General features: G+C 38.4%; 56 protein-coding genes, 3 tRNA genes, 2 rRNA genes, 1 pseudogene and 1 other annotated feature (1 of these 63 running past the window's edge). Of the genes and pseudogenes, 44 read left to right on the forward strand and 18 right to left on the reverse strand.

The features are described 5' to 3' along the window. The 7 genes from GG9_RS0108420 to rnd all read left to right on the forward strand — a co-directional run. A 23S ribosomal RNA gene (locus tag GG9_RS0108420) occupies positions 1 to 737 on the forward strand; the annotation flags it as partial. 145 nt (positions 738 to 882) lie between these two features. After that, a 5S ribosomal RNA gene (gene rrf / locus GG9_RS0108425) occupies positions 883 to 998 on the forward strand. A 196-nt stretch (positions 999 to 1194) separates the two neighbouring features. Then, the gene (locus GG9_RS07945) at positions 1195 to 3117 is read left to right on the forward strand and encodes a DNA repair helicase YoaA (protein ID WP_005630002.1); all 1923 of its coding nucleotides are present in this window, start codon (positions 1195 to 1197) and stop codon (positions 3115 to 3117) included. A gap of 12 nt (positions 3118 to 3129) precedes the next feature. Continuing rightward, positions 3130 to 3840 carry a tRNA (adenosine(37)-N6)-threonylcarbamoyltransferase complex dimerization subunit type 1 TsaB gene (gene tsaB, locus GG9_RS07940; RefSeq protein WP_005630003.1) on the forward strand — a complete coding sequence of 237 codons (711 nt, stop codon included), beginning with the start codon at positions 3130 to 3132 and terminating at the stop codon, positions 3838 to 3840. A gap of 24 nt (positions 3841 to 3864) precedes the next feature. Then, the gene (locus GG9_RS07935; RefSeq protein WP_005630004.1) at positions 3865 to 4416 is read left to right on the forward strand and encodes a Slp family lipoprotein; all 552 of its coding nucleotides are present in this window, start codon (positions 3865 to 3867) and stop codon (positions 4414 to 4416) included. Positions 4417 to 4458: 42 nt separating this feature from the next. Then, positions 4459 to 6147: a long-chain-fatty-acid--CoA ligase FadD gene (gene fadD / locus GG9_RS07930; protein ID WP_005630005.1), complete on the forward strand. Its 1689-nt coding sequence runs from the start codon at positions 4459 to 4461 to the stop codon at positions 6145 to 6147. A gap of 55 nt (positions 6148 to 6202) precedes the next feature. Continuing rightward, positions 6203 to 7351, forward strand: a complete 1149-nt coding sequence (rnd, locus tag GG9_RS07925) for a ribonuclease D (protein WP_005630008.1) — start codon at positions 6203 to 6205, stop codon at positions 7349 to 7351. Positions 7352 to 7387: 36 nt separating this feature from the next. Here the strand turns inward: rnd and GG9_RS0108430 are convergent. The 3 genes and pseudogenes from GG9_RS0108430 to pth form a co-directional block, all read right to left on the reverse strand. Continuing rightward, positions 7388 to 9257: pseudogene (locus GG9_RS0108430) on the reverse strand (acyltransferase family protein). A 72-nt stretch (positions 9258 to 9329) separates the two neighbouring features. Next, positions 9330 to 10421 (reverse strand): redox-regulated ATPase YchF, encoded by a 1092-nt coding sequence (ychF, locus tag GG9_RS07920; RefSeq protein WP_005630014.1) that lies wholly within the window; start codon positions 10419 to 10421, stop codon positions 9330 to 9332. A 47-nt stretch (positions 10422 to 10468) separates the two neighbouring features. Continuing rightward, complete coding sequence (pth, locus tag GG9_RS07915; protein ID WP_005630016.1) at positions 10469 to 11053, reverse strand: aminoacyl-tRNA hydrolase; 585 nt, start codon at positions 11051 to 11053, stop codon at positions 10469 to 10471. Between the two features lie 166 nt (positions 11054 to 11219). On the opposite strand from pth, the gene GG9_RS07910 reads away from it, so the two are divergent. From GG9_RS07910 to cpdA, 5 genes are all read left to right on the forward strand, one after another. Then, positions 11220 to 11528: an RnfH family protein gene (locus GG9_RS07910; protein ID WP_005630019.1), complete on the forward strand. Its 309-nt coding sequence runs from the start codon at positions 11220 to 11222 to the stop codon at positions 11526 to 11528. Positions 11529 to 11530: 2 nt separating this feature from the next. Continuing rightward, positions 11531 to 12745, forward strand: a complete 1215-nt coding sequence (locus GG9_RS07905; protein WP_005630021.1) for a ribosomal protein uL16 3-hydroxylase — start codon at positions 11531 to 11533, stop codon at positions 12743 to 12745. A gap of 153 nt (positions 12746 to 12898) precedes the next feature. Further along, complete coding sequence (gene xseA, locus GG9_RS07900; protein WP_005630025.1) at positions 12899 to 14218, forward strand: exodeoxyribonuclease VII large subunit; 1320 nt, start codon at positions 12899 to 12901, stop codon at positions 14216 to 14218. A gap of 188 nt (positions 14219 to 14406) precedes the next feature. Next, a complete protein-coding gene (nudF, locus tag GG9_RS07895; protein ID WP_005630028.1) occupies positions 14407 to 15039 on the forward strand; it encodes an ADP-ribose diphosphatase in 633 nt (210 codons plus the stop codon). Between the two features lie 9 nt (positions 15040 to 15048). Further along, positions 15049 to 15873, forward strand: coding sequence for a 3',5'-cyclic-AMP phosphodiesterase (gene cpdA / locus GG9_RS07890; protein ID WP_005630031.1), 825 nt, complete (start codon positions 15049 to 15051; stop codon positions 15871 to 15873). A 97-nt stretch (positions 15874 to 15970) separates the two neighbouring features. Here cpdA and GG9_RS07885 read toward each other — a convergent pair whose 3' ends face one another. After that, complete coding sequence (locus tag GG9_RS07885; protein ID WP_005630034.1) at positions 15971 to 16258, reverse strand: YfcZ/YiiS family protein; 288 nt, start codon at positions 16256 to 16258, stop codon at positions 15971 to 15973. A gap of 207 nt (positions 16259 to 16465) precedes the next feature. On the opposite strand from GG9_RS07885, the gene GG9_RS07880 reads away from it, so the two are divergent. From GG9_RS07880 to mutH, 3 genes are all read left to right on the forward strand, one after another. Beyond that, entirely contained in the window at positions 16466 to 17860 is a 1395-nt protein-coding gene (locus GG9_RS07880) for a porin (protein WP_005630036.1), read from the forward strand. 76 nt (positions 17861 to 17936) lie between these two features. Further along, positions 17937 to 18476, forward strand: a complete 540-nt coding sequence (locus GG9_RS07875) for a methylated-DNA--[protein]-cysteine S-methyltransferase (RefSeq protein WP_005630038.1) — start codon at positions 17937 to 17939, stop codon at positions 18474 to 18476. Continuing rightward, positions 18473 to 19144, forward strand: coding sequence for a DNA mismatch repair endonuclease MutH (gene mutH, locus GG9_RS07870; RefSeq protein WP_005630040.1), 672 nt, complete (start codon positions 18473 to 18475; stop codon positions 19142 to 19144). The genes GG9_RS07875 and mutH overlap by 4 nt, the downstream gene beginning before the upstream one ends. On the opposite strand, the gene tilS is transcribed toward mutH, so the two are convergent. The 5 genes from tilS to znuC all read right to left on the reverse strand — a co-directional run bounded on the left by tilS (position 19141) and on the right by znuC (position 23999). After that, complete coding sequence (gene tilS, locus GG9_RS07865) at positions 19141 to 20433, reverse strand: tRNA lysidine(34) synthetase TilS (protein ID WP_005630042.1); 1293 nt, start codon at positions 20431 to 20433, stop codon at positions 19141 to 19143. The genes mutH and tilS overlap by 4 nt on opposite strands. Continuing rightward, a complete protein-coding gene (gene pdxY / locus GG9_RS07860) occupies positions 20433 to 21299 on the reverse strand; it encodes a pyridoxal kinase (RefSeq protein WP_005630043.1) in 867 nt (288 codons plus the stop codon). The genes tilS and pdxY overlap by 1 nt, the downstream gene beginning before the upstream one ends. A 72-nt stretch (positions 21300 to 21371) precedes the next feature. Then, positions 21372 to 22319, reverse strand: coding sequence for an acetyl-CoA carboxylase carboxyl transferase subunit alpha (gene accA / locus GG9_RS07855; protein ID WP_005630044.1), 948 nt, complete (start codon positions 22317 to 22319; stop codon positions 21372 to 21374). An 88-nt stretch (positions 22320 to 22407) separates the two neighbouring features. Next, a complete protein-coding gene (gene znuB, locus GG9_RS07850; RefSeq protein ID WP_005630045.1) occupies positions 22408 to 23193 on the reverse strand; it encodes a zinc ABC transporter permease subunit ZnuB in 786 nt (261 codons plus the stop codon). Continuing rightward, positions 23193 to 23999: a zinc ABC transporter ATP-binding protein ZnuC gene (gene znuC, locus GG9_RS07845; protein ID WP_005630046.1), complete on the reverse strand. Its 807-nt coding sequence runs from the start codon at positions 23997 to 23999 to the stop codon at positions 23193 to 23195. The genes znuB and znuC overlap by 1 nt, the downstream gene beginning before the upstream one ends. Before the next feature lie 177 nt (positions 24000 to 24176). On the opposite strand from znuC, the gene mepM reads away from it, so the two are divergent. Together mepM and GG9_RS07835 are read left to right on the forward strand one after the other, a co-directional pair. Continuing rightward, complete coding sequence (gene mepM / locus GG9_RS07840) at positions 24177 to 25598, forward strand: murein DD-endopeptidase MepM (protein WP_032825021.1); 1422 nt, start codon at positions 24177 to 24179, stop codon at positions 25596 to 25598. Between the two features lie 114 nt (positions 25599 to 25712). After that, the gene (locus GG9_RS07835) at positions 25713 to 26669 is read left to right on the forward strand and encodes a sigma 54-interacting transcriptional regulator (RefSeq protein WP_005630049.1); all 957 of its coding nucleotides are present in this window, start codon (positions 25713 to 25715) and stop codon (positions 26667 to 26669) included. Positions 26670 to 26680: 11 nt separating this feature from the next. On the opposite strand, the gene hflX is transcribed toward GG9_RS07835, so the two are convergent. From hflX to rluC, 3 genes are all read right to left on the reverse strand, one after another. Then, positions 26681 to 28042, reverse strand: a complete 1362-nt coding sequence (gene hflX / locus GG9_RS07830; protein WP_005630051.1) for a ribosome rescue GTPase HflX — start codon at positions 28040 to 28042, stop codon at positions 26681 to 26683. A 14-nt stretch (positions 28043 to 28056) separates the two neighbouring features. Further along, positions 28057 to 28332 carry an RNA chaperone Hfq gene (gene hfq / locus GG9_RS07825; RefSeq protein WP_005630053.1) on the reverse strand — a complete coding sequence of 92 codons (276 nt, stop codon included), beginning with the start codon at positions 28330 to 28332 and terminating at the stop codon, positions 28057 to 28059. A gap of 91 nt (positions 28333 to 28423) precedes the next feature. Then, the gene (gene rluC / locus GG9_RS07820) at positions 28424 to 29392 is read right to left on the reverse strand and encodes a 23S rRNA pseudouridine(955/2504/2580) synthase RluC (protein WP_005630055.1); all 969 of its coding nucleotides are present in this window, start codon (positions 29390 to 29392) and stop codon (positions 28424 to 28426) included. A gap of 411 nt (positions 29393 to 29803) precedes the next feature. On the opposite strand from rluC, the gene rne reads away from it, so the two are divergent. Together rne and GG9_RS0108435 are read left to right on the forward strand one after the other, a co-directional pair. Further along, positions 29804 to 32620, forward strand: a complete 2817-nt coding sequence (rne, locus tag GG9_RS07815) for a ribonuclease E (RefSeq protein ID WP_005630057.1) — start codon at positions 29804 to 29806, stop codon at positions 32618 to 32620. Between the two features lie 152 nt (positions 32621 to 32772). Further along, positions 32773 to 32862, forward strand: a tRNA-Ser gene (locus GG9_RS0108435). 51 nt (positions 32863 to 32913) lie between these two features. On the opposite strand, the gene priC is transcribed toward GG9_RS0108435, so the two are convergent. From priC to cmoA, 5 genes are all read right to left on the reverse strand, one after another. Next, positions 32914 to 33498 carry a primosomal replication protein PriC gene (priC, locus tag GG9_RS07810; RefSeq protein ID WP_005630059.1) on the reverse strand — a complete coding sequence of 195 codons (585 nt, stop codon included), beginning with the start codon at positions 33496 to 33498 and terminating at the stop codon, positions 32914 to 32916. A 30-nt stretch (positions 33499 to 33528) separates the two neighbouring features. Continuing rightward, positions 33529 to 34881 carry a Na+/H+ antiporter family protein gene (locus GG9_RS07805; RefSeq protein ID WP_005630061.1) on the reverse strand — a complete coding sequence of 451 codons (1353 nt, stop codon included), beginning with the start codon at positions 34879 to 34881 and terminating at the stop codon, positions 33529 to 33531. Between the two features lie 109 nt (positions 34882 to 34990). Further along, positions 34991 to 35112, reverse strand: a sequence feature (His leader region). Positions 35113 to 35206: 94 nt separating this feature from the next. Beyond that, the gene (gene rnt / locus GG9_RS07800; RefSeq protein WP_005630062.1) at positions 35207 to 35896 is read right to left on the reverse strand and encodes a ribonuclease T; all 690 of its coding nucleotides are present in this window, start codon (positions 35894 to 35896) and stop codon (positions 35207 to 35209) included. Positions 35897 to 35969: 73 nt separating this feature from the next. Then, the gene (gene gloA, locus GG9_RS07795) at positions 35970 to 36377 is read right to left on the reverse strand and encodes a lactoylglutathione lyase (protein ID WP_005628548.1); all 408 of its coding nucleotides are present in this window, start codon (positions 36375 to 36377) and stop codon (positions 35970 to 35972) included. Positions 36378 to 36451: 74 nt separating this feature from the next. Continuing rightward, complete coding sequence (gene cmoA, locus GG9_RS07790) at positions 36452 to 37177, reverse strand: carboxy-S-adenosyl-L-methionine synthase CmoA (protein ID WP_032825022.1); 726 nt, start codon at positions 37175 to 37177, stop codon at positions 36452 to 36454. Between the two features lie 192 nt (positions 37178 to 37369). On the opposite strand from cmoA, the gene aspS reads away from it, so the two are divergent. The 6 genes from aspS to ruvB all read left to right on the forward strand — a co-directional run bounded on the left by aspS (position 37370) and on the right by ruvB (position 42698). Continuing rightward, entirely contained in the window at positions 37370 to 39136 is a 1767-nt protein-coding gene (aspS, locus tag GG9_RS07785; RefSeq protein ID WP_005630066.1) for an aspartate--tRNA ligase, read from the forward strand. 21 nt (positions 39137 to 39157) lie between these two features. Next, positions 39158 to 39631 (forward strand): dihydroneopterin triphosphate diphosphatase, encoded by a 474-nt coding sequence (gene nudB, locus GG9_RS07780; RefSeq protein ID WP_005630068.1) that lies wholly within the window; start codon positions 39158 to 39160, stop codon positions 39629 to 39631. A gap of 15 nt (positions 39632 to 39646) precedes the next feature. Further along, positions 39647 to 40387, forward strand: coding sequence for a YebC/PmpR family DNA-binding transcriptional regulator (locus GG9_RS07775; RefSeq protein ID WP_005630070.1), 741 nt, complete (start codon positions 39647 to 39649; stop codon positions 40385 to 40387). A 46-nt stretch (positions 40388 to 40433) separates the two neighbouring features. Beyond that, entirely contained in the window at positions 40434 to 41006 is a 573-nt protein-coding gene (gene ruvC, locus GG9_RS07770; RefSeq protein ID WP_005628536.1) for a crossover junction endodeoxyribonuclease RuvC, read from the forward strand. A gap of 62 nt (positions 41007 to 41068) precedes the next feature. Further along, a complete protein-coding gene (gene ruvA, locus GG9_RS07765) occupies positions 41069 to 41683 on the forward strand; it encodes a Holliday junction branch migration protein RuvA (RefSeq protein WP_005630073.1) in 615 nt (204 codons plus the stop codon). 7 nt (positions 41684 to 41690) lie between these two features. Further along, positions 41691 to 42698, forward strand: a complete 1008-nt coding sequence (gene ruvB / locus GG9_RS07760) for a Holliday junction branch migration DNA helicase RuvB (RefSeq protein WP_005630074.1) — start codon at positions 41691 to 41693, stop codon at positions 42696 to 42698. Positions 42699 to 42749: 51 nt separating this feature from the next. Here the strand turns inward: ruvB and GG9_RS07755 are convergent, their stop codons facing one another. After that, on the reverse strand, positions 42750 to 43034 hold the full coding sequence (locus GG9_RS07755) for a DUF5339 domain-containing protein (RefSeq protein ID WP_005630076.1): 285 nt from the start codon (positions 43032 to 43034) through the stop codon (positions 42750 to 42752). Between the two features lie 452 nt (positions 43035 to 43486). On the opposite strand from GG9_RS07755, the gene GG9_RS07750 reads away from it, so the two are divergent. The 19 genes from GG9_RS07750 to hscA all read left to right on the forward strand — a co-directional run. Beyond that, positions 43487 to 45052 (forward strand): cytochrome ubiquinol oxidase subunit I, encoded by a 1566-nt coding sequence (locus tag GG9_RS07750; RefSeq protein ID WP_005630078.1) that lies wholly within the window; start codon positions 43487 to 43489, stop codon positions 45050 to 45052. Between the two features lie 14 nt (positions 45053 to 45066). Beyond that, positions 45067 to 46203, forward strand: coding sequence for a cytochrome d ubiquinol oxidase subunit II (gene cydB / locus GG9_RS07745; RefSeq protein WP_005630080.1), 1137 nt, complete (start codon positions 45067 to 45069; stop codon positions 46201 to 46203). Positions 46204 to 46313: 110 nt separating this feature from the next. Then, positions 46314 to 46607, forward strand: coding sequence for a cyd operon protein YbgE (ybgE, locus tag GG9_RS07740; protein ID WP_005630082.1), 294 nt, complete (start codon positions 46314 to 46316; stop codon positions 46605 to 46607). Positions 46608 to 46685: 78 nt separating this feature from the next. Further along, positions 46686 to 47096 (forward strand): tol-pal system-associated acyl-CoA thioesterase, encoded by a 411-nt coding sequence (gene ybgC, locus GG9_RS07735; RefSeq protein ID WP_005626975.1) that lies wholly within the window; start codon positions 46686 to 46688, stop codon positions 47094 to 47096. 17 nt (positions 47097 to 47113) lie between these two features. Next, positions 47114 to 47800, forward strand: a complete 687-nt coding sequence (gene tolQ, locus GG9_RS07730; protein WP_005630085.1) for a protein TolQ — start codon at positions 47114 to 47116, stop codon at positions 47798 to 47800. 64 nt (positions 47801 to 47864) lie between these two features. Further along, a complete protein-coding gene (tolR, locus tag GG9_RS07725) occupies positions 47865 to 48284 on the forward strand; it encodes a colicin uptake protein TolR (RefSeq protein WP_005630087.1) in 420 nt (139 codons plus the stop codon). A gap of 14 nt (positions 48285 to 48298) precedes the next feature. Beyond that, complete coding sequence (tolA, locus tag GG9_RS07720; RefSeq protein WP_005630089.1) at positions 48299 to 49396, forward strand: cell envelope integrity protein TolA; 1098 nt, start codon at positions 48299 to 48301, stop codon at positions 49394 to 49396. A 41-nt stretch (positions 49397 to 49437) separates the two neighbouring features. Continuing rightward, on the forward strand, positions 49438 to 50721 hold the full coding sequence (gene tolB, locus GG9_RS07715; RefSeq protein WP_032825023.1) for a Tol-Pal system beta propeller repeat protein TolB: 1284 nt from the start codon (positions 49438 to 49440) through the stop codon (positions 50719 to 50721). A 25-nt stretch (positions 50722 to 50746) separates the two neighbouring features. After that, positions 50747 to 51208, forward strand: a complete 462-nt coding sequence (gene pal / locus GG9_RS07710) for a peptidoglycan-associated lipoprotein Pal (protein ID WP_005630091.1) — start codon at positions 50747 to 50749, stop codon at positions 51206 to 51208. Positions 51209 to 51361: 153 nt separating this feature from the next. Then, positions 51362 to 51437 (forward strand) — tRNA-Lys (locus GG9_RS0108440). Positions 51438 to 51460: 23 nt separating this feature from the next. Further along, positions 51461 to 51536 (forward strand) — tRNA-Lys (locus tag GG9_RS0108445). Between the two features lie 117 nt (positions 51537 to 51653). Next, the gene (gene trmJ, locus GG9_RS07705; protein ID WP_005630092.1) at positions 51654 to 52373 is read left to right on the forward strand and encodes a tRNA (cytosine(32)/uridine(32)-2'-O)-methyltransferase TrmJ; all 720 of its coding nucleotides are present in this window, start codon (positions 51654 to 51656) and stop codon (positions 52371 to 52373) included. Positions 52374 to 52429: 56 nt separating this feature from the next. Continuing rightward, the gene (gene iscR, locus GG9_RS07700; protein WP_005630093.1) at positions 52430 to 52885 is read left to right on the forward strand and encodes a Fe-S cluster assembly transcriptional regulator IscR; all 456 of its coding nucleotides are present in this window, start codon (positions 52430 to 52432) and stop codon (positions 52883 to 52885) included. 71 nt (positions 52886 to 52956) lie between these two features. After that, positions 52957 to 54171 (forward strand): IscS subfamily cysteine desulfurase, encoded by a 1215-nt coding sequence (locus tag GG9_RS07695; protein WP_005630094.1) that lies wholly within the window; start codon positions 52957 to 52959, stop codon positions 54169 to 54171. Between the two features lie 57 nt (positions 54172 to 54228). After that, positions 54229 to 54612, forward strand: coding sequence for a Fe-S cluster assembly scaffold IscU (iscU, locus tag GG9_RS07690; protein WP_005626962.1), 384 nt, complete (start codon positions 54229 to 54231; stop codon positions 54610 to 54612). Positions 54613 to 54665: 53 nt separating this feature from the next. Next, positions 54666 to 54989: an iron-sulfur cluster assembly protein IscA gene (gene iscA, locus GG9_RS07685; RefSeq protein ID WP_005626961.1), complete on the forward strand. Its 324-nt coding sequence runs from the start codon at positions 54666 to 54668 to the stop codon at positions 54987 to 54989. Positions 54990 to 55001: 12 nt separating this feature from the next. Continuing rightward, positions 55002 to 55523, forward strand: a complete 522-nt coding sequence (hscB, locus tag GG9_RS07680; RefSeq protein ID WP_005630095.1) for a Fe-S protein assembly co-chaperone HscB — start codon at positions 55002 to 55004, stop codon at positions 55521 to 55523. A 30-nt stretch (positions 55524 to 55553) separates the two neighbouring features. After that, entirely contained in the window at positions 55554 to 56240 is a 687-nt protein-coding gene (locus GG9_RS07675) for a DUF2625 domain-containing protein (RefSeq protein WP_005630097.1), read from the forward strand. A gap of 20 nt (positions 56241 to 56260) precedes the next feature. Then, positions 56261 to 57671, forward strand: partial view of a Fe-S protein assembly chaperone HscA gene (hscA, locus tag GG9_RS07670; RefSeq protein ID WP_005630099.1) — the 5' portion only. It continues 449 nt past the right edge of the window; the window shows 1411 of its 1860 coding nt (coding positions 1-1411); the start codon lies at positions 56261 to 56263; the stop codon falls past the right edge of the window.

The raw sequence follows: 57671 nt of genomic DNA on the forward strand, positions 1-57671 counted from the left end.
CCTTGAAATACCACCCTTTAACGTTTGATGTTCTAACGAAGATTACGAAACGTGGTCTCGGACAGTGTCTGGTGGGTAGTTTGACTGGGGCGGTCTCCTCCCAAAGCGTAACGGAGGAGCACGAAGGTTTGCTAATGACGGTCGGACATCGTCAGGTTAGTGCAATGGTATAAGCAAGCTTAACTGCGAGACAGACAAGTCGAGCAGGTACGAAAGTAGGTCATAGTGATCCGGTGGTTCTGAATGGAAGGGCCATCGCTCAACGGATAAAAGGTACTCCGGGGATAACAGGCTGATACCGCCCAAGAGTTCATATCGACGGCGGTGTTTGGCACCTCGATGTCGGCTCATCACATCCTGGGGCTGAAGTAGGTCCCAAGGGTATGGCTGTTCGCCATTTAAAGTGGTACGCGAGCTGGGTTTAGAACGTCGTGAGACAGTTCGGTCCCTATCTGCCGTGGGCGTTGGAGAATTGGTTGGGGCTGCTCCTAGTACGAGAGGACCGGAGTGGACGCACCACTGGTGTTCCGGTTGTGTCGCCAGACGCATTGCCGGGTAGCTAAGTGCGGAAGAGATAAGTGCTGAAAGCATCTAAGCACGAAACTTGCCAAGAGATGAGTTCTCCCAATCTAAGAGATTGTAAGGGTTGTTTAAGACTAAGACGTAGATAGGCAGGGTGTGTAAGTGATGTGAGTCATTGAGCTAACCTGTACTAATTGCCCGAGGGGCTTAACTATACAACGCTCAAGTGTTTTTGGAAAACAGAGTGAAAGAAAAAGAAATTAACTAAACTAAATGTTCAGCTTGTGCCCAATAAGAACGAGTGAAAGGTAGAGGAAGAGCTGAGTAGCGAAAGATAAAGACAAGTTATCAACGAATTATCCTGGCGGCGATAGTGCGGTGGACCCACCTGACACCATACCGAACTCAGAAGTGAAACGCTGTAATGCCGATGGTAGTGTGGGGCATCCCCATGTGAGAGTAGGGCACCGCCAGGTTACCAAATACTTATCTAAGTTAAATTAAATAAAAACAGAAGAACCCCAGTTGAACAGCTGGGGTTTTTGTTTTTTATAATCTATTCATGATTTAATCAAATAAGAGTCTAATTTTAGTTTTAATAAAACAACTATCTTCATATACGATTTTTTATAAGTTTGTTAAACTAATAAAAATTTATATTTTTCTAATTTAATGAATTATCAAGATCGCATTTCTAATATTTTCTCTGTTAATGGCGAATTAAGTCAGAGTATCAAAGGTTTTAGACCTCGAACTGAGCAGATTGAAATGGCCCATGCTGTTGGCGAGTCAATCCAAAATAAATCTTCCCTTATCATTGAAGCTGGAACGGGTACAGGAAAAACCTTTGCATATCTCGCGCCTGCTTTAGTTTTTGGTAAAAAAACTATTATTTCTACAGGATCTAAAAATCTTCAAGATCAGCTTTTTAATCGAGATCTTCCAGCTATTAAAAAAGCCCTTAATTTCACGGGAAAAATTGCGTTGCTAAAAGGTCGAGCAAACTATCTTTGTTTAGAACGTTTAGAGCAAGTGATTGCTCAAGGTGTGCTTGGAGATAAGTCTGTTTTAGCCGAATTAAGTAAAGTACGTACATGGAACAATAGTACTAAAACAGGCGATTTCACAGAATGTATTGAGCTTGCAGAAGATAGCCCAATTATTCCTCAACTGACAAGTACAGCGGAAAGCTGTTTAGGTACAGATTGTCCTAATTATTCAGAATGTTATGTAGCAAGCGCGCGTAAAAAAGCATTAAATGCTGATTTGGTTGTGGTTAATCACCACTTATTTTTTGCAGATATGGCTGTAAAAGAAAGTGGTTTTGGCGAACTTATTCCAAATGCAGAAGTAATTATTTTTGACGAAGCTCATCAGTTACCAGATATTGCGAGTCAATATTTTGGCCAATCTTTGACATCACGACAGCTTTTTGATTTGTGTAAGGATATTAATATTGTCTATCGCACAGAACTTAAAGATATGCAGCAGCTTGGTACAACATCTGATACCTTACTGAAGGTTGTACAAGATTTTCGTTTATTACTGGGTAATGGGAGTAATGTTCGAGGAAATTGGCGTGAGCTTTACACGCAAAGTGCGGTGAAAAAATCCTTTGAATTATTACAGGAGAAAATAGATTTTTTAGCTGAGGTAATTAAATTAGCACTTGGTCGTTCCCAAACTTTGGATAGTATTTTTGAGCGTGTTGAATCCATTAAGATTCAGCTCAAGCGTTTATCTGAAACAAATATTGTAGGTTATTGTTATTGGTATGAAGGAAATGGTCGCCAGTTTGGTTTACATATTACGCCATTGACAGTAGCCGATAAATTTGGTGCTCAGCTCGAAGCGAAAGAAGCGGCTTGGATATTCACATCTGCGACATTAGAAGTAGGTGGAACTTTTAATCATTTCTGCCAACGTTTAGGTATTGAAAATGCGACACAAAAAATTTTACCGAGTCCCTTTAATTATTCTGAGCAGTCTTTGCTTTGTGTGCCTCGATATTTGCCGAATACCAATCAAGTGAATACATTAAATTCACTAGGCGAAATGTTATTACCCGTGATTGAAGCAAACAAAGGGCGTTGTTTTGTTCTTTGCACTTCTTATTCAATGATGCGTGGTTTAGCTGAATATTTCCGTGAAAAAAGTCATCTTTCGATTTTATTACAAGGCGAAACCTCAAAAGGCAAATTACTCGAACAATTTATAAAAGAAACGCATAGCGTTTTGGTGGCAACCTCTAGCTTTTGGGAAGGTGTAGATGTGCGCGGCGATGCACTTTCTTTAGTCATTATTGATAAGCTTCCTTTTACTGCGCCAGATGAGCCTTTGTTGAAAGCCCGTATCGAGGATTGCCGTTTACAAGGTGGCGATCCATTCAATAACATTCAAATTCCTGAAGCGGTGATTACGTTGAAACAAGGCGTAGGACGTTTAATTCGCGATGTTACAGATCGTGGTGTTGTAATTATTTGTGATAATCGATTAGTAATGCGCAATTATGGCGAAACATTTTTGAAAAGTTTACCTAACTCAAGTCGTACCCGTGATCTCAACAAAGTGATACAATTCTTACAAAATAAATAAACGAGAATAATAATGCAAAATTTAACTTTATTGGCGCTAGATACTTCAACTGAAGCTTGTTCTGTCGCTTTATTGTATCGTAGTGAGAAAACACATATTAATGAACTTGCTCAACGCACTCACACCAAACGAATTTTACCCATGATTGATGAAATTTTGGCAAATTCAGGTTTACGTTTAAATCAAGTTGATGCCCTTGCCTTCGGGCGTGGTCCGGGTAGTTTTACGGGCGTTCGTGTTGGTGCTGGGATTGCACAAGGTGTAGCGTTTGGTGCGGATTTACCTGTCATTCCTATTTCAAATTTAACCGCAATGGCACAGGCAGCATTTGAATTACATCAAGCAGAAAATGTCGTTTCAGCGATTGATGCGAGAATGAACGAAGTTTATTTTTCTCAATTAGTAAGAGAAAAAGTGCGGTCTGATGTCGGGGAATTTTTTCAATGGCGAGAAATCATAACTGAACAAGTTTGTTCCCCAGAACAAGCTATTAAACAGCTTCGAGATGATAATGCATTTAGAGTCGGGACTGGTTGGGCAGCGTATTCTCAATTTACTGAAAAAAATCTAACAAGCTCAGATATAGCGTTGCCTAATGCATTATATATGCTGGAGCTTGCACGAGTAGAATACTGGCAAAAACGCACAATTTCAGCTTTAGAGATTGAACCGATTTATTTGCGAAACGAGGTTACTTGGAAAAAATTACCAGGACGTGAATAAGTTTAAATAACTGGAGGATAGAAAATGAAAGGCAAAATCACCTTATTTTTTACCGCACTTTGCTTGGGATTGACTGGCTGTATGGCACCGCCGAAAGGGTTAGAAGAAGAGCGATTCTCTATTAATTCCTATCGCGAGATTTCCCCTAAAGATTTAACCTGTCATTGTAAAACTGTTCGACTTGGAGGGAAAATTGTTCAAGCGACCGTTTTACCAAATCAAACAAAAATTGAAGTGTTAAGTTTGCCGGTGTCATCAATTTCAGGTAAACCATTCGTTGAATTTCAATCGGATGGCCGCTTCATCGTGTATTTCAACGGCTTTGTGGACCCTGAAAATTTAAAAGAGCGTTATATTACTGTAGGTGGGCAATTAATTGGAACAGAGAAAGGCAAGATCGAACAAGCTGATTATACTTATCCTGTTATTCAACCTGATAAATACCGTATTTGGACACTCAGTACTACTTATGAGTATCCAACAGATGATTGGGATGAAGACGATGATTGGGGATTTTTTAGATGGAGACATCGTCCTTGGTATGTTCAGCCTGAAATTCGCTATTATTTGAATTAAATGATAAAATCTTAAAGATTTTCCAACAAATTAGGATAAAAAATGGAAAAAATTTGGTTTCAAAATTATCCAGAAGGCTCTGAAAAATTTCTGGATACCTCAAAATATGAATCTATTTTGGATATGTTCGACAAAGCTGTGCGCGAACATCCAGATCGCCCCGCTTATATTAATATGGGGCAAGTACTTACTTTTCGTAAATTAGAAGAGCGCAGTCGTGCATTTGCCGCATATTTGCAAAATGAATTTAAACTTCAGCGTGGGGATCGCGTGGCATTAATGATGCCAAATTTATTGCAATATCCCATCGCACTTTTTGGCATTTTGCGTGCTGGCTTAATTGCAGTAAATGTGAATCCTCTTTATACACCGAGAGAATTAGAGCATCAGTTGCAAGATAGTGGTGCGGTAGCAATTGTCGTGGTATCAAATTTTGCTTCTACCTTGGAAAAAGTCGTTTTCAATACCAATGTTAAACACGTTATTCTTACCCGAATGGGCGATCAACTTTCATTTGGTAAACGTACTTTAGTCAATTTTGTCGTGAAATATGTGAAAAAACTCGTGCCAAAATATAAATTGCCGCACGCAGTGACGTTCCGTGAAGTATTGAGTATTGGTAAATATCGACAATATGTTCGTCCTGAGATGGAACGCGAAGATTTAGCCTTTTTACAATATACTGGCGGCACAACTGGTGTAGCGAAAGGTGCAATGCTGACGCACGGAAATATTATAACCAATGTCTTCCAAGCAAAATGGATTGCAGAACCATTTATTGGTGATCATTCTCGCACTCGTTCTGCCATTTTAGCCTTGCCTCTTTATCACGTATTTGCCTTAACCGTAAACTGCTTATTATTTTTAGAGTTAGGTGTAACGGCGATCTTAATTACTAATCCGAGAGATATTGAAGGATTTGTGAAAGAATTGAAAAAATATCGTTTTGAAGCAATCACTGGTGTGAATACCTTATTTAATGCCTTGTTAAATAATGAAAATTTCAAAGAAGTTGATTTTTCAGCTTTAAAACTTTCTGTAGGGGGCGGTATGGCTATTCAACAGTCTGTAGCAACACGTTGGCACGAATTGACGGGCTGTAACATCATTGAAGGTTATGGAATGACGGAATGTTCGCCATTAATCGCCGCTTGTCCGATTAATGTTGTGAAACATAATGGCACTATTGGTGTGCCAGTGCCAAATACAGATATAAAAATCATTAAAGATGATGGCTCTGATGCAAAAATTGGCGAAGCTGGCGAATTATGGGTGAAAGGCGATCAAGTAATGCGAGGTTATTGGCAACGACCAGAAGCAACCAGTGAAGTGTTAAAAGATGGTTGGATGGCAACTGGCGATATTGTCATTATGGATGAATCATATAGCTTACGCATTGTAGATCGTAAAAAAGATATGATTTTGGTTTCTGGCTTTAATGTCTATCCAAATGAAATTGAAGATGTCGTTATGCTGAATTACAAAGTGGCTGAGGCTGTGGCAATTGGTGTTCCTCACGCAGTTTCTGGCGAAACGATAAAAATCTTTGTGGTGAAAAAAGACGATAGCTTAACTCGTGATGAACTTCGCAACCATTGTCGTCAATATCTCACAGGCTATAAAGTGCCAAAAGAAATTGAGTTCCGAGACGAACTACCAAAAACCAATGTTGGCAAGATTTTACGTCGGGTTTTACGCGATGAAGAGATCGCAAAACGTTCAAAACATTAATGTCAAAATGGGATAGCAATATCCCATTTTTGTTCTTTTCAAATAAAAAGTCACTATGATAAAAGAATGTCAAAATCCACCGCACTTTAGGGTCATTGCGGATAATGCTGCGCTATTAGAAGTTTGTAATTTAGCCCAACAGAAAAGTGCGGTCGCCTTAGATACAGAATTTATGCGTGTTTCCACTTATTTTCCTAAGTTGGGATTAATCCAACTTTATGATGGCGAGCGCGTCTCTTTAATTGATCCTTTAGCGATTACGGATTTTTCTCCTTTTATCGCATTGTTAGCCAATCCTAAAGTATTAAAAGTCTTACATTCTTGTAGTGAAGATTTATTGGTTTTCTTACAAGAATTTGATCAGCTTCCATGCCCAATGATTGATACGCAAATTATGGCGCGATTTCTTGGGCTTGGCACATCCGCAGGCTTGGCAAAATTAGCACAACAATATTTAAATGTAGAAATCGATAAAGGCGCAACTCGCACCAATTGGATCAAACGCCCCCTTTCTGATATTCAACTTCAATATGCCGCAGGCGATGTTTGGTATTTGTTGCCACTTTATCATATTCTTGAAAAAGAGTTAGCTAAAACACCTTGGGAACAAGCAGTAAGAGATGATTGCGAACTTATTCTTGCTAAAACGCATAAATTACAAGAGCGAGATTCAGAAAAAGCCTATTTGGATATTCCAAATGCTTGGAAATTAAATCCATTAGAATTGTCTCGTTTAAGAATTTTGGCACAGTGGCGACAAAACGTGGCAATAGAACGTGATTTAGCACTTTCTTATATTGTGAAATCAGAACATCTTTGGAAAGTGGCAAAGAATAATCCACGTAATACATCTGAAATGTTAGAAATGGGATTAACTGAAAATGAAGTGCGTGTACGTGGTAAGAAAATTCTACAATTACTTGCTCAAGCTAGACGTGTTTCTTCTAATGACTATCCAAAATCTATTGAACGTATTTCTGAAGATCCTCGTTATAAAAAAACAATTCAATTATTACAAGAAAAAGTGAATAGCCTAACACCAGCAGGTTTAACCCCTGAAATCGTTGCAAGTAAACGCACTTTGGATGAATTAATTAAATGGGTTTGGAAATATAATTGTTCTCAAAATAAACTCCCTGAGCTGCTGATTGGCTGGCGTAAACCTATTGGTGAAAAGTTAGTTGATACACTTAAGCAGATATAAAAAAGCGTTGGGCAAATAGCTCAACGCTTTTCGTTTTTACTCGTAGAGTTTTTTCACTTGTTCAGGTGTCATCACTCGTTGGTATTTACTAAATTCTTTTGCCATATAGTAAGCACCAAAATTTGTTAGGTGATCTTGATCAGCGTACAAGTATTTTCCTTCTGCCATAACACTATCTTTTGGTAAATACTGTTGAGCATCTACCCAATAAACATTAGGAATATCTTTGACTAAATCATGAATAATTTTGTTACTCGCATCAATATCGCCCATACGATGAATTGGCGTTAAGTATTTTTCAAGTCCATAATTTTCTAATAAGTAACCACGCAGTGGAGAACGGCTTACTGAACTATTATTAGCAAAAACATATACGGGCTTTTGCATCGCTAGTTGTTTCACTGTGTTTTTAAAACGCGCTTTAAAGTCTGGTTCAATGAAAGTTTCGGGTCTAAAGCGAGGTACTGGTTGTCCGCCCATTTTCAAGTCATAAAATGCTGAAATAAATATCGCTTTATATTGAGAATCTTTCTGCCATACAGATTGGCAATTAGGATCTAATTGATATTGTTCATTCACAATAAAGCTACATTCAAATTTATCTTTGAAAATATCTGCTTTCCAGCCTTCTTTATTTCCCACGTAGTTTAGAAAAGCTTCTAAATGTGAAGAATGAGAATCACCTAAAATAATGACCTTAGCAGGATAATGATTTTCATTAGAAACAGGAATTGATTGTTCAATGTGTTCTTTTTCAGCTCGTATTGTTTGTCTTTTATAAAGATTAAATCCTAAGAGTAAAAGAGAAGGAATAAAATAAATATAAAGAAAACTTTGTTTAAAGTTTAGTTTTGATTTTCTAATTGGCTGTTCGATTAAATAATAACTTAGAACTGAAAAAATTATTGTTAATACTATTACTATAGCGATAGATTGATTATTAATTTGTTTTTCGCCCGTTATATAATAAGCAAACGCAATAAAAATCCAATGATATAAATAAAGAGAATAAGAAATTTTTCCAATAAACACTATTGCTTTATTAGATAAACATAATTTAACGATGTTATTTTGTGATGTGGTATGAATAATTAATGCTGTAAAAATACAAGGAAGAATTAAAGTAATACCTGGAATAAATGCAATATTATTATTCATTAAAAATAAGCAGGAAAATAATAGTAATGTACTTAAGATAGCCAGAATATTATTTACTTGCTTACTCAATTGAACCTTGTTTGAAAGATTATGATAAATTGCCAACAAAGATCCTACAAGTAATTCAGGAAATCTTAGGTTTAGAGAGATAATAAATATTAGGCTGGTGCAATACTTCTTTGTAAAAGTTAGCTGAAACAAAAGATGTCGCAAGTAAAATAAAAAATAAAATTAGCGTTATAATAAATAATACTTTAACTTCTCTAAATTTTTTATAAGCTAAAATGAGGATAAGTGGAAAAATAAGATAGTATTGTTCTTCTACGGCTAATGACCAAATGTGCAATGCAGGATTCTCATTCGCACTTAAATCAAAATAACCTTGTGTTAATCCTAGATAGAAATTAGATAGGAATGCAATAGCTAATTCAATGGTTTTTCTTAATTTATTGAAATCATTATAAATAAAAATAGCAGACGCAATGAAAGACACTAATGCCATTACTGTAATAAAAGCGGGATAAATTCGTTTAATACGTCGAGTATAAAATTGTTTAAGCGAAAAAGAATTCTGTTGAATTTCTGTGATAATAATACCCGTAATCAGAAACCCAGAAATAACAAAGAAAATATCCACCCCAAGAAAACCGCCTGATAACCAGTTTTCATTAAGATGATAAATAATGACTGAAATAACAGCAATTGCGCGCAGTCCGTCAATTTCTGGACGATATTTAATAGATGACATAATATTCCTTTTATAAAATATAAACCGCACCTTGATTTATGCGTCAAAAGTGCGGTTATTTTTTGTGTGTTTTTATACGTTGAATCGGAAGTGCATTACATCGCCATCTTGTACGATGTAATCTTTACCTTCTAAACGCCATTTACCCGCTTCTTTTGCGCCGTTTTCGCCGTTGAATTGGATAAAATCTTCATAAGCGATAACTTCTGCTCGGATAAAGCCTTTTTCAAAGTCGGTGTGGATTACTGCGGCTGCTTTTGGTGCAGTAGCACCAACTGAAACTGTCCAAGCTCGTACTTCTTTTACGCCAGCAGTGAAATAAGTTTGAAGATTTAAAAGTGAGTAACCCGCACGAATTACACGATTTAAGCCAGGTTCTTCAATGCCTAAATCTTGTAAAAACTCGACTTTTTCTTCATCATCAAGTTCTGCAATTTCAGCTTCAATTGCAGCACATACTGGAACAACCACTGCCCCTTCTTTTTCGGCAATTTCACGAACGCGATCTAAGTATGGATTATTTTCAAAGCCATCTTCATTTACGTTTGCGATATACATTGTTGGTTTTAATGTTAAGAAGTTGTAACTTTTGATTGCTTGCAATTCTTCTTTGTCTAATCCAACTGAGCGAATCATTCCTGCATTTTCAAGCACAGGGAGGATTTTTTCCATTACGGAAAGCTCGAATTTAGCTTCTTTATCGCCACCTTTGGCACGTTTTTGTAAACGTTGGATTGCTCGTTCACAGCTGTCTAAATCTGCTAAGGCTAATTCAGTGTTGATAGTTTCGATGTCATCAAGTGGGTCAATTTTGCCTGCAACGTGTACAATATCATCATTTTCAAAGCAACGTACGACGTGACCGATCGCATCGGTTTCACGAATATTCGCGAGGAATTTGTTACCTAAGCCTTCGCCTTTGCTCGCTCCCGCAACTAAGCCTGCGATGTCCACGAATTCCATCGTGGTAGGTAATACGCGTTCAGGTTTAACGATTTCTGCCAATGCATCTAAACGAGGATCTGGCATTGGCACGACACCAGTATTTGGTTCGATAGTACAGAATGGATAGTTTGCGGCTTCAATACCAGCTTTAGTGAGCGCGTTAAAAAGAGTAGATTTGCCGACATTTGGCAATCCGACAATACCACATTTGAATCCCATAATTTTTCCTTATATTGAGTAAAACGGTTGTAAAACTAACCGCACTTTTAAATTTTGAAACTGTTTAAACGGTTGGTCGCTTTGACCATTCCATCTTTGAAAATCATTTCTACACAATCAGTCGCTTCATCTAACACTTTTTCAAGTGCATCGTGATCTGCCGGCGATGGTTTATTTAAGACGTAACCTGCCACTAAATCACGATGACCTGGATGCCCAATGCCAATACGTAAACGATAGAAATTATTGTTATTGCCTAATTGAGTCACAATATCTTTTAAGCCGTTATGTCCGCCGTGCCCGCCGCCTTGTTTGAGTTTTGCGATGCCAGCAGGCAAATCTAGTTCATCGTGAATCACTAAAATTTCTTCAGGCTTAATACGGTAAAAACTTGCTAATGCCCCAACTGCTTTACCGCTTAAATTCATAAAAGTTGTTGGCACTAAAAGGTGAACTTCTTTTCCATTCACTAAAGTGCGGGCAGTTTTTCCGAAGAATTTATTTTCAGGATTTAACGAAACGTTAAAACGGCACGCCAAGCGTTCAATAAGCCATTCGCCAGCATTGTGGCGTGTATCGGCATATTTTTCGCCAGGATTGCCTAAACCAACAATGAGTTTTATTTCTGACATTTTTATTTGATGATGTAAAAAATAGTGGCGTATTGTAGCGAAAAAGCCTTAAATTCTCAATCTATAAGGTGGAAACAAAGGGGTAATTTATTGCGCGTGATTTATCATTAAAAGTCACCGCACTTTTCCGTTATAATGGTTAAAATTTTTTAATGAAGAAGTAAAAATGAATCAGATTAACATTGAAATCGCTTATGCTTTTCCCGAACGTTATTATTTGAAATCTTTTCAAGTTGATGAAGGAATCACCGTGCAAACTGCGATTACGCAATCAGGGATTTTAAGCCAATTTCCAGAGATTGATTTGAGCACAAATAAAATTGGGGTTTTCAGTCGTCCAATAAAATTGACGGATGTATTAAAAGAGGGCGATCGTATTGAAATTTACCGTCCATTACTTGCTGATCCGAAAGAAATTCGCCGTAAACGTGCAGCAGAGCAAGCTGCAGCCAAAGATAAAGAAAAAGGAGCTTAAAAATGACCGCACTTTCATCTGTTGATTTTTGTTTACCTGAACATATCACGCCAGAAATTTTTCTTCGTGATTATTGGCAGAAAAAGCCACTTGTAATTCGTAACGGTTTGCCTGAAATTGTTGGGCAGTTTGAGCCACAAGATATTATTGAGCTTGCACAAAATGAAGATGTTACCGCTCGTTTAGTGAAGACATTTTCTCATGATGATTGGAAAGTTTTTTTTAGCCCTTTAAGCGACAAGGATTTTCAAAAATTGCCAGAAAAATGGTCGGTGTTAGTTCAAAATTTAGAGCAATGGTCGCCTGAATTAGGACAACTTTGGAACAAATTTGGCTTTATTCCTCAATGGCAACGTGACGACATTATGGTGTCTTACGCACCGAAAGGTGGCTCTGTTGGTAAGCATTATGATGAATATGATGTATTTTTAGTGCAAGGCTATGGTCATCGTCGTTGGCAAGTGGGTAAATGGTGTGATGCAAGCACTGAATTTAAACCAAATCAATCAATCCGAATTTTTGATGATATGGGCGAATTAGTCATTGATGAAGTAATGAATCCAGGGGATATTTTGTATATTCCAGCCCGTATGGCACATTATGGCGTGGCTGAAGATGATTGTTTAACTTTTTCTTTTGGCTTGCGTTATCCAAATTTAAGTAATTTGATTGATGGCATAAGCAAAGGTTTTTGTCATCAAGATCCTGATTTGAATTTAAGCGAGTTTGATTTACCGCTACGTTTAAGCCAGTCTGAACAACGTACAGGTAAACTTGCAGATGAAAATATTCAAGCAATGAAACAGCTTTTATTAGATAAATTGGCTAATTCAAAAGCTTTTGATACGTTGTTTAAACAAGCTGTGGCAAGTGCGGTGAGTTCTCGTCGTTACGAGTTATTAGTCTCTGATGAAATGAGCGATCCTGATGAAGTGCGATCAATTTTAGAAGAAGATGGCGCATTCCTTTCTCAAGACAACAATTGTAAATTGCTTTATACCGAAAATCCGTTGCGAATTTATGCGAACGGCGAATGGTTAGATGAGCTTAATGTGATTGAGACCGAAGTGTTAAAACGCTTATCTGACGGCGAAAGTTTAGATTGGGCATTTTTATCAAGTTTAGTGAATAAAACCGAAGATCCTGAAACTTCGATGGATTTGCTGTTAGATTCCATTTGTAACTGGGTTGATGATGGTTGGGTAATTATAGAATAATCAAGCTCCCCCTCTTTAGAAAAGAGGGGATGGGGGAGATTTGATAATGATGTTTAATTACTTACGAGGTTGATTTTACCTCTGCCAAATCTCCCCTTCCCCCCTCTTTGCTAAAGAGGGGGATTATCTTTAACCTTTAAGATATAACAAACTATGTCAGACAATATTTATTCCGTCTCTCAACTTAACTCTGCCGCGCGTCAGATGTTGGAGGGGCATTTTTCCCAAATTTGGCTAACGGGGGAAATTTCCAATTTTACGCAACCCGTGTCTGGGCATTGGTATTTAACGCTGAAAGATGAAAATGCACAGGTGCGTTGTGCGATGTTTCGTATGAAAAATTTGCGTGTTGCTTTTCGTCCGCAAAATGGAATGCAAGTGCTTGTGCGTGCCAATGTGAGTTTATATGAGCCTCGCGGCGATTATCAACTTATTATTGATTCTATGCACCCAGCAGGCGAAGGCTTATTGCAACAGCAATTTGAAGCATTAAAAATGAAGCTGGCTGCGGAGGGATTGTTTGCTCAAAATCTTAAGAAAAATCTACCGCACTTTAGTAAAGCCGTTGGGATTATAACTTCTTCTACAGGTGCGGCATTGCAAGATATTTTGCATATTTTGGCACGCCGTGATCCAAATTTAAAAGTTGTTATTTATCCCACTGCAGTTCAAGGCAAAGAGGCGACCGCAGAAATTGTGCAAATGATTGAACTTGCCAATCTGCGACAAGAAGTGGATGTATTAATTGTGGGTCGTGGTGGTGGTTCATTAGAAGATCTTTGGTGTTTTAATGAAGAAAACGTGGCGCGAGCGATTTTTCGTTCAACCTTACCCATTATCAGTGCGGTAGGTCACGAAACAGATGTGACGATTGCCGATTTTGTGGCAGATCTTCGTGCGCCGACCCCTTCCGCAGCGGCTGAGTTAGTTAGTCGTAATCAAGATGAATTATTGCAACAACTTCGCCATCAACAGCAACGTTTAGATATGGCATTTGATCGTTTATTTACGCGAAAAAGCCAGCGTTTGAAACAGCTTGCCTTAAGATTACACAATCAACATCCACAGAATCAGTTACGCGTTCAACAAGCAAAAAATGAACAGCTTACGTATCGCTTACAACTTGCTATGTTGCGTCAGTTTGAAAATACACAGCAAAAATTCACCGCACTTTCTTCTCGTTTAAAACAAAATCCATTGCCATATCGAGTGCAACGTCATCAACAACGCTTAGAGCAGCTAAAAGTGCGGTTAAATTTTTGCGTAAATCGCCAAGTGACGGAGCGTCAAAATAAACTGGCAACATTATGCGGAAAATTGGATGGTTTAAGCCCGTTGAAAGTCTTGGCAAGAGGTTATTCCATTGCGGAAAACCCACAAGGTAGAGCTATTGTTAGCGTGAAAGATGTCAATCAAGGGGATTTAATTACAACCCAAGTGGCTGATGGAAAAATTGTGAGTAAGGTTTTATAGGATGCTTATTTTGTAAAAATGAAACATTATCTTACATACTTCTGAAAAAAGAATGCCGTGATTATTGATAAATTATCACGGTATTTTATTTTGTGACTCACTTCAAACTTTCAACAAAAAGTGGAAACCTTCTATTTTTTTTGTAGTCTTTTAAGCGTATGATTTGCGCGCAGTTTTGGAGAAAACAGATGTCAGAAATTCAACATTTTAGCCAACAAGATATAGAAATATTGGGAGAACAAACTTTATATGAAGGTTTTTTCACACTTAAACAAATCCAATTTAAACATAAACTTTTTGCTGGAGGGCAAAGTGGCGTCGTAACCCGAGAATTACTGATTAAAGGTGCCGCCTCAGCAGTTATCGCTTATGATCCAAAAGAAGATTCTGTGATTTTAGTCGAACAAGTTCGTATTGGCGCAGCTTATCATCCAGAATCTAATCGTTCGCCTTGGTTACTCGAACTAATTGCGGGTATGGTAGAAAAAGGCGAAAAGCCAGAAGAAGTTGCTTTGCGTGAGAGTGAAGAAGAAGCGGGAATTCAAGTCAAAAATTTAACGCATTGTTTAAGTGTGTGGGATAGCCCAGGTGGCATAGTGGAGCGGATTCATTTATTTGCAGGCGAAGTGGATAGCTCACAAGCAAAAGGTATTCACGGTTTGGCTGAAGAAAATGAAGATATTCGAGTACAGGTAGTAAAACGTGAACAGGCGTATCAATGGATGTGCGAGGGGAAAATTGATAATGGCATTGCAGTGATTGGATTGCAGTGGCTTCAATTAAATTATGCTCAGTTACAACAAAGTTGGAAATGTAGTTAGGGGGCATTAATGAAAAATGCGTTTGTTTATCAGACGGAAAAGCCTGTTATTAAATTATTACAAATTACGGATCCCCATTTATTTAAAGATGAAAGTGCAGAATTATTGGGGATCAATACACAAGCAAGTTTTGCTCAAGTATTAAAGGAAATTCAGCAAGAAAATCATGAGTTTGATGTGATCCTTGCTACAGGCGATCTTGTGCAGGATAGTAGTGATGAAGGTTACACTCGTTTTGTAGAAATGATGAAGCCTTTCAATAAACCCGTATTTTGGATTCCAGGAAATCACGATTTTCAACCTAAAATGGCAGAATTTTTAAATCAGCCACCAATGAACGCGGCAAAACATCTTCTATTGGGCGAACATTGGCAAGCTTTATTGTTGGATAGTCAAGTTTATGGTGTACCGCACGGACAACTAAGCCAGCATCAACTCGATTTATTAAAAGAAACCTTAGAAAAAAATCCTGAACGCTATACGTTGGTTGTATTACACCATCATTTATTACCAACTAATTCCGCGTGGCTTGATCAACATAATCTTCGTAATTCTCACGAATTGGCAGAAGTACTTGCGCCTTTTACTAATGTGAAAGCTATTTTGTATGGGCATATTCATCAAGAAGTAAACAGTGAATGGAATGGTTATCAAGTGATGGCAACGCCAGCAACTTGTATTCAATTTAAACCTGATTGCCAGTATTTTTCTCTTGATACGTTACAACCTGGTTGGCGTGAAATTGAGCTACATTCAGATGGTTCAATTCGTACCCAAGTAAAGCGTATTCAGCAAGCAGAATTTTTGCCGAATATGCAAGAAGAGGGATATTAAATTTTGTGGACGTTTTAAAAATCGTTTTCATAGTGCGTATTTTTAAAACGTCCACTATTCTAATTCAATAAAAGTGCGGTCAAATTTTTAATTGTTTTTAACGATTCGCCAGTTCAAAAATCATTGCCTCTGCTTGGCAACTAAAAGTGAAAGAAGCATTTAGTTGAACACCGTTTTCAACTGCCACGATTTCGCTTTTAATTTCGCAAGGATCGCTTTCTGTATCGCGTGCTTTCTTCGTTAATCGTTCAAGAGCCACATTGGCATCAGCTTCTGTGCTATAAACTTGATGTACTTCTACAGTACAGTCAGAGCCATCAATAATAGTGCCTACATCAACACAGCTACAAGTTAAGGATTCTTCTGCTTTGCATTTTACTGTCATTTTCTTTTCCTTATATGAATGTTTTTGCGTATTTTATCATTTTTCTTTTTTCCCATAAATGACAAAAATTGAACAAAACAATCCATTAAATGCAAAAAGTTCCCGCTAACTGGTCGGAACTCTAATAAAAACAAGGAAATAAATTTGCACTCAATAGCATCGGGTTTTAGAATTCCCCAGATTTTTATTTATAACAAAGGTTTCCGAATGAAAAAATTTAATCAATCTATATTAGCAACGGCAATGTTATTGGCTGCTGGTGGGGCAAATGCGGCTGCTTTCCAATTGGCGGAAGTTTCTACTTCTGGGCTTGGTCGCGCCTATGCTGGTGAAGCGGCGATTGCAGATAATGCCTCTGTCGTGGCAACTAACCCTGCGTTGATGAGTTTATTTAAAACGAATCAATTTTCTGTGGGTGGCGTTTATGTGGATTCTAAGATTAATATGAGTGGTAATACTCAATTAAGTATCCTTGGAAAGGACGTAACTCCTATATTGCAACCTTCATCAAAAGATCTTTATCAGAAAAGTGTGGTTCCTGGCTCACTTGTGCCAAATATGTATTTTGTCGCACCTATTAACGACAAATTTGCTCTTGGTGGTGGAATGAATGTGAACTTTGGTTTAAAGAGTGAATACGATAACAAATACAATGGCGGTGTGTTTGGTGGAACAACAGATCTAACCGCGTTAAATTTAAACCTAAGTGGATCTTATCGTGTTACTGAGGGATTTAGTGCTGGTTTAGGCTTGAATGCGATTTATGCTCAAGCAAAAATTGAGCGTAGAGCTGGTTTCCTTGCCGATGTTCCAGAGGCGTTACGTACGGCAGCTATGGTTAATCAAGATATTGCAACTCTTTTAACGTCCCCTAACGCATCAGCACTTCTCTCTTCTCCAGCATTGGCTAATGTGAAAAAAGATACCATTCTAACTCAATTACAAGATAAAGCAGCTTGGACTTTTGCTTGGAATGCAGGCTTAATGTATCAATTTAATGAAAATCATCGAATTGGTTTAGCTTATCATTCTAAAGTAGATATTGACTTTACGGATCGTACGGCAACTAGTTTACAAGTTCCGCGTATTGGTCAAGAGGGTGGTTTAAAACTTAATTTGCCTGATTACTTAGAATTTTCAGGATTCCACCAATTAACTGAAAAATTTGCGATGCACTATAGTTATAAATATTCTCATTGGAGCCGTTTGAAAAACTTATATGCAAGCTATCACGCTGATGGAAAAGAAGCTTTCCATAAGAAAATGTACTACAGAAATAGTTCGCGTGTAGCACTAGGTGGAACCTACGATGTGGATGAGAAATTAACTTTACGAGCAGGTATTGCTTATGATCAAGCTGCAGCAACTGAACATGCTAGTGCGGCTATTCCCGATACCGACCGTACTTGGTATAGTGTGGGTGCTACATATAAATTTACCCCGAATCTTTCAGTTGATTTAGGCTATGCTTATTTGAAAGGTAAAAAAATTCATTTCAAAGAAGAGCAAGTTATTAGAAATGGTGCAGTGGTCGTTACAGGTAATTACACCTCTAAAGCAAGCGCAAATCTTTACGGCTTAAACTTAAATTATAGTTTCTAATCCGTTAAAAAATTTAGCATAATAAAGCACACTTCTGCACGAAGTGTGCTTTTCTTTTATAAAAACAAGGCGAAAAATGACCGCACTTTATTACACTTATTACCCCTCGCCAGTCGGACGACTTTTGATTTTATCTGACGGCGAAAGCATTACACATATTGATTTTGAAAAAGAGCAATATGCGCCTAATCCCAAATGGCTCAAGCAAGATGAATTGCCTGTTTTTCAAAAAGTGAGGTTGGCTTTTGAACGATATTTTAATGGGGAAGTTGAGCGTTTTTTAGATATTCCCTTAAAACCAGAAGGTACAGCGTTTCAACAAGCCATTTGGCAAGCCTTGCGAGAAATTGATTATGGCGGACTTTCAAGTTATGGAGAGCTGGCGTTACGGATTAATAATCCTAAAGCTGTTCGTGCCGTGGGAGGTGCAGTAGGCAGTAATCCGATTAGTATTATTATTCCTTGCCATCGTATTTTAGGCAAAGACCGAACTTTAACTGGTTTTGGTGGTGGCTTAGAGGCAAAACGTTTTTTATTACAGTTAGAGAAAATTCCCTATATTGATAAAGGCACTGAAAACACGAAGCCTCGCTTTTTTAAGAAATATCACGAATGATTCCACAAACCCTTGAACAATTACTTTCCCAAGCGCAATCAATTGCAGGCTTAACTTTTGGAGAGTTAGCGGATGAACTGCATATTCCTGTCCCGCCAGATTTAAAACGTGATAAAGGCTGGGTAGGCATGTTATTAGAGCGCGCTTTAGGTGCAACGGCAGGGAGTAAAGCTGAACAGGATTTTTCCCATTTAGGTGTTGAACTTAAAACATTGCCGATTAATGCGGAGGGTTATCCGCTTGAAACCACTTTTGTGAGCCTTGCCCCGTTGGTACAAAATTCAGGGGTTAAATGGGAAAATTCTCACGTTCGTCATAAACTTTCTTGTGTACTTTGGATGCCCATTGAAGGCAGCCGCCATATTCCATTGCGTGAACGCCATATCGGCGTGCCAATTTTATGGAAACCAACTGCTGAACAAGAACGTCAATTAAAACAAGATTGGGAAGAATTGATGGATTTAATTGTACTTGGCAAATTGGAGCAAATTACTGCTCGAATTGGGGAAGTTATGCAACTTCGCCCGAAGGGGGCAAATAGCCGTTCTGTGACAAAAGGCATAGGAAAAAATGGCGAAATTATAGATACCTTGCCTTTAGGTTTTTATCTAAGAAAAGAATTTACCGCTCACATTTTGAAAGCATTTTTAGATGTAAAGCCACTTTAACTTGACTTTAAAACACGGAAAAAACCGACCGCACTTTTTAGCTTGTTGCCATAAAAAATTAAAGGGATTCGATTGCGTTCCCAAGGTGGCACGCTTAATTCTTGCCAGATTTTTTTTATCTCTTCTCTTGGGCGTTTCGGATGATGTTTAACTTTGCCCGAATAGCCAAAGCGGATAGAAATAGGCAAGTCCGTTTTTTCTAGCGTAACAGAGTAATCCTGCCAGTAGAAAATCAGGTTTTGTTCATTTTCTTGAACACTGAGATTGCCTAAATCATCAGGTAAACTTAACGTGTTTTGTTTTAATTTTAGGCAGCATTTGGTTAGATCAGAAAATGGCTTAGTTAAATATAAACTATCTTGATAACGTCGAATGACTTTATTTACAAGCTGAAATTGAGGGTTTGCCTCTTCTTTTGCAAAAACAACATCATTAATAAGTTGTGTAAGTTGGCGTTTACTTGGCATTTCAAATTGGTTTTCGGCAAGCCACATACGCAAAAGTGCGGTCTGTTTTGCGGGTGAATATTGGCGAAATTGGAGCAGTTTAAATTGGTTTTTAATTTGACAATGTTCTGCAAAGGCTTCACTCAATAAATCATTAATTAACTGTTGTTGCTCAAAACAATGTTGAGCAGAACGCTGTACGGCTAAATCAAAATGAGCCCAGCGTTCACGTAATTCTGGCAAAATTTCATTGCGCAAGAAATTACGATCGTATCGATTATCCTCATTACTTTCATCTGTAATCCAGTTAAGTTTTTCTTTTTGCGCATAATCCTCTAACTGTGAGCGAGTAAAGCCTAACAATGGGCGTAAAATTGACATTCCGAATAATACACTTTGTTGTTGCATGGCGCCTAAACCTTGTAGCCCACTGCCACGTTTTAGCGCTAAGAAAAACGTTTCTGTTTGATCGTTTAGATGATGCGCTGTAACAAGAATTTCTTGCGTTTGAAGATGTTTTTTTATGGCTTGATAGCGTGCTTCACGAGCCCCGGCCTCAATGCCATTGGTTTTATCTACTTGTACTCGCTCGATAATCAACGGAATTTGAAATTGATCGCATAAGTCTTGGCAATGTTGAGCCCAACTGTCTGCATTGGGGCTTAAGCCGTGATGAATGTGGATTGCTCGTAAAGATAAAGTTTGCAAGTGCGGTTGTTTTTGACGAAGTTTTGCAAATAAAGAAAGAAGCACAGAGGAATCCAAACCACCACTCAAGGCAATAAGAAACCCTTGAGCAGAGGTTTGTTTGAGTTGTTTTTCAATGTCTGAAAGTAAGTCCATTAGGCAACTTTTTCAGCCTTATAATTGCTGCTTGGGTTGAGAATTTCAAAACGTGCGGCAATGGTTTGTAATTCGTAAGAACCCAGTTCAAAGGTGGTTTTCATTACGCCTGCCACTTCATTATTCATTGCTTCAAAAGCTTCAACATCAGATTTTCCATTGAGCAAATTCGCTAAGAATGTACCTGCGATTAAATCGCCCACGCCCACTGGTTCAAAGTTGAATTGATAAAGTGGACGGCTTAAATGCCAAACCCCCTCTGGGGTTGCCATAATAATTTCAAATGTATCAGGATCGTTAATTTTACCCGCACTGCCTAAATGTTTAACAAGAACTTTCTTCACGCCTTTTGCAATCAACGCATTCACTGCTTTTAATACATCGTCAAAGGTATTAATTGGAAATTCGGTTAGCTGACGCAATTCGTGTAAGTTTGGCGTCATAATATCTGCCACTGGAATGGCTTTTTCAATAAGTGCTTCGCGAACACCATTGGCAACCACGCAGATTTTTTTCGGATGTGGCATTACAGGATCGCATAAATAAAGCGCATTTGGATTACGCAGTTTGATTTGCTCTAAAGCAAAAAGAATTTGATCGACTTGTTCCGCAGATCCTAAGTAACCTGATAGTAAGGCATCACATTCTTGTAGTTTTTCAATGTTATCAAGTCCAGTTACAATTTCTCGGATTTGTTCTTGTGGAATGACCATGCCTGTCCATTTTCCGTATTGGGTGTGATTAGAAAATTGAACGGTATTTAATGCCCATACATCAACGCCTAACAACTGCATTGGAAAAGTCGCGGATTTATTACCCGCAAAACCATAGACCACGTGGGATTGGATCGAAAGTACATTTTTCATTGTATTTGCTCCTTTGTTGTATATTTAGATCAAAAAAGAGCGGCAAAAATCACCGCTCTTTTAGAATGTTAGTTAGCAATAACCGTAAGACATTAAACGTGCATAGCGTCTATTTAATAATTCTTCTTTGCTTAGCCCGTCAAGTTCTGATAAATCTTCTTTTAAGCGAAGTTTTAAGTTTTCAGCCATTTCTAGATAATTACGATGTGCGCCACCTAAAGGTTCTTGCACAATGCTATCTATGAGATTTAATTCTTTCAAACGGCTTGCGGTTAATCCCATTACTTCTGCTGCTGTTGATGCCTTTTCCGCACTTTTCCAAAGAATAGAAGCGCAGCCTTCAGGCGAGATCACAGAATAAGTGGAATACTGCAACATATTAACTTTATCGCCCACGCCAATAGCTAATGCACCGCCCGAACCGCCTTCGCCGATAACGGTACAAATAACAGGAACGGTAAGTTGTGCCATTTCGCGTAAGTTACGGGCGATAGCTTCCGCTTGACCACGTTCTTCTGCGCCGATACCAGGATAAGCTCCTGGTGTGTCAATAAATGTGATAATTGGCAATTTAAAACGTTCAGCCATTTCCATTAAACGTAACGCTTTACGATAGCCTTCAGGTGCGGGCATACCAAAATTGCGTTGCACTTTTTCTTTTACGGAACGACCTTTTTGATGACCAATTACCATCACTGGGCGACCATCTAAACGCGCCAAGCCACCAACAATCGCTTTATCATCAGCAAAAGCGCGGTCGCCTGCAAGTTCTTCAAATTCCGTAAAAATATGTTCGATATAATCTAATGTATAAGGGCGGTTTGGATGACGAGCCATACGCGAAACTTGCCAAGCATCAAGGTTAGCAAAGGTTTTTTTAGTGAGTTCGTTACTTTTCTTTTGTAAGCGTTTGATTTCATCAGTTAAATCAACTTTATCATCTGATGCTGCTCGTAATGCTTCAATTTTTGCTTCTAATTCAGCAATCGGCAATTCAAAATCTAAATATTCTTGGTTCATTTTGTTATCCTAAAAAGACCGTAAAAATCGACCGCACTTTATCAAGAATTAAACTGTGGCGCAAATGGTTTTCACTGGTTGGGCTAGCTTATAATCGCTCTTTTTTGAAGAGTGATAAGACAAATAAAAACGCTGAACAAATCACAACAGAAGGCCCTGCTGCAGTATCATAAAAGGCTGATAAGATTAATCCACCTATAATCGATAACATACTGACTACAATCGCCCAGCCCACCATAGATTCTGGCGTTCTCGCAAAGCGGCGAGCGGTTGCCGCAGGGATTATTAATAAGGATGTGATAATTAATGCCCCGACAAATTTCATACTCAAGGCAATCGTCAATGCAGTTAATATCATTAAAATAAAACGCATTTTTTTGATATTAATGCCTTCAACTTGCGCAAGTTCTGGCGATACGGTGGTGGAAAGTAAGGATTGCCAAAAGTAAATTAATGTTGAAAGCACAATTATTACGCCAATTCCAATATAAATTAAATCGGTATAGTTAATTGCGAGTAAATCCCCAAATAAATAATTCATTAAATCTACCCGTACATTCCGTAATAACCCTACTGTCACAACCCCAAGAGATAAACAGCTATGGGCGATAATGCCGAGCAAGGTATCAATAGAAAATTGTGTGTTGCTTTCTAACCACACCATTGCGATAGCAAGAATTAAGGTAAGCACCACAATTGCAATGTAAGGATTGACTTGTAAGAAAATACCTAACGCCACACCAAGCAAGGCAGAATGAGAAAGGGTGTCGCCAAAATAAGCCATTTTCCGCCACACCACAAATACGCCAAGTGGCGCGGTAATAAGCGAAAGCACAATGCCTGTTAAAAGGGCAGGAAATAAAATTTCAAACATTATTTATCCTTATTTTGACAATGCACTGCTGATGAATTACAACCGCACACATCGCCGTGCAAGGTGTGATGATGATTGTGATGATGGGTATAAAAGCCGACATTTTGTGCGAGCTGATTTCCCCATAAACGCATAAATGTTGGATCATTTGAGAGAACATCAGGCGTACCTGCACAGCAAATATGTTGGTTAATACACAATACTTCTTTACTATCCGCCATCACAATGTGTAAATCGTGTGATACCATCAATACGGCACAATTTAATTTTTGTTGGGTTTGATGAATGAGCTGATAAAGCTCTGCCTGCCCCGTAATGTCTACGCCTTGAGTGGGTTCGTCTAGCACAAGTAAATTCGGTTTATTTAAAATTGCACGCGTCAATAATACGCGTTGCATTTCGCCACCAGAAAGTTTTTGCATATTGCTTTTGCGTAAATGTGAAATCGAAAGTTGCTCAAGTGCGGTGGATATTTCTTGTGTTTTAATGCCTTTTTTTAGCGAAAGAAATCGCTCAACCGTAATAGGCAAACTATGATCCAAATGGATTTTTTGTGGTACATAACCAATGCGAACATTTTTACTATAAATGACTTCGCCAGAAGTCGGCATTTGTAGTTTTAATAAGGTTTTTAACAACGTAGATTTGCCACCACCATTTGGCCCCACAATGGTAATAATAGAATTGGGATAGATATTTAAATTAATATTTTGCAGAGCGGTTTTTTGTGCGAAAACCACATTGATATTTTTTAATTGAATGAGCGGTTGTGAGTTTTGCTCGTTGCGAATGGCTGTGATATTCATAAAATCGCCGTGTTTTCAACAATGGTTGGGGAAAATAACGCATTTTTATAGAATTCTCAAGATTTTCTACCCAATGTCGAATATTTAAGCATTTGAATAATGCTTTTTCCATAGGAATGAATTTTCTTTATAATCTGTAGTCTGAATGCTGAAAACTTTTTTATTTTAGGGATGCCAGTGCAACACGTAAAATTAGCTCGAGATAGACGAAAAAAACGCGCATATATAAAAGTAGGCGTGTTTTTGATGGCTATTTTGCTTATTTTGACCGGCATTTTACTTACAATAAAAAGCAAACCTGAAGAAAATCCCATATTTTCCACCTCTGACAGCGGGGAATATCACGAGTTAAATACATCGCCAGATAAAAATTCCACCGCACTTCAACCTGATGAAGATGCCACCTCTTATGATGATGAACTGCAAGCAAAAGATGATGAAGTTGATGAAGTAAAACTATCTTCAGATGATCTCGATACTTTACCTCAACACGCACAAGACGCACTCAATGGTTTATTAGACGCAGCCGATCAAGCCATAAGAATTACTGATCAATTTAGCTATACGGTAACCGAAGGGGACACCTTAAAAGATGTTTTAGTTTTGTCAGGTTTAGATGATTCATCAGTACAACCGTTGATCACGCTTGATCCCGAATTAGCCCACTTAAAAGCAGGTCAGCAATTTTACTGGATTTTAGATAAAAATGATAACTTGGAATATTTAAATTGGCTGGTTTCTGAAAAAGAAGAACGTATTTATGAACGTCTCGAAGATGGGAAATTTAAACGCCAAGTTATTGAAAAGAAAAGTATTTGGCGAAAAGAAGTATTAAAAGGCGAGATTCAAAATTCTTTAAATAGTAGTTTAAGAGAACAAGGTCTTGATACACGACAAATTAGCCAACTTAGTAACGCCTTACAATGGCAAGTGAGTTTGAGAAAACTAAAAAAAGGCACTCAATTTGCTATTTTAGTTTCTCGTGAATATTTAGGCGATAAACTCACTGGTCAAGGTAATGTTGAGGCGTTACGTATTTCATCTGGCGGTAAAAATTATTATGCAGTGCAAGCGGCAAATGGTCGTTATTACAATCAGCAAGGAGAAACCTTAGGCAAAGGTTTTGCTCGTTATCCATTACAACGCCAAGCACGCGTTTCCTCCCCTTTTAATCCAAATCGCCGTCATCCAGTAACAGGACGTGTTCGTCCCCATAAAGGCGTGGATTTCTCTGTTTCTCAAGGCACACCAGTTATTGCACCAGCAGATGGCACAGTTGAAAAGGTCGCTTATCAGGCTGGCGGTGCTGGACGTTATGTTATGTTGCGTCACGGGCGTGAATATCAAACTGTTTATATGCACTTGAGCAAATCCTTAGTAAAAGCAGGACAAACCGTTAAAAAAGGCGAACGTATTGCACTTTCTGGTAATACGGGCATTTCTACGGGGCCGCATTTACATTATGAATTTCATATTAACGGTCGGGCAGTGAATCCTCTTACCGTAAAATTACCGGGTACTAGCAGCGGTATGAGTTCAGCTGAACGGAAACAATTCCTTGTTCGTGTTCGTGAAGCAGAAAAAATGTTAAAACCCTAACTATACAAAGTGCGGTCAAAAATGGTCGCATTTTTACCTTATGTAAAATAATATTTACACTTTGTTGTAAAGAAATTATCATAGCCATATATTAATTATCTCCATTCCCTGAATATGACAATTTCTAAATTTGATCCACAAAATCCTTTCGATTGTTTTATTGTGCAAAGTGAAGCGATGAAAAGTACGGTAGAAAACGCGAAACGTTTTGCTATGTTTGATGTGCCTTTGTTAATTCAAGGCGAAACGGGGACAGGAAAGGATTTGTTAGCGAAAGCCTGCCATTATCAGAGTTTACGTCGTGATAAAAAATTTATCGCAGTAAATTGTGCTGGGTTGCCTGATGAAGATGCCGAAAGTGAAATGTTTGGTCGAAAAGTCGGAGACAGTGAAACCATTGGTTTTTTTGAATACGCAAATGAGGGTACAGTTTTACTCGATGGTATTGCTGAACTTTCATTGAGTTTACAGGCTAAATTATTGCGTTTTTTAACGGATGGATCTTTCCGTCGAGTAGGCGAAGAAAAGGAACATTATGCAAATGTACGCGTAATTTGCACATCACAAATTCCACTTCATTTGCTTGTTGAGCAAGGTAAAGTACGTGCTGATTTGTTTCATCGCTTAAATGTTCTCACTATTAATGTGCCACCATTACGTGATCGAATTGCAGATATTGAGCCGCTGGCACAAGGTTTTTTACAGGACATCAGCGAAGAATTAAAAATTGCAAAACCAACTTTCGATAAAGATTTTCTTCTTTATTTGCAGAAATATGATTGGAAAGGGAATGTTCGTGAGCTTTATAACACCCTTTATCGTGCCTGCTCTCTAGTACAAGATAATCATTTAACTATCGAAAGTTTAAATCTTGCTCCGCCACAAAGTGCGGTAATTTCTTTGGATGAATTTGAAAATAAAACCTTAGATGAAATCATCGGTTCTTATGAGGCACAAGTTCTAAAATTATTTTATGCAGAATATCCAAGCACGAGAAAATTAGCTCAACGTTTAGGCGTTTCCCATACTGCGATTGCGAATAAATTGAAACAATATGGAATTGGAAAATAATTTTCTATAAATTAGGCATCCTGAGATTGTATTTTAATATCCGCTAATCTAGAAAATTGCTTACATAACTTTAACCACATAATTTTATCAATTTGTACGTCTAACAAGAATTCTCCTTGTTCCGAAATTTGTTCATGGCGTACACAATCAAGTTGATAAAAAATATGGCGAAGTTTGCCTTCGTGTGGTTGTAAAATTAAAGAAAGAGAAAGTATCTCATTTTTTAACCGCACTTTAATGGCTTCAAATAATAAATGAATACCTAGCTCGTTTTGAGCGGAGAGATAGACTGCAACAGGCTGGTTTTCATCATTGTATTCGATATGCGGTACAACATTTTCCAACAAATCAATTTTGTTATATACCAATAGAACAGGCACTCCTCCTGCACCAATTTCCTCTAGTACATCATTGACCGCATCGATATTTTCTTGTTTTCGTGAATCAGCCGCATCAATCACATGAAGTAATAAGCTAGCTTCTACCGTTTCTTGTAAAGTCGATTTAAAGGCTGAAACAAGATCATGAGGAAGCTGTCGAACAAATCCTACTGTATCCGCTAAAATTGCTGTACCTACATCTTGAATCTGTAATTTTCGTAAAGTTGGATCTAATGTTGCAAAAAGCTGATCTGCGGCATAAACCTCTGCGTTGGCTAAATGATTAAATAAGGTTGATTTCCCTGCATTGGTGTAGCCAACAAGTGAAATTGTTGGAATGTCTGCTTTTTGGCGTGTTTGGCGATTTTGATTGCGCTGTTTCTCTACTTTTGCCAATCGATTTTGTAATTGAGAAATGCGCACTTTAATTAAGCGACGATCGGTTTCTAACTGGGTTTCACCCGGCCCACGTAATCCTACCGCGCCTTTTTGTTGATCTAAGCCTGTTTTGCGACGAACTAATCGAGTGGATAAGTGTTTTAGTTGCGCGAGTTCAACCTGTAATTTTCCTTCATGAGAGCGTGCTCGTTGGGCGAAAATATCTAAAATGACGCCAGTGCGATCGACCACTCGACAATGACATAAACTTTCTAAGTTACGTGTTTGTGCGGGCGTTAATTGATGGTTAACAAGCACTACATCAGCATTATGTGATTGCACTGCATCTGCAATTTCTTGAGCTTTTCCTTCACCTACAAAATATTTAGCTTGAGGAGTGCTACGGCTTGTGGTGATAGTATCTAATACATCCACATTGGCAGAATCAGCGAGTAGCAAAAACTCTTGTAGATCGTCAGTGTTTTTATCTTGCGCAAAGAAAACGTGAACCACGATGGCGGTATCACGCGTTTTTTCAGATTGTTGAGATGAAGAAAGTGCGGTTGAAATTTCCTGAGAATTTTCAACCGCACTTAATAAATATTGATTATCCATTGATGGAGCTGTGATTATTCTGTTTGAGTTTCCACGCTTTCAACGGCTTCAGTTGTTGCTACATGATGGCTACTATTGTGATGAGAAACAGCGCGCGCAGGCACAACAGTTGAAATTGCGTGTTTATATACCATTTGGTTCACAGTGTTTTTTAATAAAATCACGAATTGATCGAATGATTCAATTTGACCTTGAAGTTTGATTCCGTTTACAAGGTAGATTGATACAGGAATGCGTTCGCGACGAAGCGCATTTAAATAAGGATCTTGTAAAGATTGTCCTTTTGCCATTTTGCTATCCTTTGTTGTCGTTATTATGAAATTTTGATGATAGAAACGAGTTGTCTCCGCGCGCAAGTGTAGCAATAAACACAAATGTTGTCTATTTGCTTTCCCGTAACTTTTGTAAAATTGCTTTCATTTTATGATCTAGTGGTGCATTGAAACGTAGTGTTTCGCCATTTTTAGGGTGCTCAAACCGAATTGAAAAGGCATGTAAGAACAAACGATTCAATCCCAATTCACTCATTTGTTTATCAAAATCTTTATCACCGTATTTATCATCTAATGCAATGGGATGTCCGGCATATTGTGTGTGTACACGAATTTGATGAGTTCTCCCCGTGACTGGTGAAGCCTTCACGAGCGTAGCATTTGTATAGCGTTCTTCAATGCTGAATCGGGTTTCAGATGGTTTGCCTTGCTCGCTGACACGCACAATGCGCTCTCCGCTGGATAATTCATTTTTCAAAAGCGGTGCTTGAACAATTTTTACATGGGATTGCCATTGTCCACGTACTAACGCTAAATAATCTTTTTGAACAGTTTTTACGCGAAGTTGTTCATGTAAATTGCGTAATGCTGAACGTTTTTTAGCAATTAATAAAATGCCTGATGTGTCGCGATCTAAACGATGAACCAGTTCTAAAAAGCGTGCTTCTGGACGCAATGCTCGTAAGGCTTCAATCACACCAAAATTTAAACCACTCCCGCCATGCACCGCGATTCCTGAGGGTTTATTTAAAATAATCAAGCAATCATCTTCAAACAAAATTTGGTTTTCAAGTGCGGCAACTTTATTGAGATTTTTTGAAATCGGCGCATCGTTTTTTTCAGCCACACGCACTGGCGGAACGCGAACAATATCACCTGTTTGCAGTTTATATTCTGGCTTAATCCGGCCTTTATTTACCCGCACTTCACCTTTACGCACAATGCGATAAATTAAACTTTTAGGCACACCTTTGAGTTTTGCTAATAAATAATTATCGATACGTTGGCCGCTTTCATCTTCACTAATTGTCAGCGTTTTTACTGATGAATTAATGATTTTTTCGTTTTGTTCAGTCATCTTTTTTCCTTTTGAAAATTGGCGCGAATCATATCACAAAGGCACTATTAACGTAACTCTATGAACGTAATATTCACCTTGCTAATTAATCGTTTTCTATGGATAATAGAGCGTCTTTTTACGCCTAAGAATTTGCGTAAAAAAGGATAAGTTTTGTTGGTGAAAACTCAATGCAGCAATCGGCATAAGACATTGATAATCAACATTTTTCTTGAAATGAATTAGCTGCTTGCAACGCGTGTGGAATATCGCGTTGTTTTATAAAGCAAACGTTTATGCTTAATAACGTTATCAATGCACCCAGCAACATACAGTCGTGAGATTGACTGGCGCGAGAAACACGAGGTCGATAACGAAGCAAAGTGCGGTTTATTTTGAGGTCTTTTAAAATATTTAATAAGAGAATTGACAATGAAAAGAATGTTAATTAATGCGACTCAAAAAGAAGAGTTGCGTGTAGCGCTTGTTGACGGACAGCGCTTATTTGACCTGGATATTGAAAGCCCAGGACATGAGCAAAAAAAAGCGAACATCTACAAAGGGAAAATTACTCGCGTTGAGCCAAGCTTAGAAGCGGCTTTTGTAGATTATGGTGCAGAACGTCATGGTTTTTTGCCATTAAAAGAAATTGCTCGTGAATATTTTCCCGATGATTATGTTTTCCAAGGTCGTCCGAATATTCGCGATATCTTGAGCGAAGGCCAAGAAGTTATCGTTCAAGTTAATAAAGAAGAACGCGGAAACAAAGGCGCAGCCTTAACCACTTTCGTTTCTCTTGCGGGTAGTTATTTGGTTATTATGCCAAATAATCCGCGTGCCGGTGGGATCTCTCGTCGTATCGAAGGGGATGAGCGCACTGAATTAAAAGAGGCATTAAGTTCATTAGATGTGCCTGAAGGCGTGGGGTTGATTGTTCGTACTGCTGGTGTGGGTAAATCTCCAGAAGAGTTGCAGTGGGACTTAAAAGTTTTACTTCACCATTGGGAAGCGATTAAACAAGCCTCTCAAAATCGTCCAGCACCTTTCTTGATTCATCAAGAAAGTGATGTAATTGTTCGTGCTATTCGTGATTATTTGCGCCGTGATATTGGTGAGATCCTTATTGATAGCCCGAAAGTATTTGAAAAAGCAAAAGAGCATATCAAACTTGTTCGCCCTGATTTCATCAATCGCGTGAAACTTTATCAAGGCGAAGTGCCTCTTTTCAGCCACTATCAGATCGAATCTCAAATCGAGTCAGCATTCCAACGTGAAGTGCGTTTACCTTCTGGCGGTTCAATCGTTATTGATGTAACTGAAGCCTTAACTGCTATTGATATTAACTCCGCTCGTTCTACTCGTGGTGGTGATATTGAAGAAACGGCATTGAATACTAACCTTGAAGCGGCAGATGAAATTGCTCGTCAATTACGCTTGCGTGACTTAGGTGGTTTAGTTGTTATCGATTTCATTGATATGACGCCTGTTCGTCACCAACGTGAAGTGGAAAATCGTATTCGTGATGCCGTTCGCCAAGATCGTGCTCGTATTCAAATTAGCCGCATTTCTCGTTTCGGTTTGTTAGAAATGTCACGTCAGCGTTTAAGTCCTTCATTAGGTGAGTCTTCACATCATATTTGTCCTCGTTGTCAAGGAACAGGTAAAGTGCGTGATAACGAATCTCTTTCCTTGTCTATCTTGCGTCTAATCGAGGAAGAAGCATTAAAAGAAAACACTAAACAAGTGCATACGATTGTGCCAGTGCAAATTGCCTCTTATCTTCTTAACGAAAAACGTAAAGCAATTAGCAATATTGAAAAACGTCACAATGTAGATGTCATTGTTGCGCCAAATGAAGCAATGGAAACACCGCACTTTAGCGTATTCCGCTTACGAGATGGCGAAGAGGTGAATGAATTGAGCTATAACTTAGCGAAAATTCACTGTGAGAAAGATGAAAGCACTGAGGAATCTCTTGTTTCTCGTAATGTGGAAACAACTGTTGTTGCTGAACAACCAGCAGTTGAAAGTGCGGCAGTGGCACTTTCTATTTCTGAAGCAGCTCCAACTCCAGTTGAGCGTAAATCGAATGAACCGTCTTTGTTAGCGAAAATTATTGCGAAAATTAAAGGTTTATTTGCTTCTGAATCCGAAGAAAATAAACCAAAAAATAACCGCACTTCGCGCAATTCTAATCGTAATCAACGTCGTCCACAGGATCGCCGTACTTCTCGTCGTCCACGTTCTGAAAATAACGAAATGGAAAGAACCGAAGAGCAAGTTCGTAATATCCGCGAGCGTAATCAACGCCGTCCTCGCCGTAACTTAGTGGAAGAAAGTATCGCTGAAAGTGCGGTAAATTCTACACCGGTTTTTGAGGCTCAGGATGAAAAAACTGAGCAAGTGACTCAACGCCGTCAACGTCGTGATTTACGTAAACGCGTGCGTGTTGAAGATAATGAGATGGCTGTTGAAAATAACGAAAGCGTTGTTGAACAAATGCCAGAAGTGGGTGTTATCGAAGTTCAGACCGTTCAGGATAATGAAAAACCAGTTCGTCAAAACCAAGAGCGTTCTGAACGTCAAGATCGTCAACGTCGCACTCCACGTCATTTACGTGCAGCGAATAATCAACGTCGTCGCCGTAATCAAGAGCCAAAATCGCCAATGCCATTATTTGCTGCAGTGGCTTCACCTGAATTGGCAAGTGGAAAAGCTTGGGTGGACTATTCAACAGTGAACACTCCGAAAGAAAATAATTTCTTATCTGTGGATGAATTGCTCGAGCAAGAGAAAACTAAAAAAGGTTTTATCACGCCAGCAATGGGGATTGTGGTTGAAGAAAAATCTCTTGAAGTAAAACCAGCATTAGATTTTATTACTCAGCCCGCTAATGAATCTGTACAGAAAAAAGTACAAGAATCTCTAGAGCGTTTAAATTCTCATAAATCTCAAGAGATTGTTGAGTCTATTGATCCCGCGATTAATGTAGATGAATCTGAAACTGTCGAAAAAGTATCGAAATTTATCCGCACTTATGAGTTTAATGGACGTTTAGGTACTATTTCTTCAGTGACTCATACAAAAGCAGAGATGACTTTGGCGAAAGCAAGTGATGAAATGCCAGAAGCTTTCCCAATTATTGAATGGCAAGATTCTCGCTATTATTTTTACGGTAAAGGGGCGGCAGGGCATCATTGTGCGATTAGCCATGTATATTCTGAGCCTACTCGAGCAAAATCAGAGTAATTTAAAATAAAAAATTAGAATTGGCGTGATGTTTATTACGTCAATTCTTTTTATTTTGAGGTTGCAGTAAAAATAATCACTTGATAAAAACGAGATGATTTCTGCTTGACGGTTTTTCTCAAAAAACGTATTATGCGTGCGCATTAAATCACGGAGGAATGGTCGAGTGGTTGAAGGCACCGGTCTTGAAAACCGGCGAGGGTTTACGCCCTCCTAGGGTTCGAATCCCTATTCCTCCGCCATCAACTTTTAAAAGTTAACTAATTCGAGAGAATTAGTTTTTTTATTTCTCATCATCTATTTTCCGTATTTTCACGGTTTCCTAATTCTTCTTTAAATACCAAATATTCTTCTAAAAGATCTATTGCCTCTTGGCATTTTTGCTGGCGTTTTTTATAAACTTCTGCAAGTTGAGCATAACGTATTTTTTCATCATTATTTTTTTCTGCCAGTGCTAAATCTTTATGTTGTTGATAAAGCTTATTCAGGCGTTCTAATGCTTCATAGTATTTTTCCAACCGCTCTCTTGGTGGTAATTTATGAATGCTATGTTGAGATTTTTGAATGGTTTGTTTTGTTGTTTGGGGAGCTGTAAGGTGAGTATTCTTGCGAGTTAAGGCTTCTGAAAGTACGGAACATTGGGCGAGTAAACGCTCTGCCAGAAAATTATAGTGATTAAGATCGTTAGATTCTAATGTCTTTATTCTATCTAGTGTTTGATTGATTTCCTTTAGATAAAAGGAAACATTCTTTCCATTTTCACTGAACAAAGTGCGGTCAAATTTGGCGAAGATTTTTTCTTCTCGTTTGGATAAATGAGCTTGATAAAGTTGCTGAACTTTTTGATCTAATATCTGGATAAGTTGTTGAATGTCCATAAAAATCCCCCAAGTGAGGGATTATAATCGTTAAAGGTACATTGCTGCAATCCAGCCGAATACTAATAATGGAATATTATAGTGAATAAAGGTAGGTACAACAGAATCCCAAATGTGATCGTGTTTGCCATCCATATTCAAGCCAGATGTTGGGCCTAAGGTCGAGTCAGATGCAGGGGAGCCAGCGTCTCCTAATGCAGCCGCAACACCAACGATTGAAACGGTGGCTAATGGTGAGAAACCAAAAGATAAACAAAGTGGCACATAGATAGAGGCGATGATTGGCACAGTTGAGAATGATGAGCCAATTCCCATTGTAATCAACAATCCAACCAGTAACATTAAGAATGCGGCCAAACCTTTACTTTGAATCGCACCATTACTTAAGCTTTGAACTAAATCTGTTACACCCGTTGTGGCATTAATTACATTAGCAAAACCGGATGCCGCAATCATAACAAACCCAATCATAGCCATTAAACGTAAACCTTGTTGGAAGATATCGTTACTTTCTTTCAATTTGAAAATGCCAAATATTGCGAAAATGACTATCCCAACTAAACCACCAATAATGGTTGAACTTGTCACTAATTGTGTTGCGAAGGTCGCTACAATGGCGATTAAACTTGCAGTAATTTGTGTTGGTTTTATGTTTGCGATGTGCGCTTCAATTTCTTTTGTGGTTGGCTCTTGAATAGTAACATCATATTCTCTTGGTTTGCGATAAGTGATGAATATTGCAGTGAGCAATCCTAAAATCATGCCAATTACAGGCAATAACATTGCGAGGGATACTTGAGCTACATTTGTTTGTAAACCTAGAGCAGCCCCTGCTTGATTGATATTTTTTACCAAAATACTTTCGATAAAGATTTTACCAAAGCCAACAGGAAGTAACATATAAGTTGCGGTTAAGCCGAATGTAAGTACGCAGGTTACAGCGCGACGGTCTATTTTTAGACGATTAAAAATAGAAAGTAACGGTGGCACGACGATTGGAATAAAAGCAATATGTACAGGAAGTAAGTTCTGTGAAGAAATGGCGAATAATACCAATACACCAAAAATTAAATATTTAAACCAAGTTAAGTTGCTGGAGCTTGGGGTTTTATTCATTTTAGTGATGATCTTATAGGCAATTAAATCGGTAATACCTGATTTAGAGATCGCAATCGCGAATGCACCAAGCATCGCATAGTTCATTGCGACTTCTGCTCCGCCACCTAAACCTCCAGTGAAGGTTTCAATTGTTTTGCTTAAACCTAGACCGCCACAGAGTCCAGCAGTGAGAGCGGCAATAACTAACGCAATAATTACGTTAATACGTAGCAAACTTAGTGCGAGTAAAACGATAATCGAAATAACAACGGGATTTGTTAACATTGTATTGTTCCTTGTGAATTATTAAATGGTGAATACTTTACTTTAAAATTTTTGATTGTCGAATAAATAATGATGATGTCGTTGCATTGATGACTCCTGTGTTGTAATAAAACAAAACCCCTCGAAAGTTGCCTTCCGAGGGGTAAGATTTTTATTATCCTGTCAGCTCGGAAGAAATCTTCCAAGCACACCAAAAACCTGAAAGATTATTCAGTTGAATGGTGATGATGGTGACGACGGATAATGTTCATTTTTTATCTCCAAATAAGAATTGCTTTTAAACTACTGGAAAAATAAAACGATTGCAACCACTTTTTTATTTTTCTTAAAGTGCGGTCTCTTTTTCAGTTGTTTTTTCCTGTTCTAGTTCAGACGCAATATGTGGGAAGCCACCTAAATCTTTTAAATGATTAACCATATAACAGAATAATTCCGCTGTACGTTCGGTATCATATAGCGCAGAGTGCGCTTGTTTCCCATCAAAGGGGATTTTAGCGGCAAGACAGGCCTTAACGAGAACAGTCTGACCAAACATTAAGCCTGCTAAACTTGCGGTATCAAACATTCCAAAAGGGTGGAAGGGATTACGCTTTACGCCGGTACGTTCAGCGGCAGCCATCACAAAACTTTGGTCAAAAGCAGCATTGTGCGCCACAATGATAGAACGTTGGCAATCTGCATCTTTTTGTCCTCGACGCACCATTTGAAATAATCCCGTGATTGCATCAAGTTCAGACACCGCGCCACGTAGTGGATTGTGAATATCAATACCATTAAATTTCAAGGATTCTGGATTAATATTTGCGCCTTCAAAAGGCTTGATATGAAAATGGCATTTCTGATCAGGATGCAAATAACCGTTTTCATCCATTTTTAATGTGATGGCGGCTAGTTCGAGTAACGCATCTTTTTTTGCATCAAAACCTGCAGTTTCAACATCAATAATGACGGGGAAATAGCCACGAAAGCGATTTTTTAATTGGTTGTGATAAGGGATTTCTTGAGAATCGGACATAATCTATCTCTTAAAAATAAAATAACGTAGGAATCCCTACGTTATTAAAAATACAATAAAAATTGACCGCACTTTAGTTGCCTAAACCAGATTTAGTACTTTTGTTTTCGATAAATTCAATTTTATAACCATCTGGATCTTCAACAAAAGCAATGACGGTTGAGCCACCTTTCACTGGCCCTGCTTCGCGAGTAACGTTACCACCGCTTGCACGAACGGCTTCACAAGTCGCATAAATATCATCTACGCCGATAGCGATATGTCCATATGCTGTGCCATGTTCATATTTATCTACGCCCCAGTTGTATGTTAATTCAATTTCTGCCGCACTTTCGCCATCTTCGTAACCTAAAAAAGCCAGCGTATATTTGTATTCTGGGTTTTCACTGGTACGTAATAAACGCATTCCTAAAACATCTTGATAAAATTTGATTGAACGATCTAAATCGCCCACGCGTAACATAGTGTGTAAAATTCGCATTGGTTTAATCCTTTTTTGATAAAAGTGAGGGCATTATGCCATAAAAAAGTTGAATTAAATAAATTTGTTATGAATTATTTAACTGCAATCATCGAGCCAAAATTAAAGCATTGGAACCAAAGTTCTACTTGTGAAAATCCTACGTTTTTTAACCGCACTTTGTGTGTCTCGATAGAATCTGTACGCATTACATTTTCAAGTGCGGTGCGTTTCTGACTCACTTCAAGTTCGCTATAACCATTAGCGCGTTTGAATTGGTGGTGGAGATCAATCAGTAGCTCATTTACTTTTTCATCTTCAAAACGGAATTTTTCTGATAACACGAGTACGCCGTTTGGATTTAAACCTTCATAGATTTTGGTAAGCAATGCGATACGATCTTCAGGTGGTAAAAATTGCAAGGTAAAGTTGAGAATGACCATTGAGGCATTTTTAATCTCAATGTGGCGAATATCGTCACAGAGAATTTCTACAGGTACTTCACTATGATACGCCGCAATATGTTGGCGACAACGTTCAACCATCGGTTGAGAATTATCGATGCCAATAATTTTTACGTTTGGTTGATGAATATTTCGACGTGCCGAAAGTGTGGCGGCTCCTCGTGAGCAACCAAGATCATAAACGTTACTATCGGCAGTGACAAAGCGTTCTGCCAGCATACCGATTGCAGTAATAATGTTGGAATAGCCCGGTACGGAGCGTTGAATCATATCTGGAAAGACTTCGGCGACGTTTTCATCAAAGGTAAAATCGCCGAGTTTTTCAATAGGCGCGGAAAAAATAGTATCTTTCATGATTTACATTGTGTGCGGGATGTGTTTTTTAACTTTCCACACCCTACGGATTAGAAAATATTTAAAAAGTGCGGTCATTTTAAGGAAAGTTTTCAAAGGGTCAAATAAATTTCCGTTTAAGATTCAAAAGACGTGCCTTTTTCCGTATAATTCTGCGGTATTTTTCCATTTTTATAGAGAGTTAAGGAATTGAATATGATGCGTACACATTATTGCGGAGCATTAAACCGTAACAATATCGGACAAGACGTCACATTAAGCGGTTGGGTTCATCGCCGTCGTGATTTAGGTGGCTTAATTTTTATTGATATGCGCGATCGTGATGGCATCGTGCAAGTGTGTTTCGATCCGAAATATCAAGATGCATTGACAGCGGCTGCAGGTTTACGTAACGAATTCTGTATCCAAATTAAAGGTGAAGTAATTGCGCGTCCTGAAAACCAAATCAATAAAAATATGGCAACAGGCGAAGTAGAAGTATTAGCGAAAGAATTACGCATCTACAATGCTTCTGACGTTTTACCATTAGACTTCAACCAAAACAACACAGAAGAACAACGTTTAAAATACCGTTATTTAGATTTACGTCGTCCAGAAATGGCACAACGTTTAAAAACTCGTGCGAAAATCACCAGCTTTGTGCGTCGTTTTATGGATGACAATGGTTTCCTTGATATTGAAACACCAATGCTTACCAAAGCAACGCCAGAAGGTGCGCGTGACTATTTAGTGCCAAGCCGTGTGCATAAAGGCAAATTCTATGCGTTGCCTCAATCACCACAGCTTTTCAAACAGCTTTTAATGATGTCTGGTTTTGATCGTTATTATCAAATCGTGAAATGTTTCCGTGATGAAGACTTACGTGCAGACCGTCAGCCTGAGTTTACTCAAATCGATGTGGAAACCTCTTTCTTAACTGCGCCAGAAGTACGTGAAATCATGGAATGTATGGTGCACGGATTATGGCAAAACATCATTGGTGTGGATTTAGGTAAATTCCCACAAATGACTTGGCAAGAAGCAATGCGTCGTTTCGGTTCTGATAAACCAGATTTGCGTAACCCATTAGAAATGGTCGATGTGGCTGATATCGTCAAAGACGTTGATTTTAAAGTGTTTAATGAGCCAGCAAATAATCCAAACGGCCGTGTTGCAGTGATTCGCGTACCAAATGGTGCAGAAATTACTCGTAAACAAATTGATGAATATACACAATTTGTTGGTATTTACGGTGCGAAAGGTTTAGCTTGGGCGAAAGTGAATGACATTAATGCTGGTCTTGAAGGCGTACAAAGCCCAATTGCGAAATTCTTAAATGAAGATGTATGGAAAGCCTTAGCTGAACGTGTGAAAGCTCAAACTGGCGATATTTTATTCTTCGGTGCAGACAAATGGCAAACCACCACTGATGCAATGGGCGCATTGCGTTTGAAATTAGGTCGTGATCTTGGCTTAACTCGTTTAGACGAATGGCAACCGCTTTGGGTGATTGATTTCCCAATGTTTGAACGTGATGAAGAAGGTAATCTTGCTGCAATGCATCACCCATTCACTTCACCAAAAGATTTTAGTCCTGAGCAATTAGAAGCCGATCCAACAAGTGCGGTAGCAAATGCTTACGATATGGTGATCAATGGCTACGAAGTGGGTGGGGGTTCCGTGCGTATTTTCGATCCGAAAATGCAACAAACTGTATTCCGCATTCTAGGTATCAATGAACAAGAACAACGTGAAAAATTTGGTTTCTTATTAGATGCATTAAAATTCGGTACTCCTCCACATGCAGGTCTTGCGTTTGGTTTAGACCGTTTAACCATGCTTGTAACTGGAACAGAAAATATTCGTGATGTAATTGCCTTCCCGAAAACAACAGCTGCGGCTTGTTTAATGACCGAAGCGCCGAGCTTTGCGAATCCGCAAGCGTTGGAAGAGTTGGCAATTTCTGTGGTTAAAGCAGAATAAGTTTGAAATATTAGGAATGAAGTGCGGTCAGATTTGGCCGCATTTTTAATGATGCAATATAAAAATAATCAATCTGTTCTCGTTGTAATTTACACTAAAGATACAAACCGAGTTTTAATGCTCCAACGCCAAGATGATCCCGATTTTTGGCAGTCTGTTACAGGTACCATTGAACGTGGTGAAACACCAAAAAAAACAGCAATTCGTGAGCTTTGGGAAGAGGTGCGGTTAGATATTTCGGAAAATTCCACCGCACTTTTTGATTGCAAAGAGAGCATAGAATTTGAAATTTTTCCACATTTCCGATATAAATACGCACCGAATGTGACGCATTGCTGTGAACATTGGTTTTTATTGGCAATGGAGCAAGAATTCGAACCAATATTAAGTGAGCATTTGGCATATCAATGGGTTTCCCCTGAAAAAGCAATCCAAATGACAAAATCTTCCAATAATGCGGAAGCAATTAGAAAATATATTCTTAAAGATAAATAATAGAAGGAAAACAATATGGCAGGCCATAGTAAGTGGGCTAATATTAAACACCGCAAAGCAGCACAAGATGCACAACGCGGTAAAATTTTTACTAAATTAATTCGTGAACTTGTTACTGCCGCTAAAATTGGTGGTGGCGATGTGAGTGCTAACCCGCGTTTACGTGCAGCAGTAGATAAAGCACTTAGCAACAATATGACGCGCGATACGATCAACCGCGCTATTGATCGTGGTGTAGGCGGTGGCGATGACACCAATATGGAAACCAAAATCTATGAAGGTTATGGCCCAGGCGGTACAGCGGTTATGGTGGAGTGTTTGAGTGATAATGCAAACCGCACCATTTCACAGGTTCGCCCAAGTTTTACCAAATGTGGCGGTAATTTAGGAACAGAAGGCTCTGTGGGTTACTTATTCAGCAAAAAAGGTTTAATCTTAATCGCAGAAGCGGACGAAGATGCCTTAACTGAAGCGGCAATCGAAGCTGGCGCAGATGATATCCAACCACAAGATGACGGTTCATTTGAAATCTATACCGCTTGGGAAGATTTAGGTGTTGTGCGTGATGGCATTGAATCAGCTGGCTTTAAAGTTCAAGAAGCTGAAGTAACGATGATTCCATCAACAACGGTTGATCTTGATATTGAAACTGCACCAAAATTACTTCGTTTAATTGATATGTTGGAAGATTGTGATGACGTACAAAACGTATATCACAACGGTGAAATCAGTGATGAAGTGGCATCTCAGCTTTAATGATGCAATAAATGGGTAATTTAATTACCCATTTTTTATAGAAATTATGAGCATTATTTTAGGTATTGACCCCGGCTCTCGCGTAACGGGTTACGGTGTGATTCGTCAAACAGGAAGACATTTGGAATATCTTGGCAGTGGCGCAATTCGTACTCAAGTTGAAGATTTACCAACCCGTTTGAAACGCATTTATGCTGGAGTAACTGAAATCATCACGCAATTTCAACCTGATATGTTTGCGATTGAGCAAGTGTTTATGGCGAAGAATGCGGATTCAGCCTTGAAACTTGGGCAGGCACGTGGTACGGCGATTGTTGCTGCAGTAAATCATGATCTACCTGTTTTTGAATATGCCGCACGTTTAGTAAAACAAACAGTGGTGGGCATTGGTTCCGCTGATAAAGTGCAAGTGCAAGAAATGGTGACTCGTATTTTGAAGTTGTCAGATAAACCTCAAGCCGATGCCGCGGATGCGTTGGCTATCGCGATTACACATGCGCATTCAATTCAACATTCTTTACATATTGCCAATTCTGTGAAAATGACAGAAACGCAAGAAAAAATGACCGCACTTTTAAAGACCAGATATAGCCGAGGACGCTTTAGATTAAAAATTTAACTGGATGTTCGTCCAGTTTTATTTTATTCTATGCGCTAAGTTTTTTATCATTCGGAAGAATTATGATCGGTCGCTTACAAGGCATTCTTTTAGAAAAACAACCTCCAGAAATTTTACTCAATGTGCAAGGCGTAGGCTATGAATTGCTTTTGCCTATGACGAGTTTCTATGATTTACCAGAAATTGGTCAAGAAACTACTTTATTCACTCATCTTGTTGTTCGTGAAGATGCTCATTTACTTTTTGGATTTGCCCAGAAAACAGACCGCACTTTATTTCGTGAATTAATTAAAACAAATGGGGTGGGGCCTAAATTAGCCTTAGCGATTTTATCCGCCATGTCGGTCGAACAATTTGCTTATGCAATTGAGAGAGAAGAGCTTTCTAAACTCACCAAAATTCCTGGTGTGGGTAAAAAAACAGCTGAGCGTTTGTTAGTTGAACTTAAAGGTAAATTTAAAGGCGTAAAACAAAGCGATTTCTTTGTCGAAAGTACGCATATTCCGTCAATTCCATCCATTGAATCCCACTCAGAAAGTTCATCTGATGAAGCAATTTCAGCCTTGATTGCTTTAGGTTACAAACCTGCAGAAGCAGAAAAAATGGTGAAACGGGTTGCTAAGCCAGAATTAACCAGTGAACAAGTTATCCGCGAAGCTTTAAAAGCCGCACTGTAGGTGAGACATGATTGAAGCAGATAGAATTATTAGCGGGCAAGCTAAGCTTGATGAAGATGTTATTGACCGTGCTATTCGTCCTAAATTATTAGCAGATTATGTTGGGCAGCCGCAAGTGCGAGAGCAGATGGATATTTTCATCAAGGCAGCCAAACTACGTCAAGATGCCTTAGATCATTTATTGATTTTTGGCCCTCCAGGTTTGGGAAAAACAACGCTTGCTAATATTGTGGCAAATGAAATGGGCGTGAATATTCGCACGACGTCAGGGCCTGTATTAGAAAAAGCGGGAGATTTGGCTGCAATGTTAACCAATCTTGAACCGCACGATGTGTTATTTATTGATGAAATTCATCGACTTTCCCCTGCAATTGAAGAAGTCCTTTATCCAGCAATGGAGGACTATCAATTGGATATTATGATTGGTGAAGGGCCAGCAGCGCGTTCGATAAAATTAGATTTACCGCCTTTTACTTTGGTTGGCGCAACGACTAGAGCGGGTTCTTTGACTTCACCATTGCGTGATCGTTTTGGTATTGTGCAACGTTTGGAATTCTATTCTGTAGAAGATTTAACATCTATCGTTGCAAGAAGTGCGGGCTGTTTAAATCTTGAATTAGAAAAAGAAGCTGCTTTTGAAGTGGCACGCCGTTCACGTGGTACACCGCGTATTGCTAACCGTTTATTACGCCGCGTGCGTGATTATGCGGATGTGCGCAATGGCGGTATTATTTCCGTCGAAATTGCAAAACAAGCGCTCTCTATGCTGGATGTAGATGATGCTGGTTTTGATTATTTAGACCGAAAATTACTTTCTGCTGTCATTGAACGCTTTGATGGCGGGCCGGTGGGGTTGGATAATCTTGCTGCTGCAATTGGCGAAGAACGCGATACTATTGAAGATGTTTTGGAACCTTATTTGATTCAACAGGGGTTTCTACAAAGAACGCCGCGTGGGCGTATTGCAACATCGCAAACTTATCGCCATTTTGGTCTGCAGAAATTATCAGACTAGATAAATTTAACCACTAAAAAAGCCTTATTGTACTCAATAAGGCTTTTTTAATTACTCACTATAACTTTTTAAGTTACTTAATTTTGCTAAACCCACTTCACAACTTTTTAACTGAGTCGCTAATTCCATTTGAAGAATTTGTTGTTTACTTTGGTTTAACTTATTTTTAATTTTTCCTACCTGTGTATGTGTGCCAGGTTGTTTTTCTGCTTGCGCAATCAAATTCTCTGTTTCTTTAAATAGTTGTTCACATTGTTGTGGCAGAATATTTGATGCAAAAGTAGAGGTTGATACAGTAGAGAAAAGTGCGGTTAAAATAAGGAATGTTTTTTTCATTTTAAGTCCTTGTTTCTCTTTATTATAAAATCTAAAAATTAAACTAGGCGGGAAAATAGCAAAATATACTTAGTATGTCTAGCTTTTGAAGTCATTTATTGTTGTAAATTGTGATAAGGATCACGTGTAACATATATTTTTGTACAAAAAATAGCAAAATTGATTTATATCAATTAAATTATCTTTAATAAATAATAGGTATTTTATGTCTTATGTCAAAAATGTGATCTAGATATCGTTTTTACTGTTTTTTATCCTTGTATTTAGTAGTAGAATACCCGCCAATTTGGCTTATCTCTATAATAATTGGTGTTTTTTAACTATTTGAGAATGATTATGTAGATAAACCAATTTAAGCTTAGCTGATTGGAGTTGAGTGATTAGGGGTTATTTAAGGCTTTGCCTTTTTAATCATCATTGGAACTAATGTTGTTTATACAGAGGAGTTGAGAATGTTGGACGTTGTTGACCTTTCTCGCTTGCAGTTTGCTTTAACTGCGTTGTATCACTTCATTTTCGTGCCGCTGACATTAGGTTTGTCATTCGTCCTTGTGATTATGGAAACCATTTATGTGGCGACAGGCAAAGAAGTTTATAAAGATATGACAAGATTCTGGGGTAAGTTATTTGGTATTAACTTCGCCCTTGGGGTGACCACAGGTATCATTATGGAATTCCAATTCGGTACTAACTGGTCTTATTATTCTCATTATGTAGGTGATATTTTTGGTGCGCCATTAGCGATTGAAGCGTTACTAGCCTTTTTCTTAGAATCAACTTTTGTGGGGTTATTCTTCTTTGGCTGGGATCGTTTAACTAAAGGTAAACACTTGCTTGCTACATATTGTGTAGCTTTCGGTTCGAACTTATCTGCAATGTGGATTTTAGTTGCTAATGGTTGGATGCAGTCTCCAGCTGGCTCAGAATTTAATTTTGAGACGGTACGTATGGAAATGACGAGTTTCTTAGATCTTTGGTTAAATCCAGTTGCTCAAAGTAAATTTTTACATACATTAACAGCAGGTTATTCAACTGGTGCAATGTTTGTATTGGGTATTAGTGCATTCTATTTATTAAAAGGCCGTGATATTGGTTTTGCTAAACGTTCATTTTCTGTTGCTGCAACTTTTGGTTTTATCGCTGCATCAGCGGTATTAATTATGGGTGATGAATCAGGTTATGACATCGGTAAAGCTCAACCTGTGAAATTGGCTGCCATGGAAGCTGAGTTTGAAACTCATCCTGCACCAGCACCATTCCATCCAGTTGCGATTCCAAATACTGCAGAAATGAAAAATGATTTTGCGATTGAGATTCCTTATCTTGGCGGTTTGATTGCTACTCGCTCTGTAGATAAAGAAATTACTGGCTTGAAAGATCTTCAATTATTAAATGAAAATCGTGTGCGTAACGGTATTCATGCTTATGAATTGTTTACTCAATTAAAGGCTGAGAAAAAAGCAAATGGCCAAGTAAATGAAGAAACAAAAGCACAATTTAATGAAATTAAAAAAGATCTTGGTTTCGGTTTATTGTTAAAACGCTATACAAATAATGTTGTTGATGCGACCGAAGAACAAATTAAACAAGCTGCGCGTGATACTATTCCAAATGTAGGTCCTAACTTCTGGGCTTTCCGTGGTATGTTAGCTGCAGGTGGTTTAATTATTTTGCTGACCTTCGGCGCATTTGTTCAAAATTTACGTAACAAAGTCACTTCTTCTCGCTTATTGCTTAAAGCATTGCTTTGGGCTATCCCATTGCCAATCTTAGCAATTGAATTTGGTTGGTTCTTAGCTGAGTCTGGTCGTCAACCTTGGGCAATCTATGAAGTTTTACCTGTTGGGGTATCAGCGTCTCAGTTAAGTACTGGCGATTTATGGTTCTCTATTGGTTTAATTTGTGCGCTTTATCTTGCGTTCATTATTGTTGAGATGTATTTGATGTTTAAATATGCGCGTTTGGGTCCAAGTGCGTTAAAAACCGGCAAATACTACTTTGAACAATCATCTAAATAAGCAGGAGATGAATTATGATTGATTATGAATTTCTACGTTTTATTTGGTGGGTGTTAGTCGTTGTATTATTGATTGGTTTCTCTGTAACTGATGGATTTGATATGGGGGTGACCGCACTTTTACCTGTAACAGGTAAAAAAGAAGTGGAACGCCGTATTATGATCAACTCTATTGCCCCACATTGGGATGGTAACCAAGTTTGGTTGTTAACTGCAGGCGGCGCAGTATTTGCGGCATGGCCAATTGTATATGCAGTTTCATTCTCAGGTTTCTACATCGCTTTAGTATTGGTTTTAGCTGCGTTATTCTTACGCCCATTGGGTTTTGAATATCGTGCAAAAATTGATAACCCGACTTGGCGTTCAGTTTGGGATTGGGGACTATTCGCAGGTGGTTTTGTACCAGCATTAGTATTTGGTGTGGCTTTTGGTAATTTATTACAAGGTGTTCCATTCCATTTTAACGAATTGACTCAAGTAACTTATACCGGTTCATTCTTTGAACTATTAAATCCATTTGCATTATTATGTGGTGTTATTAGCTTATCAATGCTTGTGACTCACGGTGCGAACTGGTTACAAATGAAAACAACCGAAGAATTGCGTGATCGCGCTCGTTCAGTGAGCCAAATCGGTGCTATTGTCACTTTAATTGCATTTGTATTAGCTGGAGCATGGTTATACTTTAAAGAGGGTTATGTAGTAACGAGTGTAGTGGATCATTACGCTCCATCTTCTCCAATGAATAAAGAAGTTGCTGTTGAAACTAGTGCGTGGTTTAGAAATTTCAATGAAATGCCAATTCTTTGGATTTTCCCTGCATTAGCAGTAGTCGCTGCATTATTAAATGCGGCATTTTCTAAAGCTAATCGTTGTGGTTTCGCATTCTTTTTCTCTGCATTAACAATGGCCGGTGTAATTATTACTGCTGCAGTATCTATGTTCCCATTTGTGATGCCTTCAAGCTCACACCCTGAACAGAGTTTGTTAATGTGGGATGCAACTTCAAGTGAATTAACATTAACATTAATGTTGATTTTTGCACTTATCTTTGTGGCTATTTCTTTGGTTTATACCATTTGGTCTTATTCTAAGATGTTTGGTCGCTTAGATGCAAATTTCATTGATGAAAATAAACACTCATTATACTAAGGAGATTAATATGTTATATGTAATTTGGGTAGTGGGTGTGTTATTAGCTATATTTGCCAGTGCAAAATTAACCATTGGCAAAGAAAAAGCAGGAAAATTTGACGAGTAATATGATTCATTCACTCTATCAATTAATTAATAAGGGTTCGTTTCGAACCCTTTCATTTATTTTAGCGCTAGGACTAACAGCCGTATTTTTCTTTAATATTGATAATTTTTCAACATTGTTACGAAATGATTCTCCTTGGTGGATTTTGATGATCTTTTGGGGATTGATTACGGTTTGGATTCATGGAATCGGATTTGAAATTAAAAGTGTAATTTGGAAACTAATTTTCTTACCTTATATCGCTTATATCATTATATTTATTAGTGCTGTAGAGCATTTTTATTTACGAGGATGATTTTTTTCTTCGGCATATTGCTTATCTAAAAAACAGGTTCTAAAATATCCGACCTATTGCGGTGGGCAAAGCTTAATAATGTCAGAAAAAACCTTCTATCTTCCCGTTCGAGTATATTATGAAGATACTGATGCTGGTGGCGTTGTGTATCATGCTCGTTATTTGCATTTTTTTGAGCGGGCTAGAACAGAATATTTGCGAGCGTTAAATTTTACGCAGCAAACTTTATTACAAGAACAACAACTTGCGTTTGTTGTCAAATCGCTCGCTATTGATTATTGCGTTGCGGCAAAATTGGATGATTTACTCACGGTAGAAACAGATGTCATAGAGATAAAAGGCGCAACAATCCTTTTTGAGCAACGACTTATGCGTGATACGGTGATGTTATCAAAGGCTACAGTCAAGGTAGCCAGTGTTCATCTTGGCAATATGAAACCCGTGGCTCTTCCTAAAGAAGTAAAAGCTGCGTTTTACAACCTAAAATAAACTTTTCGGAGTATGCAATGACTGCAGAATTGAATTTTTTAGATCTTTTTCTAAAAGCAAGTATTGTTGTTCAACTTGTAATTGTGATTTTGATTTCATTCTCAATTATTTCTTGGGCGATTATTATTCAACGTAGCCGAGTTTTAACGGCTGCTTTAAAAGAAGCGAATACTTTTGAAGACCGTTTCTGGTCTGGTGAAGATTTGAATAAGCTATATGAAGGATTATCAAATCGTCGTGATATTTTAACGGGTAGTGAGCAAATTTTCTTTGTCGGTTTCAAAGAGTTTTCTCGCTTGAAACAAGTGAATCCAGACGCTCCTGAAGCGATTATTAAAGGCACAACGCGCGCGATGAATCTTGCGATGAACCGTGAGATTGAAAGCTTGGAAAGTAGAGTTCCATTCTTAGCCACAGTGGCATCTGTTAGCCCTTATATTGGTTTATTCGGAACCGTTTGGGGTATCATGCACGCTTTTATGGCATTAAGTGGTGCTAAACAAGCAACGTTACAGATGGTAGCTCCGGGTATCGCCGAGGCCTTGATTGCCACTGCAATCGGTTTGTTTGCCGCAATTCCTGCAGTAATGGCTTATAACCGTTTAAGCTTACGAGTAAACGCGATTGAACAAGATTACGGTAACTTTATTGATGAATTTACGACGATTTTACATCGCCAAGCTTTCGGCAAAGCACCACACTAAAATATAGAAAAAATACACCGCACTCTTTCGTTAAGTGCGGTGAAAAATAAGAGAGATTTGAATTATGGCTCGTCGTCAGCGTAAAGATATTAAATCTGAAATTAATATTGTCCCGTTTTTGGATGTATTGTTAGTGCTTGTGTTGATCTTTATGGTAACAGCACCAATTATTAGCCAAAGCGTACAAGTGGAATTGCCGGACTCAGTGCAAAGTCAAAATGTATCTAATGAAGATAAAGTGCCGGTGATTCTTGAAGTTTCAGGGATTGGACAATATGCGATTTCTATTGGCGGAGAACGTCAAGAAGGGTTAACGGAAGAAATGGTGACACAGTTATCTCGACAAGAATTTGATAAAGATAATAACACACTATTTTTAGTGGGTGGAGCTAAGGATGTTCCCTATGAAGAAGTGATTAAAGCACTTAATCTGCTCCACCTTGCTGGAATTAAATCTGTTGGTTTAATGACAAACCCAATTTAACTAAGTAGGTAACCGTGCAAAATAATCGACAAAAAAAAGGCGCAAATGCATTTGTTATTTCTATAGTGATGCACCTTGTTTTGTTTGGATTGTTGATTGTCAGCTCTTTCTACCATACAGTTGAAATTATGGGTGGTGGTGAAGGTGATGGTGATGCTATGGGGGCAGTAATGGTCGATACTGGCTCAGCAGCGCAAGAATGGGGTAGAATTCAACAACAGAAAAAAGGGCAAGCGGATAAGCGGAAACGTCCAGAACCCGTTGTTGAAGAAAAACCGCCACAACCTAATCAAGAAGAGATTAAGCGTCAACAGGAAGTTCAACGACAAGAAGAGTTAAAACGTCAGCAAGAAATAAAAAAACAACAAGAGCAAGCTCGTCAAGAAGCGTTGGAAAAACAGAAGCAAGCTGAAGAGGCTAAAGCTAAACAAGCGGCTGAAGCTACAAAATTAAAAGCAGATGCAGAGGCTAAACGTTTAGCTGCCGCAGCAAAACAAGCTGAAGAGGAGGCTAAAGCTAAAGCGGCAGAACTTGCAGCACAAAAAGCAAAACAAGAAGCAGAAGCCAAGGCAAAAGCTGAAGCTGCTGCTAAAGCAAAAGCTGAGGCTAAAGCGAAAGTAGAAGCTGATGCAAAAGCTAAAGCCGCTGCTGATGCTAAAGCAAAAGCTGATGCAGAGGCGAAAGCTAAAGCGGATGCAGCAAAACGAAAAGCGGACCAAGCTAGTTTAGATGATTTCTTAAATGGCGGAGATATTGGTGGCGGTAGTGCATCTAAAGGCGGAAATGCGAATAAAGGTGGAACTCAAGGTAGCGGTGCTGCGCTTGGTTCTGGCGATGGTGGCAAAGTAGGAGATCAATACGCTGGAGTGATTAAGAAAGAGATTCAACGTCGTTTCTTAAAAGATCCAAGTTTTGCAGGAAAAGTTTGTCGTATTAAAATTCAATTAAGTCGAGATGGAACAATCTTGGGATATCAAAAAATTTCAGGCCCTGATGATATTTGTACAGCAGCATTAAGTGCGGTTGCTAGAACGAAAAAAGTTCCAGCTGCGCCATCAGATGAAATTTATGAAAAATATAAATCGCCAATTATTGACTTTGATATTCGATAATTCTTTAGAAAAATTTATTGTTAAATTTTAAAGGTAACAAAATGAAATTATTAAAACGTTTAGTGAGCGTATTAGCGATTGTACTTGCTGTTGCAAGCAATGCATTCGCAGATGATGAAGTTCGCATTGTAATTGATGAAGGGGTTGATGGTGCACGTCCTATAGCTGTTGTGCCGTTTGCCGGATCTGCACCGGAAGATATTAGCAAAATTGTTGCTGATGATTTACGTAACAGTGGTAAATTTAATCCTATTGCGGTGTCTCAGATGCCCCAACGTCCAACTTCAGTAGCTGAGGTAAATCCTGAAGCTTGGTCTAATATTGGCATTGACGCAATTGTGGTCGGACAAGTTGTTCCGTCTGGTAATGGTTATAGTATTACTTATCAATTAATTGACACCGTTGGTGCATCAGGTACGCCAGGGGCGGTATTAATGCAAAATAGCTATACAGTGACAACTAAATGGTTACGCTATGGTGCTCATACTGTTAGTGATGAAGTTTTTGAAAAATTAACTGCGATCCGCGGTGCCTTTAGAACTCGTATCGCTTATGTTGTGCAAAAAAATGGTGGTTCACAACCCTATGAAGTACGTGTTGCAGACTACGATGGCTATAATCAATTTATCGTAAATCGTAGTTCTCAGCCAATTATGTCACCAGCTTGGTCTCCAGATGGTCAACGTTTAGCGTATGTATCTTTTGAAAATAAAAAATCACAACTTGTTGTACAAGATTTAAATTCTGGTGCTCGCAAAGTGGTGGCTTCTTTCCCTGGACATAATGGTGCTCCTGCATTCTCTCCGGATGGTTCACGTTTAGCTTTCGCCTCTTCACAGGATGGCTCATTAAATATTTATGTGATGAGTTCTCATGGCGGTGCTCCGACTCAATTAACTCGTGGTGCAGGTAATAATACCGAACCATCTTGGTCTCCGGATGGTAGCTCAATTTTATTTACATCCGATAGAAGTGGTTCACCACAAGTTTATCGTATGAGTGCAAACGGTGGTGGTGCAACACCGGTTGGTGGTCGCGGTAGTGCACAAATTAGCGCTGATGGCAAAACCCTTGTGATGATTAATGGAAACAATAATGTTGTTAAACAAGATCTCACATCTGGTGCATCAGAAGTACTTAGTACGTCTTTCTTAGGCGAAAGTCCAAGTCTTTCACCAAATGGAATTATGATTATTTATAGCTCTACACAAGGCTTAGGAAAGGTGCTACAATTAGTTTCTGCAGATGGTCGCTTTAAAGCGAGCCTTCCAGGAAGTAATGGCCAAGTGAAATTTCCTGCTTGGTCGCCATACTTAACTAAATAAAGAAAACTCATTGAGGAGAAATCTAATGAACAAATTTGTTAAATCATTATTAGTTGCAGGTTCTGTAGCTGCATTAGCTGCTTGTAGTTCATCTAACAACGATGCTGCAGGTAATGGTGCAGGCCAAACTTTTGGCGGATACTCTGTTGCCGATCTTCAACAACGTTATAACACCGTATATTTCGGTTTTGATAAATACGACATCACAGGTGAATACGTTCAAATCTTAGATGCTCACGCAGCATATTTAAATGCAACTCCAGCTGCTAAAGTATTAGTAGAAGGTAACACTGACGAACGCGGTACACCAGAATACAACATCGCGTTAGGTCAACGTCGTGCAGATGCAGTTAAAGGTTATTTAGCTGGTAAAGGTGTTGATGCTGGTAAATTAGGCACAGTATCTTACGGTGAAGAAAAACCTGCAGTATTAGGCCACGATGAAGCTGCATATTCTAAAAACCGTCGTGCAGTGTTAGCGTACTAATTCTTAGTATTTCTAATACTTGAAAAACAGGATCCATTTTTATTGGATCCTGTTTTGTTTTCATCGTTTGTAATTTAACCAATTAGTTTGAAAGAATGAATTTATTCTTTTGATTCTAAAACAAATGCGCTATCATTAGTTCATCAACACAGTGGGTCGTTAGCTCAGTCGGTAGAGCAGCGGACTTTTAATCCGTTGGTCGAAGGTTCGAATCCTTCACGACCCACCACTCTCTGATTTAGTTGTCCAGTTGGGTTGTTAGCTCAGTTGGTAGAGCAGCGGACTCTTAATCCGTCGGTCGAGAGTTCGAACCTCTCACAACCCACCATTCTTATTTTTATTATTCATCTCTAATATTTTAAATTTCTTTTAATTTGCTTAAATTCTTGACTATTTTTAGCGGTTATTGTGGTAGAATACCCTTAAATTTTAGTCGGGCATCATTATGTTGAAAAATATTCGTATTGTTTTAATTGAGACTTCGCATAGCGGTAATATTGGTTCTGCTGCTAGAGCAATGAAAACAATGGGATTGACCCAGCTTTGTCTTGTTTCACCAAAATCTGTTGATGAACAATCTTATGCTCTTTCAGCTGGCGCTGAAGATATTGTAAAAAATGCTAGAGTTGTCAATAGTTTTGATGAAGCCGTCGATGATTGCTCTTTGGTAATTGGAACAAGTGCTCGTTTACGTCATTTACAAAGTACCTTGATCGAGCCTCGAGAATGCGCGGAGAAAGTTGTAGCGCATGAAGGCAAGATAGCTATTGTGTTTGGTCGTGAACGTATTGGATTAACGAATAAAGAGTTGTTGAAATGTCATTACCATTTGAATATCCCAGCTAATCCTGATTATTCTTCTTTAAATTTGGCAATGGCGGTACAGTTGGTAAGCTATGAATTGCGCATGGCATTTTTAGCTCAAGATAAGAAGGAAAATTCACTTTCTTTAATAGAACAAAACTATCCAACTGCAGAACAACTCGCTTATTTTTTTGAGCATACTGAGCGTGTATATCAGTCACTCGGATTCATTCAAAATCAAGGTGTTATGCAAAAATTAAAGCGTTTATATTATCGCGCTCAACTTGAAAAAAATGAATTAAATATTTTAAATGGCATGCTAAGTGCGGTCGAAAAACGAATTGATCTTGATTTAGATTAATTGACTGATTTAGTAGGATATGTAAATATTGCAACATCACTTTTTAGGAACACTTTATGAAACTTACATCGAAAGGTCGTTATGCAGTCACTGCGGTTTTAGATATCGCTTTAAATGCAGAAAAAGGTCCTGTGAGCCTTGCAGATATTTCTGAACGTCAACATATTTCGTTATCTTATTTAGAACAACTTTTTGCTAAATTACGTCGTGATGGATTAGTAAAAAGTGTTCGTGGACCTGGTGGTGGGTATCAGCTAGGTTTACCAAGTGATCAAATTTCAGTGGGAATGATTATTTCAGCGGTAAATGAAAATATTCATGTAACAAAATGTCTTGGTCGTGGAAATTGTCAAAATGGCGTAGAATGTTTAACTCATACATTGTGGGAAGATCTGAGTAATCGCATTGAAAGTTTTCTCAATGAAATTACTTTGGCTGAATTGGTGAGTAAACGTGAGTCAAAACGCCAAACTCATAGCGATTTTGAGAATTTATTAATTGTTAATCAATAAAGGAAAGTAGTCCGTACAGTGCAAAATGCATTAAAAGTGCGGTCAAATTTAGAATGATTTAGGAGTGAAAAATGAAATTACCTATTTATTTAGATTATGCAGCAACTTGTCCTGTGGACGAGCGTGTTGCGAAGAAAATGATGGAATTTTTAACCATTGACGGTACATTCGGTAACCCAGCTTCTCGCTCGCATAAATTTGGTTGGCAAGCAGAAGAAGCGGTAGATGTGGCTCGTAATCAAATTGCGGATCTTATTGGTGCCGATTCTCGTGAAATTGTGTTTACTTCTGGTGCGACAGAATCAGATAACCTTGCAATTAAAGGCGCTGCACATTTTTACCAAACTAAAGGTAAGCATATCATCACTTGCAAAACCGAGCATAAAGCTGTATTAGATACTTGTCGTCAATTAGAACGTGAAGGTTTTGAAGTGACTTATTTATCACCTGAGTCTGATGGTTTAATTGATTTAGAAAAATTTAAAGCCGCACTTCGTCCCGATACTATTTTAGTTTCAATTATGCATGCCAATAATGAAATTGGTGTGTTGCAAGATATTAAAGCTATTGGTGAGCTTTGTCGTGCAAATAAAACGATTTTCCACGTAGATGCAACTCAAAGTGTGGGCAAAGTTGCGATTAACTTAGAAGAGTTGCCAGTTGATTTATTATCTATGTCTAGCCATAAACTTTATGGACCTAAAGGTATTGGTGCGTTATACGTTCGTCGTAAACCACGTATCCGTTTAGAAGCGATTATTCATGGTGGTGGTCATGAGCGCGGAATGCGTTCAGGTACATTACCTGTTCACCAAATCGTGGGAATGGGCGAGGCTTATCGAATTGCAAAAGAAGAAATGGCATCTGAAATGCCACGTTTAAAAGCTCTTCGTGATCGTTTATATAATGGCTTAAAAGATATTGAAGAAACCTACGTAAATGGCTCAATGGAGCACCGTTTAGATAGTAATTTAAATATTAGCTTTAACTATGTTGAAGGTGAATCTTTAATGATGGCGTTGCGTGATATCGCTGTATCTTCTGGTTCTGCTTGTACATCAGCTAGCCTAGAGCCATCTTATGTATTGCGCGCACTTGGTTTAAATGATGAATTGGCACACAGCTCAATTCGTTTTACACTTGGTCGTTACACCACTGAAGAAGAAATTGATTACACCATTAATTTAGTGAAAAGTGCGGTGGAAAAACTTCGTGCATTATCGCCATTATGGGATATGTTTAAAGAAGGTATCGACCTTAGTACAATTGAGTGGTCAGCTCACTAGGATTTAACTGCTATTATTAAATGGCGTTTCTCAAGGATTTAAAAAAGGAAAGTTAAAATGGCTTATAGCGAAAAAGTAATCGATCATTATGAAAATCCGCGCAATGTGGGTTCTATGGATAAAAAAGATAGCAATGTTGGTACTGGCATGGTAGGTGCGCCAGCTTGTGGTGATGTAATGCAGTTACAAATTAAAGTAAATGATAACGGCATTATTGAAGATGCAAAATTTAAGACTTATGGTTGTGGTTCTGCTATTGCATCTAGCTCATTAATTACCGAGTGGGTGAAAGGTAAATCTTTAGAAGAAGCAGGCGCTATTAAAAATAGCCAAATTGCAGAAGAGTTAGAATTGCCACCAGTGAAAGTACACTGTTCCATTTTAGCGGAAGATGCAATTAAAGCGGCAATTGCTGATTACAAATCCAAAAAAGGCGAATAATATGAAAAAGTGCGGTCGGTTTTGACCGCACTTTTAGTGGTTTTGGGGGATATATGAGTATTACATTAACAGAAAAAGCCGCTCAACGAGTGAAAGCTTTTTTGGATAATCGTGGCAAAGGTATTGGTTTACGTTTAGGTGTTAAAACATCAGGCTGTTCTGGCTTAGCTTATGTGCTTGAGTTTGTTGATGTCTTAAATGAAGAAGATCAAGTTTTTGAACAACATGGTGTGAATATTATTGTCGATCCAAAAAGCTTAGTTTATCTCAATGGTATTGAGTTGGATTATGTGAAAGAAGGCTTAAATGAAGGCTTCAAATACAATAATCCAAATGTAAAAGAATCTTGTGGCTGTGGTGAAAGTTTTCACGTTTAAGGTAATAATCTGATGTTAAATCCTTTTCAAATTTTTGATTTACCTGTTGATTTTCAGTTAGATGAGAAGGCGTTAAATACACGTTATTTAGAATTACAAAAGGCGCTGCATCCAGATAATTTTGTATCAAGTAGTGCGTTAGAACAACGCGTTGCGATGCAAAAATCCACCGAAGTGAATGATGCCTTAAAAACGTTAAAAGACCCAATTTTGCGAGCGGAAGCTATCATTGCTCTTAATACGGGTGAACAGATAGATCTTGAACAAAAAAGTACTCAAGATGTGGCGTTTTTAATGCAACAGTTACAGTGGCGAGAACAACTAGAAGAACTTGATCATCAGAAAGATGAAGATGCATTAAACGCTTTTGCAAAAGAAATTAAACAAGAAACTCAGTCATTATTGACCGCACTTTCTGAGAGTTTGACATCCCAACAATGGACGAAAGCATCTCAACAGTGTGATAAATTACGTTTTACCCGTAAACTTTCTGAAGAAATTGAACGTGTAGAAGAACGTCTTTTTGAACTGTAATAGATCTATATCTCAATATCCCTTGATATTATGCAAACTCTCGAACAACTAATATCTCCAGAAAATTCCGCTTGGCCTATACTTTCCCAATGGATTGAAAGTGCACGTAATTATTGTTATGTCATTAAAAAAGATCAATCAAGTGCAGAACGTGAACTTTTTACCATGCAAATGCCAACATCATCACCAATGGGGGCTGTGATTTATGAAACAGGTGGAATTTTAATTCATTATGGTTGGTTGCGTATTTTAGGTTCAGGAAGTTTTAAATTACCGCGCGGATTGATGGATTGGAATTTTAGTAAGTCTTTTAGTGAATCTGGTGAAAAACCAAAGTATTTATTGGTTGCCGATGATGTGATAGGCGGTTACTTTGCATTAAATGGTGGTTCGTTAGGCGATAACCTTGGCAAAATTTATTATTTTTCACCGAAAGATCTCACTTGGCATAATTTAAATTTTACTTATACAGAATTTTTAGCTTGGGCATTGAATGGTGATTTAGAGGCTTTTTATCAAGGTCTATTTTGGCAAAATTGGCAAGATGATGTGAAACAATTGGATGGTAATCAAATTTTTGTATTCTCGCCTGACTTAAGTGAAGAGAGAAAAATAGCGATTGATGAACGTCAAAAACACGAAGTCAATATTGAAACACATTACCAATCAAGCTTTGCAGAAAAAAATAAATTTGATTTGGCGTATTCCGTCGCATAACACCAGTAGAAAAATAGCATATGGCATTATTACAAATTGCAGAACCCGGACAAACAGCTGCACCGCATCAACATCGTTTAGCCGTTGGGATTGATTTGGGAACAACCAATTCTTTGGTTGCATCAGTGCGTAGTGGGCAATCCGTGATTCTTAATGATGAACAAGAACGCAGCCTTGTGCCGTCAGTTGTTCATTATGGCGTTGAAGAGAAGAAAGTTGGTTTAGAAGCCTTTGAACAAGCATCACTTGATCCAAAAAATACGGTGATTTCAGTAAAACGTCTAATTGGTCGTAGTCTTGCTGATGTTCAGTCTCGTTATTCTAGTTTGCCTTATGAATTTGTAGCGAGTGAAAATGGATTACCTTTAATTGTTACGACACAGGGGCCAAAAAGTCCAATTGAAGTATCTTCAGATATTTTATCGCGTTTAAATAATATTGCAGAACAACGCCTTGGTGGAGAGCTTTCTGGGGTTGTGATTACGGTTCCTGCTTATTTTGATGATGCTCAACGTCAAAGCACTAAGGATGCTGCGCGTTTAGCTGGGCTAAATGTATTACGTTTATTGAATGAACCTACTGCAGCCGCAGTCGCTTATGGATTGGATAGCGGGCAGGAAGGAATTATTGCTGTTTATGATTTAGGTGGCGGTACATTTGATATTTCAATTTTACGTTTATCAAAAGGTGTCTTTGAAGTTCTAGCCACGGGTGGAGATACTGCGCTAGGTGGTGATGATTTTGACCATTTAATAGCTGATTGGGTAGTTGAACAAACCCAATTAAAACCACAAACCCCAAATCAACAGCGCGAACTGATAACCCTTGCTAGCCAAGCCAAAATTGCTTTAAGTACTGAGAAAAGTGCGGTGATTTCTTGGATGAATTTTTCAGTAGAAATTTCACGGGAACAATTTAATGACTTGATTCACTCACTTATAAAACGTTCATTGCTAACTTGTCGCCGAGCTTTGAAAGATGCCAACGTTGAATCTGAAGAAGTGCAAGCGGTAGTGATGGTTGGTGGGTCAACTCGAGTGCCATATGTACGAGAACAGGTTGGCGAGTTTTTTGGTAAAACACCACTCACTTCCATTGATCCAGATAAAGTTGTAGCACTTGGTGCCGCAATTCAAGCGGATATTTTAGTCGGCAATAAAACTGATTCTGATATGTTGTTGCTGGATGTCGTGCCACTTTCTTTAGGCATTGAGACGATGGGTGGATTAGTGGAAAAAATTATTCCACGTAACACAACAATTCCTGTGGCTCGTGCACAAGAGTTTACTACTTTCAAAGATGGCCAAACAGCAATGACCGTTCATGTTGTACAAGGTGAACGTGAGCTGGTAGATGATTGTCGTTCTTTAGGGCGTTTTACTCTACGAGGTATTCCGGCAATGGCTGCGGGTGCCGCTCATATCCGAGTGA

This window comes from Haemophilus haemolyticus M19501 (genome assembly GCF_000222025.1).
GTDB lineage: Bacteria > Pseudomonadota > Gammaproteobacteria > Enterobacterales > Pasteurellaceae > Haemophilus > Haemophilus haemolyticus_G.

Coding starts and splice junctions, on each gene's coding strand:
- GG9_RS07945 (WP_005630002.1), top strand. CDS start 1,195: ATGAATTATCAAGATCGCATTTCTAATATTTTCTCTGTTAATGGCGAA.
- tsaB (WP_005630003.1), top strand. CDS start 3,130: ATGCAAAATTTAACTTTATTGGCGCTAGATACTTCAACTGAAGCTTGT.
- GG9_RS07935 (WP_005630004.1), top strand. CDS start 3,865: ATGAAAGGCAAAATCACCTTATTTTTTACCGCACTTTGCTTGGGATTG.
- fadD (WP_005630005.1), top strand. CDS start 4,459: ATGGAAAAAATTTGGTTTCAAAATTATCCAGAAGGCTCTGAAAAATTT.
- rnd (WP_005630008.1), top strand. CDS start 6,203: ATGATAAAAGAATGTCAAAATCCACCGCACTTTAGGGTCATTGCGGAT.
- ychF (WP_005630014.1), bottom strand. CDS start 10,421: ATGGGATTCAAATGTGGTATTGTCGGATTGCCAAATGTCGGCAAATCT.
- pth (WP_005630016.1), bottom strand. CDS start 11,053: ATGTCAGAAATAAAACTCATTGTTGGTTTAGGCAATCCTGGCGAAAAA.
- GG9_RS07910 (WP_005630019.1), top strand. CDS start 11,220: ATGAATCAGATTAACATTGAAATCGCTTATGCTTTTCCCGAACGTTAT.
- GG9_RS07905 (WP_005630021.1), top strand. CDS start 11,531: ATGACCGCACTTTCATCTGTTGATTTTTGTTTACCTGAACATATCACG.
- xseA (WP_005630025.1), top strand. CDS start 12,899: ATGTCAGACAATATTTATTCCGTCTCTCAACTTAACTCTGCCGCGCGT.
- nudF (WP_005630028.1), top strand. CDS start 14,407: ATGTCAGAAATTCAACATTTTAGCCAACAAGATATAGAAATATTGGGA.
- cpdA (WP_005630031.1), top strand. CDS start 15,049: ATGAAAAATGCGTTTGTTTATCAGACGGAAAAGCCTGTTATTAAATTA.
- GG9_RS07885 (WP_005630034.1), bottom strand. CDS start 16,258: ATGACAGTAAAATGCAAAGCAGAAGAATCCTTAACTTGTAGCTGTGTT.
- GG9_RS07880 (WP_005630036.1), top strand. CDS start 16,466: ATGAAAAAATTTAATCAATCTATATTAGCAACGGCAATGTTATTGGCT.
- GG9_RS07875 (WP_005630038.1), top strand. CDS start 17,937: ATGACCGCACTTTATTACACTTATTACCCCTCGCCAGTCGGACGACTT.
- mutH (WP_005630040.1), top strand. CDS start 18,473: ATGATTCCACAAACCCTTGAACAATTACTTTCCCAAGCGCAATCAATT.
- tilS (WP_005630042.1), bottom strand. CDS start 20,433: ATGGACTTACTTTCAGACATTGAAAAACAACTCAAACAAACCTCTGCT.
- pdxY (WP_005630043.1), bottom strand. CDS start 21,299: ATGAAAAATGTACTTTCGATCCAATCCCACGTGGTCTATGGTTTTGCG.
- accA (WP_005630044.1), bottom strand. CDS start 22,319: ATGAACCAAGAATATTTAGATTTTGAATTGCCGATTGCTGAATTAGAA.
- znuB (WP_005630045.1), bottom strand. CDS start 23,193: ATGTTTGAAATTTTATTTCCTGCCCTTTTAACAGGCATTGTGCTTTCG.
- znuC (WP_005630046.1), bottom strand. CDS start 23,999: ATGAATATCACAGCCATTCGCAACGAGCAAAACTCACAACCGCTCATT.
- GG9_RS07835 (WP_005630049.1), top strand. CDS start 25,713: ATGACAATTTCTAAATTTGATCCACAAAATCCTTTCGATTGTTTTATT.
- hflX (WP_005630051.1), bottom strand. CDS start 28,042: ATGGATAATCAATATTTATTAAGTGCGGTTGAAAATTCTCAGGAAATT.
- hfq (WP_005630053.1), bottom strand. CDS start 28,332: ATGGCAAAAGGACAATCTTTACAAGATCCTTATTTAAATGCGCTTCGT.
- rluC (WP_005630055.1), bottom strand. CDS start 29,392: ATGACTGAACAAAACGAAAAAATCATTAATTCATCAGTAAAAACGCTG.
- rne (WP_005630057.1), top strand. CDS start 29,804: ATGAAAAGAATGTTAATTAATGCGACTCAAAAAGAAGAGTTGCGTGTA.
- priC (WP_005630059.1), bottom strand. CDS start 33,498: ATGGACATTCAACAACTTATCCAGATATTAGATCAAAAAGTTCAGCAA.
- GG9_RS07805 (WP_005630061.1), bottom strand. CDS start 34,881: ATGTTAACAAATCCCGTTGTTATTTCGATTATCGTTTTACTCGCACTA.
- rnt (WP_005630062.1), bottom strand. CDS start 35,896: ATGTCCGATTCTCAAGAAATCCCTTATCACAACCAATTAAAAAATCGC.
- gloA (WP_005628548.1), bottom strand. CDS start 36,377: ATGCGAATTTTACACACTATGTTACGCGTGGGCGATTTAGATCGTTCA.
- aspS (WP_005630066.1), top strand. CDS start 37,370: ATGATGCGTACACATTATTGCGGAGCATTAAACCGTAACAATATCGGA.
- GG9_RS07775 (WP_005630070.1), top strand. CDS start 39,647: ATGGCAGGCCATAGTAAGTGGGCTAATATTAAACACCGCAAAGCAGCA.
- ruvC (WP_005628536.1), top strand. CDS start 40,434: ATGAGCATTATTTTAGGTATTGACCCCGGCTCTCGCGTAACGGGTTAC.
- ruvA (WP_005630073.1), top strand. CDS start 41,069: ATGATCGGTCGCTTACAAGGCATTCTTTTAGAAAAACAACCTCCAGAA.
- ruvB (WP_005630074.1), top strand. CDS start 41,691: ATGATTGAAGCAGATAGAATTATTAGCGGGCAAGCTAAGCTTGATGAA.
- GG9_RS07755 (WP_005630076.1), bottom strand. CDS start 43,034: ATGAAAAAAACATTCCTTATTTTAACCGCACTTTTCTCTACTGTATCA.
- GG9_RS07750 (WP_005630078.1), top strand. CDS start 43,487: ATGTTGGACGTTGTTGACCTTTCTCGCTTGCAGTTTGCTTTAACTGCG.
- cydB (WP_005630080.1), top strand. CDS start 45,067: ATGATTGATTATGAATTTCTACGTTTTATTTGGTGGGTGTTAGTCGTT.
- ybgE (WP_005630082.1), top strand. CDS start 46,314: ATGATTCATTCACTCTATCAATTAATTAATAAGGGTTCGTTTCGAACC.
- ybgC (WP_005626975.1), top strand. CDS start 46,686: ATGTCAGAAAAAACCTTCTATCTTCCCGTTCGAGTATATTATGAAGAT.
- tolQ (WP_005630085.1), top strand. CDS start 47,114: ATGACTGCAGAATTGAATTTTTTAGATCTTTTTCTAAAAGCAAGTATT.
- tolR (WP_005630087.1), top strand. CDS start 47,865: ATGGCTCGTCGTCAGCGTAAAGATATTAAATCTGAAATTAATATTGTC.
- tolB (WP_032825023.1), top strand. CDS start 49,438: ATGAAATTATTAAAACGTTTAGTGAGCGTATTAGCGATTGTACTTGCT.
- pal (WP_005630091.1), top strand. CDS start 50,747: ATGAACAAATTTGTTAAATCATTATTAGTTGCAGGTTCTGTAGCTGCA.
- trmJ (WP_005630092.1), top strand. CDS start 51,654: ATGTTGAAAAATATTCGTATTGTTTTAATTGAGACTTCGCATAGCGGT.
- iscR (WP_005630093.1), top strand. CDS start 52,430: ATGAAACTTACATCGAAAGGTCGTTATGCAGTCACTGCGGTTTTAGAT.
- GG9_RS07695 (WP_005630094.1), top strand. CDS start 52,957: ATGAAATTACCTATTTATTTAGATTATGCAGCAACTTGTCCTGTGGAC.
- iscU (WP_005626962.1), top strand. CDS start 54,229: ATGGCTTATAGCGAAAAAGTAATCGATCATTATGAAAATCCGCGCAAT.
- iscA (WP_005626961.1), top strand. CDS start 54,666: ATGAGTATTACATTAACAGAAAAAGCCGCTCAACGAGTGAAAGCTTTT.
- hscB (WP_005630095.1), top strand. CDS start 55,002: ATGTTAAATCCTTTTCAAATTTTTGATTTACCTGTTGATTTTCAGTTA.
- GG9_RS07675 (WP_005630097.1), top strand. CDS start 55,554: ATGCAAACTCTCGAACAACTAATATCTCCAGAAAATTCCGCTTGGCCT.